This is a genomic window from Prauserella sediminis (assembly GCF_014195435.1).
Classification (GTDB): Bacteria; Actinomycetota; Actinomycetes; order Mycobacteriales; family Pseudonocardiaceae; genus Prauserella; species Prauserella salsuginis.
The window spans coordinates 1,007,501-1,065,171 of record NZ_JACIBS010000001.1 but is presented as its reverse complement, the minus strand read 5'-3'; the positions used below and the strand labels follow the sequence as shown (position 1 = coordinate 1,065,171).

Annotated in this window: 49 protein-coding genes and 1 pseudogene (2 of these 50 running past the window's edge); 34 read left to right on the top strand and 16 right to left on the bottom strand. The window is 70.3% G+C overall.

Annotated features, from left to right (window positions below):
* The 4 genes from FB384_RS04690 to FB384_RS04675 form a co-directional block, all read left to right on the top strand.
* On the top strand, window positions 1-525 hold the 3' end of the coding sequence (locus FB384_RS04690) for a Y-family DNA polymerase (protein ID WP_183779460.1). 1,170 nt of this gene lie to the left of the window's left edge; 525 of the gene's 1,695 nt are visible here — the last part of the coding sequence; the start codon falls outside the window, past its left edge; its stop codon occupies window positions 523-525.
* The gene (locus FB384_RS04685) at window positions 525-662 is read left to right on the top strand and encodes a hypothetical protein (RefSeq protein WP_183779458.1); all 138 of its coding nucleotides are present in this window, start codon (window positions 525-527) and stop codon (window positions 660-662) included. The genes FB384_RS04690 and FB384_RS04685 overlap by 1 nt, the downstream gene beginning before the upstream one ends.
* 21 nt (window positions 663-683) lie before the next feature.
* Window positions 684-4,271, top strand: a complete 3,588-nt coding sequence (locus tag FB384_RS04680; RefSeq protein ID WP_183779456.1) for an error-prone DNA polymerase — start codon at window positions 684-686, stop codon at window positions 4,269-4,271.
* Window positions 4,272-4,370: 99 nt separating this feature from the next.
* Window positions 4,371-4,958 carry a pentapeptide repeat-containing protein gene (locus tag FB384_RS04675; RefSeq protein WP_183784979.1) on the top strand — a complete coding sequence of 196 codons (588 nt, stop codon included), beginning with the start codon at window positions 4,371-4,373 and terminating at the stop codon, window positions 4,956-4,958.
* A 466-nt stretch (window positions 4,959-5,424) separates the two neighbouring features.
* Here the strand turns inward: FB384_RS04675 and FB384_RS26465 are convergent, their stop codons facing one another.
* The gene (locus FB384_RS26465) at window positions 5,425-8,754 is read right to left on the bottom strand and encodes a glycohydrolase toxin TNT-related protein (RefSeq protein ID WP_323985119.1); all 3,330 of its coding nucleotides are present in this window, start codon (window positions 8,752-8,754) and stop codon (window positions 5,425-5,427) included.
* A 173-nt stretch (window positions 8,755-8,927) separates the two neighbouring features.
* Here FB384_RS26465 and FB384_RS04660 point away from each other — a divergent pair, with 173 nt between their 5' ends.
* The 3 genes from FB384_RS04660 to FB384_RS04650 are packed head-to-tail and all read left to right on the top strand — an operon-like array spanning window position 8,928 to window position 11,142.
* A complete protein-coding gene (locus FB384_RS04660) occupies window positions 8,928-9,950 on the top strand; it encodes a DMT family transporter (RefSeq protein ID WP_183779454.1) in 1,023 nt (340 codons plus the stop codon).
* A 22-nt stretch (window positions 9,951-9,972) separates the two neighbouring features.
* Complete coding sequence (locus FB384_RS04655; RefSeq protein ID WP_183779452.1) at window positions 9,973-10,824, top strand: bifunctional methylenetetrahydrofolate dehydrogenase/methenyltetrahydrofolate cyclohydrolase; 852 nt, start codon at window positions 9,973-9,975, stop codon at window positions 10,822-10,824.
* A 60-nt stretch (window positions 10,825-10,884) separates the two neighbouring features.
* Window positions 10,885-11,142, top strand: coding sequence for a DUF3017 domain-containing protein (locus FB384_RS04650; RefSeq protein ID WP_258938061.1), 258 nt, complete (start codon window positions 10,885-10,887; stop codon window positions 11,140-11,142).
* A 46-nt stretch (window positions 11,143-11,188) separates the two neighbouring features.
* Here FB384_RS04650 and FB384_RS04645 read toward each other — a convergent pair whose 3' ends face one another.
* From FB384_RS04645 to FB384_RS04635, 3 genes are all read right to left on the bottom strand, one after another.
* Window positions 11,189-12,379 carry an MFS transporter gene (locus FB384_RS04645; RefSeq protein ID WP_183779448.1) on the bottom strand — a complete coding sequence of 397 codons (1,191 nt, stop codon included), beginning with the start codon at window positions 12,377-12,379 and terminating at the stop codon, window positions 11,189-11,191.
* A 474-nt stretch (window positions 12,380-12,853) separates the two neighbouring features.
* A complete protein-coding gene (locus FB384_RS04640) occupies window positions 12,854-13,054 on the bottom strand; it encodes a DUF1918 domain-containing protein (protein ID WP_183779446.1) in 201 nt (66 codons plus the stop codon).
* Between the two features lie 73 nt (window positions 13,055-13,127).
* Window positions 13,128-13,991, bottom strand: coding sequence for a TIGR03560 family F420-dependent LLM class oxidoreductase (locus FB384_RS04635; RefSeq protein ID WP_183779444.1), 864 nt, complete (start codon window positions 13,989-13,991; stop codon window positions 13,128-13,130).
* Between the two features lie 318 nt (window positions 13,992-14,309).
* Here FB384_RS04635 and FB384_RS04630 point away from each other — a divergent pair, with 318 nt between their 5' ends.
* The 11 genes and pseudogenes from FB384_RS04630 (at window position 14,310) to FB384_RS04585 (ending at window position 25,928) form a co-directional block, all read left to right on the top strand.
* Complete coding sequence (locus FB384_RS04630) at window positions 14,310-15,533, top strand: NADP-dependent isocitrate dehydrogenase (protein WP_183779442.1); 1,224 nt, start codon at window positions 14,310-14,312, stop codon at window positions 15,531-15,533.
* Between the two features lie 176 nt (window positions 15,534-15,709).
* The gene (locus FB384_RS04625; protein WP_258938040.1) at window positions 15,710-16,030 is read left to right on the top strand and encodes an SH3 domain-containing protein; all 321 of its coding nucleotides are present in this window, start codon (window positions 15,710-15,712) and stop codon (window positions 16,028-16,030) included.
* A gap of 225 nt (window positions 16,031-16,255) precedes the next feature.
* Entirely contained in the window at window positions 16,256-17,065 is an 810-nt protein-coding gene (locus tag FB384_RS04620) for an exodeoxyribonuclease III (protein ID WP_183779440.1), read from the top strand.
* 268 nt (window positions 17,066-17,333) lie between these two features.
* Window positions 17,334-17,642, top strand: a complete 309-nt coding sequence (locus tag FB384_RS04615; RefSeq protein ID WP_183779438.1) for a nucleotidyltransferase family protein — start codon at window positions 17,334-17,336, stop codon at window positions 17,640-17,642.
* Window positions 17,632-17,973 (top strand): HepT-like ribonuclease domain-containing protein, encoded by a 342-nt coding sequence (locus FB384_RS04610; protein ID WP_183779436.1) that lies wholly within the window; start codon window positions 17,632-17,634, stop codon window positions 17,971-17,973. Before FB384_RS04615 ends, FB384_RS04610 begins: the two co-directional genes overlap by 11 nt.
* A gap of 23 nt (window positions 17,974-17,996) precedes the next feature.
* Window positions 17,997-18,161: pseudogene (locus FB384_RS26720) on the top strand (exodeoxyribonuclease III); the annotation flags it as partial.
* A 554-nt stretch (window positions 18,162-18,715) separates the two neighbouring features.
* Window positions 18,716-19,660 carry a peptidoglycan-binding protein gene (locus FB384_RS04605; protein ID WP_183779434.1) on the top strand — a complete coding sequence of 315 codons (945 nt, stop codon included), beginning with the start codon at window positions 18,716-18,718 and terminating at the stop codon, window positions 19,658-19,660.
* A 364-nt stretch (window positions 19,661-20,024) separates the two neighbouring features.
* Window positions 20,025-20,471 (top strand): hypothetical protein, encoded by a 447-nt coding sequence (locus FB384_RS04600; RefSeq protein WP_183785749.1) that lies wholly within the window; start codon window positions 20,025-20,027, stop codon window positions 20,469-20,471.
* Window positions 20,472-20,566: 95 nt separating this feature from the next.
* Complete coding sequence (locus tag FB384_RS04595; RefSeq protein WP_183779432.1) at window positions 20,567-23,098, top strand: bifunctional FO biosynthesis protein CofGH; 2,532 nt, start codon at window positions 20,567-20,569, stop codon at window positions 23,096-23,098.
* 278 nt (window positions 23,099-23,376) lie between these two features.
* Window positions 23,377-24,348: an inner membrane protein YhjD gene (gene yhjD, locus FB384_RS04590; RefSeq protein WP_183784973.1), complete on the top strand. Its 972-nt coding sequence runs from the start codon at window positions 23,377-23,379 to the stop codon at window positions 24,346-24,348.
* Between the two features lie 335 nt (window positions 24,349-24,683).
* Window positions 24,684-25,928 (top strand): MFS transporter, encoded by a 1,245-nt coding sequence (locus tag FB384_RS04585; protein ID WP_183784971.1) that lies wholly within the window; start codon window positions 24,684-24,686, stop codon window positions 25,926-25,928.
* Between the two features lie 157 nt (window positions 25,929-26,085).
* Here the strand turns inward: FB384_RS04585 and FB384_RS04580 are convergent, their stop codons facing one another.
* Window positions 26,086-27,339 carry a D-alanyl-D-alanine carboxypeptidase family protein gene (locus tag FB384_RS04580; RefSeq protein ID WP_258938042.1) on the bottom strand — a complete coding sequence of 418 codons (1,254 nt, stop codon included), beginning with the start codon at window positions 27,337-27,339 and terminating at the stop codon, window positions 26,086-26,088.
* A gap of 88 nt (window positions 27,340-27,427) precedes the next feature.
* On the opposite strand from FB384_RS04580, the gene FB384_RS04575 reads away from it, so the two are divergent.
* Together FB384_RS04575 and FB384_RS04570 are read left to right on the top strand one after the other, a co-directional pair.
* A complete protein-coding gene (locus FB384_RS04575; RefSeq protein WP_183779430.1) occupies window positions 27,428-27,682 on the top strand; it encodes an SCO4848 family membrane protein in 255 nt (84 codons plus the stop codon).
* Between the two features lie 289 nt (window positions 27,683-27,971).
* A complete protein-coding gene (locus FB384_RS04570) occupies window positions 27,972-28,682 on the top strand; it encodes a hypothetical protein (protein ID WP_183779429.1) in 711 nt (236 codons plus the stop codon).
* Between the two features lie 151 nt (window positions 28,683-28,833).
* Here FB384_RS04570 and FB384_RS04565 read toward each other — a convergent pair whose 3' ends face one another.
* From FB384_RS04565 to sdhC, 4 genes are read right to left on the bottom strand one after another with little or no spacing between them, the layout of a single operon-like run.
* Window positions 28,834-29,610 (bottom strand): succinate dehydrogenase iron-sulfur subunit, encoded by a 777-nt coding sequence (locus tag FB384_RS04565; RefSeq protein WP_183779427.1) that lies wholly within the window; start codon window positions 29,608-29,610, stop codon window positions 28,834-28,836.
* A 34-nt stretch (window positions 29,611-29,644) separates the two neighbouring features.
* Window positions 29,645-31,435, bottom strand: a complete 1,791-nt coding sequence (sdhA, locus tag FB384_RS04560; protein WP_183779425.1) for a succinate dehydrogenase flavoprotein subunit — start codon at window positions 31,433-31,435, stop codon at window positions 29,645-29,647.
* Between the two features lie 23 nt (window positions 31,436-31,458).
* On the bottom strand, window positions 31,459-31,872 hold the full coding sequence (locus FB384_RS04555; RefSeq protein ID WP_183779423.1) for a succinate dehydrogenase hydrophobic membrane anchor subunit: 414 nt from the start codon (window positions 31,870-31,872) through the stop codon (window positions 31,459-31,461).
* A complete protein-coding gene (gene sdhC / locus FB384_RS04550; protein ID WP_183779421.1) occupies window positions 31,872-32,318 on the bottom strand; it encodes a succinate dehydrogenase, cytochrome b556 subunit in 447 nt (148 codons plus the stop codon). The genes FB384_RS04555 and sdhC overlap by 1 nt, the downstream gene beginning before the upstream one ends.
* A 620-nt stretch (window positions 32,319-32,938) precedes the next feature.
* On the opposite strand from sdhC, the gene FB384_RS04545 reads away from it, so the two are divergent.
* From FB384_RS04545 to FB384_RS04515, 7 genes are all read left to right on the top strand, one after another.
* Entirely contained in the window at window positions 32,939-34,057 is a 1,119-nt protein-coding gene (locus FB384_RS04545; protein ID WP_183784967.1) for a BMP family lipoprotein, read from the top strand.
* 223 nt (window positions 34,058-34,280) lie between these two features.
* Window positions 34,281-35,816: an ABC transporter ATP-binding protein gene (locus tag FB384_RS04540; protein WP_183779419.1), complete on the top strand. Its 1,536-nt coding sequence runs from the start codon at window positions 34,281-34,283 to the stop codon at window positions 35,814-35,816.
* A 121-nt stretch (window positions 35,817-35,937) separates the two neighbouring features.
* On the top strand, window positions 35,938-37,032 hold the full coding sequence (locus FB384_RS04535) for an ABC transporter permease (protein ID WP_183779417.1): 1,095 nt from the start codon (window positions 35,938-35,940) through the stop codon (window positions 37,030-37,032).
* Window positions 37,029-38,288: an ABC transporter permease gene (locus tag FB384_RS04530; protein WP_372497709.1), complete on the top strand. Its 1,260-nt coding sequence runs from the start codon at window positions 37,029-37,031 to the stop codon at window positions 38,286-38,288. The genes FB384_RS04535 and FB384_RS04530 overlap by 4 nt, the downstream gene beginning before the upstream one ends.
* Complete coding sequence (locus tag FB384_RS04525; protein ID WP_183779415.1) at window positions 38,285-38,677, top strand: cytidine deaminase; 393 nt, start codon at window positions 38,285-38,287, stop codon at window positions 38,675-38,677. Before FB384_RS04530 ends, FB384_RS04525 begins: the two co-directional genes overlap by 4 nt.
* Window positions 38,678-38,719: 42 nt before the next feature.
* Window positions 38,720-39,418 carry a VOC family protein gene (locus FB384_RS04520; protein ID WP_183779413.1) on the top strand — a complete coding sequence of 233 codons (699 nt, stop codon included), beginning with the start codon at window positions 38,720-38,722 and terminating at the stop codon, window positions 39,416-39,418.
* Window positions 39,419-39,457: 39 nt separating this feature from the next.
* On the top strand, window positions 39,458-40,753 hold the full coding sequence (locus FB384_RS04515) for a thymidine phosphorylase (protein WP_183779411.1): 1,296 nt from the start codon (window positions 39,458-39,460) through the stop codon (window positions 40,751-40,753).
* Between the two features lie 405 nt (window positions 40,754-41,158).
* Here FB384_RS04515 and FB384_RS04510 read toward each other — a convergent pair whose 3' ends face one another.
* A complete protein-coding gene (locus FB384_RS04510; protein WP_183779409.1) occupies window positions 41,159-42,214 on the bottom strand; it encodes a PA containing protein in 1,056 nt (351 codons plus the stop codon).
* Between the two features lie 457 nt (window positions 42,215-42,671).
* Here FB384_RS04510 and FB384_RS04505 point away from each other — a divergent pair, with 457 nt between their 5' ends.
* From FB384_RS04505 to FB384_RS04495, 3 genes are all read left to right on the top strand, one after another.
* Window positions 42,672-43,766, top strand: a complete 1,095-nt coding sequence (locus FB384_RS04505) for an adenosine deaminase (RefSeq protein WP_183779407.1) — start codon at window positions 42,672-42,674, stop codon at window positions 43,764-43,766.
* A gap of 189 nt (window positions 43,767-43,955) precedes the next feature.
* On the top strand, window positions 43,956-44,585 hold the full coding sequence (locus FB384_RS04500) for an HAD family hydrolase (protein ID WP_183779405.1): 630 nt from the start codon (window positions 43,956-43,958) through the stop codon (window positions 44,583-44,585).
* 54 nt (window positions 44,586-44,639) lie between these two features.
* Window positions 44,640-45,920 carry an MFS transporter gene (locus FB384_RS04495; RefSeq protein ID WP_183779403.1) on the top strand — a complete coding sequence of 427 codons (1,281 nt, stop codon included), beginning with the start codon at window positions 44,640-44,642 and terminating at the stop codon, window positions 45,918-45,920.
* A gap of 130 nt (window positions 45,921-46,050) precedes the next feature.
* Here the strand turns inward: FB384_RS04495 and FB384_RS04490 are convergent, their stop codons facing one another.
* Window positions 46,051-47,313 carry a primosomal protein gene (locus tag FB384_RS04490; protein WP_183779401.1) on the bottom strand — a complete coding sequence of 421 codons (1,263 nt, stop codon included), beginning with the start codon at window positions 47,311-47,313 and terminating at the stop codon, window positions 46,051-46,053.
* A gap of 144 nt (window positions 47,314-47,457) precedes the next feature.
* Between FB384_RS04490 and FB384_RS04485 the strand changes: the two genes are divergently transcribed.
* Entirely contained in the window at window positions 47,458-49,977 is a 2,520-nt protein-coding gene (locus tag FB384_RS04485) for a DEAD/DEAH box helicase (RefSeq protein WP_183779399.1), read from the top strand.
* Between the two features lie 345 nt (window positions 49,978-50,322).
* Here the strand turns inward: FB384_RS04485 and FB384_RS04480 are convergent, their stop codons facing one another.
* Complete coding sequence (locus FB384_RS04480; protein WP_183779397.1) at window positions 50,323-51,195, bottom strand: LysR substrate-binding domain-containing protein; 873 nt, start codon at window positions 51,193-51,195, stop codon at window positions 50,323-50,325.
* A gap of 82 nt (window positions 51,196-51,277) precedes the next feature.
* Between FB384_RS04480 and FB384_RS04475 the strand changes: the two genes are divergently transcribed.
* A complete protein-coding gene (locus tag FB384_RS04475) occupies window positions 51,278-52,276 on the top strand; it encodes an EamA family transporter (protein WP_221212641.1) in 999 nt (332 codons plus the stop codon).
* Window positions 52,273-52,908: an NAD(P)-dependent oxidoreductase gene (locus FB384_RS04470; RefSeq protein WP_183779395.1), complete on the top strand. Its 636-nt coding sequence runs from the start codon at window positions 52,273-52,275 to the stop codon at window positions 52,906-52,908. The genes FB384_RS04475 and FB384_RS04470 overlap by 4 nt, the downstream gene beginning before the upstream one ends.
* A 19-nt stretch (window positions 52,909-52,927) precedes the next feature.
* Here FB384_RS04470 and FB384_RS04465 read toward each other — a convergent pair whose 3' ends face one another.
* From FB384_RS04465 to FB384_RS04450, 4 genes are all read right to left on the bottom strand, one after another.
* Window positions 52,928-53,794 (bottom strand): aldehyde dehydrogenase family protein, encoded by an 867-nt coding sequence (locus FB384_RS04465; protein WP_183779393.1) that lies wholly within the window; start codon window positions 53,792-53,794, stop codon window positions 52,928-52,930.
* Window positions 53,787-55,220, bottom strand: a complete 1,434-nt coding sequence (locus tag FB384_RS04460; RefSeq protein WP_183779391.1) for an aldehyde dehydrogenase family protein — start codon at window positions 55,218-55,220, stop codon at window positions 53,787-53,789. Before FB384_RS04460 ends, FB384_RS04465 begins: the two co-directional genes overlap by 8 nt.
* Before the next feature lie 4 nt (window positions 55,221-55,224).
* Window positions 55,225-56,178 (bottom strand): deoxyribose-phosphate aldolase, encoded by a 954-nt coding sequence (deoC, locus tag FB384_RS04455; RefSeq protein WP_183779389.1) that lies wholly within the window; start codon window positions 56,176-56,178, stop codon window positions 55,225-55,227.
* 208 nt (window positions 56,179-56,386) lie between these two features.
* Entirely contained in the window at window positions 56,387-57,079 is a 693-nt protein-coding gene (locus FB384_RS04450) for a DUF1707 SHOCT-like domain-containing protein (RefSeq protein WP_183779387.1), read from the bottom strand.
* 82 nt (window positions 57,080-57,161) lie between these two features.
* Between FB384_RS04450 and upp the strand changes: the two genes are divergently transcribed.
* Window positions 57,162-57,671, top strand: partial view of a uracil phosphoribosyltransferase gene (gene upp, locus FB384_RS04445; protein WP_183779385.1) — the 5' portion only. Its footprint extends 114 nt past the window's final position; 510 of the gene's 624 nt are visible here — the first part of the coding sequence; it begins with the start codon at window positions 57,162-57,164; its stop codon lies beyond the right edge, outside the window.

Sequence of the window (57,671 nt, the reverse complement as noted above, 5' to 3'; positions counted from 1 at the left end):
GGCGCCGAGCACACGCCGGAAGCGGACAAGGCGGCCCGGGCGCTGGTGCACGTCCAGGGACTGATCGGTCCCGAGGGAGTCTGCACCGCCGTGTTCGACGGCGGCCGCGGCCCCGCCGAGCAGGTACGGCTCGTGCCGTGGGGAGACCGCCGCACCCCGGCGGACGGTCACGACGCGCCGTGGCCGCAGCGGCTGCCGAGCCCCTCGCCGGCGACCGTGTTCGAGGCGCCGTGTCCCGCCGTGGTCGCGGGGGAGGACGGGCGGCAGCTCGACGTCACCGACCGGCACCGGCTCACTGCATGGCCGTGGACCGTCGCGTTCGGCGACGGCAGGTCGCGCCGAGTGCAGAACTGGGCGGGTCCGTGGCCGGTCACGGCGCGCTGGTGGGTGCCCGGTGACCGGGGCCGCTGTGTCCGGCTGCAGGTCGTCCTCGAATCCGGCAGTGGTTCGCAGCCGGTCGCCGTGCTGTTGCGGTGGCAGGAGCAAGGGAATCCGAAATGGACTGTGGAAGGGGTGTACGACTGATGTACGACGAGTCGCTGCGGGGTGCCGCCGATCCCTGGCCCGGCGAGGAATATCGGGACCCGGCGGCCCTGCTGGATTCGGCGACCCTGCTGCGGCAGCTGATTCCCGAACCGAGACGGTCCCCGGAAGGCGAATGAGCCATGGGGTGGAACTGAATCATGGGGTGGAACAACCCGCCCGTCCCGTGGCGGAACCTGGAACGCACCCTTTCGGGACGCGGTCCACTGCCCGGCGGCACCGACGGCCGGCAGGACCAGCCCGGCGACGGGAACGACAGCCCGGCGTGGGGGCGCAGACGGGACAAGTACGCCAAGCCCGCGAACCTGCCCCCGCCAGGCCACGACGACACCGGAGCCGCGGGCCGTGTGCCGTACGCCGAACTGCACTGCCACTCGAACTTCAGCTTCCTCGACGGCACCAGTGATCCGGAGAACCTGGTCGAGGAGGCCGCGCGGCTGGAACTCGACGCCATCGCGCTCACCGACCACGACGGCCTGTACGGCGCCGCGCGCTTCGCCGAAGCGGCCAAGGAAGTCGGCATGCGCACCGTGTTCGGGGCGGAGCTGAGCCTCGGCCTTTCCGAACCCCCGGCCGGGGCCGCCGACCCGGGCGGGGAACACCTGCTGCTGCTCGCGAAGGGCGCAGGCGGATACACGAGCCTGTGCCGTGCCATCACGTCCGGCCAGCTGCGGGGCCACGACCACGAGCCGCCTCCGGGGCAGCGGGCGGAGAAGGGGAGGCCGGTCTACGACCTGGACGAGATCACCGAGGAGGTCGTGGGCCGGTGCCTCGTGCTCACCGGGTGCCGCAAGGGCTCCGTCCGGCGCGGTCTCACCGAAGGCGGGCCGGATGCCGCGGCCGAGGCCCTGCGCGGGCTGATCGACCGGTTCGGCCGCGACGACGTGTACGTCGAACTGGTCGACCACGGCGGGCCGCTCGACAGCGCCCACAACGACCGCCTCGCTGAGATCGCTGCCGACCTGGGGGTGCAGACCGTCGCGACGGGTGCCGTCCACTACGCACGGCCGCAACAGGCCCACGTCGCGCAGGCGGTGTCGGCGATCAGGGCGCGGCGCAGCCTCGACGAGATGGAGGGCTGGCTCGCCGCATCCGGGGCGGCGCACCTGCGGTCCGGTGCCGAGATGCAGGCCCGGTTCGCCCGGTATCCCGGAGCGGTTCAGCGCGCCGCGCTGCTCGCCGAACGGTACGCCTTCCCGCTGGAGATCCTCGCGCCGAAGCTGCCGCCGTTCGACGTTCCGGACGGCCACGACGAAGCGAGCCACCTGCGCGCGGTGACCCTCGCGGGAGCGGAGCAGCGCTACGGCCCGCGGGAGCGGAACCCGAAGGCGTACGCCCAACTCGACCACGAACTCGACGTCATCGAACGCCTCGGTTTCCCCGGGTACTTCCTGATCGTCTGGAACATCGTGGAGTTCTGCCGCAGCAGCGACATCCTCTGCCAGGGCAGAGGATCGGCGGCGAACTCCGCGGTCTGCTACGCGCTCGGCATCACGAGGGTTGACCCGGTGAAGTGGAAACTGCTCTTCGAACGGTTCCTCGCTCCGGATCGCGACGGTTATCCGGACATCGATCTGGACATCGAGTCCGACCGGCGGGAAGAGGTGATCCAGTACGTCTACCGTAAGTACGGCAGGTTGTGCACCGCGCTGGTCGCGAACGTGATCACCTACCGTCCCCGGTCGGCGGTCCGCGACGCGGCGAAAGCACTGGGGTATTCGCCGGGACAGCAGGACGCGTGGAGCAAGCAGATCGACCACTGGGGTCCGCTCCGCAGGCTCCGGCAGCAGTCCGATCACGACATCCCGGAGGGAGTGCTCGACGTGGCGGGCGCGTTGGAGCACGCGCCGCGGCATCTCGGCATCCATCCCGGCGGCATGGTCATCTGCGATCGCCCGGTGAGTGAGGTGTGCCCGGTCGAATGGGCCCGCATGGAGGACCGGAGCGTCCTGCAGTGGGAGAAGGACGACTGTGCGTGGGGCGGGCTGGTCAAGTTCGACCTGCTCGGCCTGGGGATGCTGTCGGCCCTGCACTACATGCGCGACATGGTGCACGAGGACAAGGGAATCGACGTCGACCTCAGCGACCTGCCGCTCGACGACGCGAACGTCTACGCGATGCTGCAGCGTGCGGACGCCATCGGCGTGTTCCAGGTGGAGAGCAGGGCGCAACTGGCGACCCTGCCCCGGCTCAAGCCGAAGAAGTTCTACGACCTGGCCATCGAGGTCGCGCTGATCCGCCCCGGCCCGATCCAGGGCGGTTCGGTGCACCCGTACATCCGGCGCGCCAACGAGGACGAGGAATGGGAGCACGACCATCCACTGCTGGCGAACGCGCTCGGCAAGACCTACGGGGTGCCGCTGTTCCAGGAACAGATGATGCAGCTCGCCGTCGACGTCGCCGGATTCACCGCGGCCGAGGCGGACACGCTACGCCACGCCATGGGGTCGAAGCGGTCCGAGCGGAAGATGGAACGCCTCCGGCAGCGGTTCTACGACGGTGCGGCAGCACGTGGGGTCGATCGCGACATGGCCGCCCACATCTTCGAGCGGATGCGCGCGTTCTCCCATTTCGGATTCCCGGAGAGTCATGCGCTGAGCTTCGCGTACGTGGTGTTCGCCAGTGCGTACTTCAAGTACTACCACCCGGACGCCTTCTGCGCGGGGCTGTTGCGGGCGCAGCCGATGGGGTTCTACTCGCCGCAGTCGTTGACGGCGGATGCTCGCAGGCACGGGGTCGAGGTCCGCGGCCCGGACATCAACGCCAGTGACTCCCTCGCCCGCCTGGAACCACTGGTGCGGCAGGGAAATGGCCAATCCGGAACGTCGCCGGGGGATGACGGCCCAGCGATCGGATCCGCGGCCCGGTCCACAGTGACAGCGACAGCGACAGCGACAGCCGCAGCGACAGCCACGGCCACAGCGACAGCCACGGCCGGATCTTCCGCTCCGGCCGATTCCACGGCCGCCGCCGCGGCCGATTCCGAAACCGGCTCCGGTGGTACGGCCGCGGCCACCCATGCCGTCCGAATAGGACTCGGTGCGGTGCGCACGATTCCCACAGCCGTGGCGGAGAAACTCGTGGCCGAACGGGAGGCTCACGGTCCGTACCGCGACATGGCCGACGTCGCCAGGCGGGTCCGGCTCACCACTCCGCAGTGGGAGGCACTCGCCACGGCCGGTGCCTTCGGCTGTTTCGACGAGGTGCGGGGAGACCGGCGCAAGGCGCTCTGGTCCGCGGGTGCCGCGGCGCAGGAGCGGCCGGAGAATCTGCCCGGCACCACGCCGGCGACCGAGGCCCCGGCGCTGCCCGGTATGGACGAGGTCGACCTGGCGGCCGCGGACGTCTGGGCGACGGGACTGTCCCCGGACAGTTTCCCGACCCAGTTCATCCGCCCCCGGCTCGACGCACTCGGGGTGGTCCCTGCGCAGGGGCTGCAGCGGGTTGCCGACGGCACGCGCGTGCTCGTCGGAGGAGCCGTCACCCATCGCCAGCGTCCCGCAACGGCGGGCGGCATCACGTTCATCAACCTCGAGGACGAGACGGGCATGGTCAACGTGGTCTGCACACAGGGGCTGTGGGAGCGCTATCACCGGGTGGCGCGGTCGAGTTCGGCGATGCTGGTGCGCGGTGTCGTCGAACGTGCCGACGGAGTGGTCAGTCTGCGCGCCGACCGGTTGCAGCATCTGCCGATGCGGATCACCGCGAAGTCGAGGGATTTCCGGTGACCGGGCCGCGGCGAGAAGGTGTGCGATTCTGGCGGGGTGCGCCCCTCCGACTCCGCCGATTCCGATTCGACCCGTCCCGATCCCGCCGGTCCCGGCACCGTGGTGGAGTCCGGCGAGGACTACCGCGATGCCGTGCTCTCCGGGCAGCGGTGGCAGGGCAGACGGTTCGTCCGCTGCGATTTCACCGATGCCGACCTGCGCGAACTGACGACGTCCGGGTGCACATTCGACCACTGCGACCTCACCCGTGCCGATTTCGGCGAGTCGGTGCACCACAGCTCGGCGTTCCGCACGTGCACGTTCGACCGCACCATGCTCGGCGATTCCGCATGGACCGGGTGTTCACTGCTCGGCAGCGTGTTCGTCGACTGCGGCCTCCGCACGATCACGCTGACCGACTGCGACCTGACGCTCGTGTCCCTGTCCGGTGCCGTGCTGCGCGGTATGGACCTGTCGGGGCTGCGTCTGCGCGAGGCCAACCTGACCGGTGCCGATCTCCGCAGGGCGAACCTGCGGCAGGCCGACCTGACCGGCGCCAGGCTGACCGAAACGAAACTGACCGACGCGGACCTGCGGGGTGCGCGGCTGGATGCGCCCGCCCTGGCAGCGGCCGACATGTCGGGCACGCGGGTCGACGTCGACACGGCGGTCCTGTTCGCCGCGGCCCACGGCCTGGTCGTGAGCTGAACACCCGGCGCGAGCCGGACCACCAGCCCGGCGCTGTGCCGGGCCCGCGGATTTCCGCACCGGAACGCGGCCCTGCACAGGGAACGTCCATCAGCAGGGTCACGGCCCCGCGCAGGGACGCGCTCTGCACGTCGGCACGGCGGACAGGGGCGGATGCAAGGGAAGGTTCTATACCCGTGCCCCTGCACGGGCATGGCCCCGCGCAGGGGCACGGGTGCGCAGTCACGGGAACACGGCCCTGCACAGGAACACGGCTGAACGGCTACGCGGGAAAGCGGCCCGGACAGGAACGCGCCCGCGTGGCACGTCCACGCGGGCGCGTTCCCCGTCGATGCCGCGGCTTCGAGCGGGGCCCCGGTCTTGGTGCTGCGGCCTTGGTGCCGACCGGCGGGGCCCGGCCGACCGGCGGGGCCCGGCCGACCGACGGGGCCCGGTCGGCCGGCGGGGCTCAGTCGACCGGCGGGGCTCAGTCGACCGGCGGTTCGCCGGGCTCGAGCTCGATGATGTCGCCGTCGGCCAACAACTCCTCGATGGAGGCCGGCAGCATGTACGCCGCACCACCGCCGGGCTGGTTGAACCACGGGATGGCGACGCCCGCGAGCGTTTCGAGCGGCCGTTGGACGCGGTACACGTGGTACGGGCGGTTGACCCACTCCGGCACCAGCGACCGTTCCTCGAACGGTGTGCCGGCTGCGTAGGTCAGGTTGCCGTTCGCCCCGCCGAACCGGTCGAGCTCGCTGCCCACGGGCAGGGTGCGCATCTCTTTGCCGCGGAACAGTGTCAGCGGTGGCTCGCCGGGCAACGGCTGGATGGGCCACTGCTGGCCACCCGACGGCTGTCCCGCCTGTCCGCCCTGTCCGGCCTGCGGGCGCGCTGCCTGCTGCGGCTCAGCCGCGGCGGGCCGGTGCTGGGTCGCCGCGGCCTGCTGGGCCACCGGTTCCCGCGGTGGTGCGGGTGCCGCCTGCGGCACCGGGCCGCCGCGGCCTGCGGGATCGTCGGCGGGCGAGACCGTCCGCGTCTGGGCGACCGGTTCCTCCGGGACCTGACGAGTTCCGGTGGCGATCTCGGGCGTGAGGGTCGCCAGCAGCGGGCGGGACGCCCCCGCGTCCGACGGCTCCGGCGCGGCCTGCTCGAACTCCGGGTCGCCGTGGTCGGGCTGCCCGGGAACCTCGTCGACGCCGTCGGGGGAGAGCAGGACCTTGCCCAACATGAACGCCTTCGCGTCCGCGGCGTCGCCGAACACGGCCGTGCTCTTCAGCTCGCCGTCGTACCAGCCGACCCGCCAGCCGTCGCTGACCCGTTCGAGGCTCCATCCGTAGTCGGACGGCATGCCCAGCGCGTAGTACTCGTCCGGCACCTCGAGCTCGTCGAGCTTGTCCTGCAGGTCGTCGAGCTCCGGGTCCTGCGGCGGCATGTTGCCGATCTGCGTCGGCGGGCCGGGATCCGGCTCGACGGCGGAGCCGCGGCCACCCCGGTCGTCGACGTCGCGCTGATCGCCGTACTCCGTGCGGTCGCCGTAGCCGCGAGGATCGTCGAAGTCCCGCCGGTCCTCGTAGGGCGGTTCCGCGTAGTTCCGGTCGTCGTAACCCTGGGGGTCGTAGCCGCCGCGGTCCTCGTAGCCTCCGCGGTCCCTGGGGGCGGCGCGGTCGTCGTACTCGCCTGCGTCGTCACGGCCCGCGAAGCCGCTCGCGACGGCACCGGCCGCGCTGAGTGCCCCGGCCGTACCGACGGCGCCGGCCACCCCGGATGCCGTGGGGGGTGCCGGCTGGTCGAAGTCCTGCCGCGGTGTCGGGGCGGTCCGTTCCTCGTCCAGTTCGGTCGGCGGCTCCTGGTCCGGATGCCGGGCCTGGTGCGGGCCGGTTTGGCCGGGTCCGCCGGTGGGCCGGTCCATCGGCGGAGTCGCCATGTCCTGGTTCGCGTCCGCAGGCGGCGGACCGTCCCCCTGCACCGGCGAGGTGATCGTCGTCGGCGGCCCCGAGTCGAAGTCGGGGTCGGAACCGTTCGGTGCCGCCGCATCACTGTCGACGGCCGGGTCGTCGTCCGCCGCGTGGCCGGACCGCGGACCGTCGCCGAACGTGGGGATCGGGGTGAAGGCCGTGCCCTGCTCGTGCAGCGGTTCGCCGGGGGAGGCGTCGCCGAACGGCTCGTCGCCGAAGTCGCGATCGGGTGCGGACGCGCCGTACCCGTCGATGTCGTACCCGCCTCCCAATGCGGTCGTCGGCGCGTCGTCGGACCACGTCTCGTCGTGGTCCGACGGGCCGGAGTCGCCGCCGCGGCCGGGCAGCGTGTAGGCCGCGGTCTCGGCCTCCGGGTCGACGAAGTCGTCGGCACCGGGCTGCGACGGCGCGGTGTCGGACGGCGCGGTGTCTGAGGATGCGGTGTCGGCGGGCGCGGTGTCGGAGGGCGCGGTGTCGGAGGGCGCGGTGTCGAAGCCTGCAGGCTCGAAAGCCGTGTCGGTGTCGCCGCCCGGCATCCTGCCACTGGCCTGGGCAGCGAAGCCGCCGGCGGCGATGTCCTCACCGGAGCCGGGAGCGGCCGGCGTCTCGTCGCGGTCGGCCGGCGTGAACGGCGACACCGGACTCATCCTGCTGGCGTGGTCCGTGCCGTTGATGCCGTTGAACTGCTCGTCGAGTTCCTGGGCGGCCTTGCCGGGCCGGCGCACCGGCAGTTCGGGGGCGTCGGGGTCGGCCGGGTCCGGCTGGACGGGTTCGTCCCCGATCTCCGTGCCGTTCCGGGCAGCCATCGCACCCATCGCACCCGCACCCATCGCACCTGCAGCGCCCGCAGCTCCCGCAATGCCCGCGGCACCCGCTGCCGCCGCGCCGGAGCTGTCCGAGCCCGACACCGGTTCCGCCGGCACGTCGGCGGCGCGGCCGGGCTGCTCCTGCGGCTGGGGCTGTTCGGGGGCGACCGGCGGGGTCTGGGTCGTCGGCTGTGCCGCTTCGGCACCGGGCACCTGGGGCGGACCCTGTTGCGGGCCCTGACCGTGCGCCACGTGGGCGGCCGCGGCCTGGCGGGTCTCGTCGGGCACCTCGGGAACCGTGAACCCGGCAGCGCGGATGTGCTGCAGCAGATCCGCCTCCGGTGCGACCCCGTGGGTACGCAGGTAGTAGGGCACGGCGGCGGGCCAGATCCAGGATCCGTCGCTGTGGAACGCGATCGGCACCTCGGCGGACTGGTCGGGGTCGAGCCGGTCGACGTCGTAACCGCGGGCGGGCCCGACCGTCGGGGCGCCGTCGAGATAGGCGAGCACGCGGTCCCGTTCGTCCGGATCGAGCTCCGGCCGGGTGATGACGGGGCCGTTCGGGCCTGCGCCGTCGAAAATCCGGGCCATGCGGAACCGCGGCCCGGAACGCTCCGGGCCGAGGCCCGCCATGCGGCGCATCAGCCAGTCGGGCACGTTCTCCTCGGAGCGGGGGAACATGCGCAGTTCGTCGGCGTAGGCCTGCGACGGCGGTGCGAGGTCCCAGGAGGGTTCGTCACGGTCGTACTCGAGGTTGTAGCTCGACGGGTGGTCGAGCTGGTAGCGCGCGTTGAACCACGTGCCGCGGCCCTCGCGGTACATGCCGGCGCGGAGCTTGCCGAACAGCGTCGCGATGTCATGGGTCGCCACCCACTCCTGCGCTGTGCCGTCGGCGGTCACGACCTCGCCGGTCAGCTCGTGATACCTCCCCACAGCGCGGTACACCGCGGTCACCCTGCGCCAGTCCCGCGGGGCGGCCCGCAGCAGCGAGAGGCCGATCTGCTTGACCAGCGTGTCCTGCTCGGTCGCGTTCAGCTGGGTCGGAAGTGCCACGCCCACATCTTGGCTAATACGTTTCGCGAATGCACGGCCACCGGGTACATGAGCTGTGCGTCTCACCCTGTGGCGCGGCTGTCAGCGGCTGCGACGAGTCCGGAGTGGGGGCGGACACACTCCGGCGGTGACACCCGCAGCGGGGATCACCGGTGCGCGCACAATGGCGGGCGATGGCCACCGCCAGTGCGGGTCCGGCACCGGATCCCGCCACGTCGACCGCGCCCACGCCCACCTCCGGTAACCGGCAGCTGTGGGGCGTGGTGCTCGCCGTATCCGCAGGGCTCGGTATGTCCCTGCAGTCCCGCGTCAACGGTCAGCTCGGCCTCGAACTCGGGGACTCCGCGCTCGCTGCCGTCATCTCCTTCGGCGGTGGCCTGCTGCTGTTGCTGTGCTGGCTCGCCGTGTCACGGCCGATGCGCGACGGGACGCGTGCCGCCGTGGCCGCGCTGCGCAGTGGCAGGCTGCGCCCCTGGCATTTCCTGGGCGGCATCGCCGGCGGTACCTATGTGCTGGGGCAGTCGCTCACCGTCTCGCTCATCGGCGTCGCGCTGTTCACCGTGGGCGTCGTTGCGGGACAGACCGTCAGCGGCCTGTTCGTCGACCGGCTCGGACTGGGGCCGTCGGGCAAGGAGCCCACCACGCTGCTGCGGGTGGCCGGTGCGGTGATGACCATGGCCGCCGTCGCGGGTGCCGTGGCCGGGGACGTCGCGGGCGCGGCCGGTCCCGGGCGCATCGCCCTGCTGATCCTGCCGTTCGCCGCCGGTGCGGGCATGGCGGTGCAGCAGGCTTTCAACGGGCACGTGGGGGCGGCCTCGGGCAGCTCGCTCACCGCGGCGCTCGTCAACTTCACCACCGGTACCGCGATGCTGGTGCTCGCGTGGCTGGTGTCGCTCGCACTGCACGGCCTGCCGGACGGGCTGCCCGGCAACCCGGTGTTGTACCTCGGCGGGCTCGTCGGCATCGTGTTCATCGCGGTCGCCTCGTTCGTCGTGTCGTGGATCGGCGTGCTGCTGCTCGGGCTGAGCACGGTGGCAGGGCAGCTCGTCGGGTCGATGCTGCTCGACGCGTTCCTGCCCGCAGGCGGGAACGGGCTGACGACGTCGACGGTCGTCGCGTGCGGTGTGGCGTTGCTCGCCATCGGCGTCGCATCGCTCGGTGGGCGGAAACGGCCGGGCGGGCGGAAACACGGTTAGCGGGATTGGGAGACTGAACGACGTGACGGCGACGATTCTCGACGGCAAGGCCACCAAGGACGCCATCTTCGCGGAACTGACCCCTCGGGTCGCCGCGCTCGCCGAGCGGGGCATCACGCCCGGCCTCGGGACGGTGCTGGTGGGCGACGACCCGGGTTCGCACTCGTATGTGAAGGCCAAGCACGCCGATAGCGCGAAGGTCGGTGTCAACTCCATCCGCAGGGACCTGCCGGAGGACACGACGCAGGTCGAGCTCGAGAAGGTCATCGACGAGCTGAACGCCGATCCGGCGTGCACGGGCTACATCGTCCAGCTGCCGCTGCCGGCGCACCTCGACGAGAACGCGATCCTCGAACGCATCCCGCCGGAGAAGGACGCCGACGGGCTCGCGCCGACCAGCCTCGGCCGGCTCGTGCTGGGCAAGCAGGGCGCGCTGCCGTGCACGCCGCTCGGCATCATCGAGCTGCTGCGCCGATACGACGTGCCGCTCAAGGGCGCCAACGTCACCGTCGTGGGCCGCGGGATCACCGTGGGCCGCACCATCGGGTTGCTGCTGACGCGCCGCAGCGAGAACGCCACCGTCACGCTGTGCCACACGGGCACCCGTGACCTGGCGAGCGAGGTCGGGCGTGCGGACGTCGTCGTCGCGGCGGCCGGGTCGCCGGGCCTGATCACGCCGGACATGGTCAAGCCGGGTGCCGCGGTGCTCGACGTGGGTGTCTCGCGGGTCGACGGCAAGCTCGCGGGCGACGTCGCACCGGGTGTCGAGGAGGTCGCCGGATGCCTGTCGCCCAACCCCGGCGGGGTGGGCCCGATGACCCGCGCGATGCTCGTCTCCAACGTCGTCGAGGCCGCCGAGCGCGCGGCGGGCTGAGGCGTGACCGCCCCCGACCACTCCGAGCGCGGCGACGGCGCCGGCCGTCGGGCGTGGCTCGTGCACGCGCCGCTGGCCGCGGTGCTGTTGCTCGTGGCCATCGGCGGGGTCCGGATCGGCATGTATCACTGGCGCCAGGGCACCGCGCTGATCGGCGGGGCCCTGCTGGTCTCCGCCGTGCTGCGGGTGGTGCTCTCGGACGCGCAGGCCGGTCTGCTCGCGATCCGCAGCCGGGTGGTCGACGTGCTCTGTTACGGCACCCTCGGCGGGCTGATCGTCTTCGACGCGCTGACGATCACGGGCGGCCCGTTCGGCTGACCCGCGGGGTACGCGACCGGCGCGTCGCGTACCCCGCGAGCCGGGGTCACACCAGTGCCGGTTCCTCGGCGCGGGCGGCGACGGTGGCCGCCCGCTCCCGGCGTTCGGTGACCGCAGCCACGGCGGCCAGGCTCAGTCCCAGCGCGGCCAGCAGTGCTCCCACCCAGTTGGGGGAGACCAGGCCGAGTCCGCCGGCGATGACGAGGCCGCCCAGGTAGGCGCCGATCGAGTTGGCGATGTTGAACGCCGACTGGATCGCCGCCGACACCAGCGACGGGCTGCCGCCCGCCTTCTCCATCACGCGGGCCTGCAGGATCGGGCCGACCATGAACGACGTGACGCCCACCAGGAAGATCGTGACCGTCGCGCCGATCTTGCTGCCCGCGGTGACGGTGAACATCGCCAGCACGACGGCCAGGCTGCCCAGCGCGCCGCACAGCGCGGGCGTCGGGTTGCGGTCGGCGAGCCGTCCGCCGAGGAAGTTGCCCAGTGTCATGCCGACACCGGCCAGCGACAGCAGCAGCGTCACGGTCGCGGGGTCGAACCCGGCGACGTCGGTCATCATCGGCGTCACGTAGCTGAGGCAGGCGAAGCCGCCGCCCATGCCGAACGTGACGATCGCCAGCGCCAGCCACACCTGCGGCTTGCGGAAGGCGGCCACCTCGCCGCGCAGCGAGGCGCCCGCGGGCGCTCCCTGGTACGGCACCAGGCGCATCACGGCGACCAGTGCGACAACGCCGATCAGCGCGACGACGGCGAACGTCGCACGCCAGCCGAATTGCTGGCCGAGCAGCGTTCCCAGCGGCACGCCGACGACGTTGGCGAGCGTCAGACCCATGAACATCATCGACACGGCCTTGGCCTTGGCGCCGCGGTCGACGAGGCTCGCGGCGACGACGGCGCCCGCTCCGAAGAAGGCGCCGTGCGGCAGGCCTGCGACGAACCGGAACAGCACGCCCAGGTCGTGGTTGGGGGACAGGACGAACAGGGTGTTGCCGGCGATGAACAGGCCCATCATCGCCATGAGCATCGTCTTGCGGGGCAGTCGCACGGCGACGGCGGTGAGCAGCGGAGCACCCACGACGACGCCGAGTGCGTACGCGGAGATCAGGTGGCCTGCTGCGGGGATCGAGACCCCGAAATCGGCGGCGGCCTGCGGCAGCACGCCCATCATGACGAATTCGGTCGTTCCGATGCCGAAGGCACCGACGGCCAGCGCGAGCAGCGCGACGGGCACGGTTCTCCTCTCGGGGGAGCGGGTCGGGTCGGGGCAGCCCGGTGGTGGTCGTCGCTGATCGGGGCCGGGCTTGCGTCCGCGCGGTGACGTGCACGGGCACGCGGGCGGGGCGGGGTGACGGACTTGTTCGGTCGGCTCGACGGTTCAGGGGGTCGACTCGACTGGATCGTTCAAGTGACGTCGCAAAAAAAGAACAGTCGACCGCGGGCCGTCGCGGATAACTGCTCTCTACTCAAGTGTGAACGTATCGGTGTCCGGCTGTCATCCCGGCGCCGTGCCCACGGCCGGTGACGATCGCCACGACGCCGGGCGGTAACGCGCGGGCCCTGCCGGCGGCCTCGTCCGGGAGTTCCGTGCCGGTGCGCCGGGGCCTGCTGGTCAGGGCTCGCGTTCGGGCCCGGAGCAGGCCCGTGACCAGGGCCTCACGGGTGTGCGCCGGTGCGCGCCCCGCCTCGTCGCGCGAGGCGTGCAGGGTTACGACGACTGCTGCGTGTGGGTGTCCTCGACCTCGCAGTCCGGGCCGGGGAAGACGAGCCGTTCGTGACCGTCGGTGAAGCGCACCAGATAGGGCGGGCCGCCCGAATCGCCGCGAACCTCGACGATCTCGCCGAGCCGTTCGGGCTCGCCCACGACCCGGCCGTGCACGCGGATCCGGTCGCCGACTACTGCCTGCATGACGTTCACCTCCGCTGAGTGCGGTTGCCGGTGCAGCCCAGCGTAGGAGCGGTGGCATCGCCGGGCGAATCGATCACGCCGGGTCGCCGGACGGCCGGGTGGTCAGTGGTTCGGCGGCTTCGGCCAGCTGCTCGAGATACCCCGCAGGCACGCGGTGGGGCAGATTGAACACCACCAGGTCGAGGCCCGCGTCGCGGTAGGCGGCGGCCTCCTCGACGGCCGGTCCGATGCCGGTCTCGGCGTGGACGCGAACGTTCACCGACCGGGTGATCTCGGCCGGGTCCCGGCCGACGTCGGCGCAGTGAGCGCGCAGCACGTCGTCGAGTTCACGCCAGTGGTGCGGCGACCGGGCGCCCGCGTGCCACTGCTGCGCCCACCGCGCGGCCGCCCGCAGCGTGCGTTTCGGACCGGTGCCGCCGATGACGATCGGCGGGTGCGGCCGCTGCACGGGTTTCGGTTCGCAGCGCGCCCCGGTCAGGCGCACGTGCGTGCCCGCGAAGTCGGTGACCTCCTGCGACAGCAGGCCGATGATCGCCTGCACGCCCTCGTCGAACAGGTCGAAGCGCTCGCGCAGGGGCGGCAGTTCGATGCCGTAGGCGTCGCACTCCTGGCGCATCCACCCGGCGCCGAGGCCGATCTCGAGCCTGCCGCCGGAGATGACGTCGGTGGTGGCGGCCATGTTGGCCAGCACCGCGGGGTGGCGGTAGATCATGCCGCTGACCTGGCAGCCGATGCGGATCCGGCGAGTGGCTTGCGCCATGGCGGCGAGCATCGTCCACGCCTCGTAGTTCGGTGCGGTCAGGTCACCGGAGAGCGGGTAGAAGTGGTCCCAGTTCCACGCCGATTCGAACAGCTCGATGTCGTCGGCGGTCCGCCAGGTGTCGAGCAATTCCTGCCACGACGTGTGCTCGGGCTTGGTTTTGATTCCCAGTCGCATGGATGCCAGTCCTAGCCAGTCCTGTCGCGTCCGTCGCCGTGGGCGGCGGGGCGCTGTGGAGCGTGGTTGATCCCACGTGATCGATTCTGCCGCGATGTCTCCACTCGGGTGCTTCGGGCACGTAGATTGCGTGGTGAGCTGCGATTTGTCGGCGTCACTGTGGTCCGGAGGGCGTACTCGCCAGTAACCAGGGGGCGCCGGGCCGGTGTCCATTCAGCAGTACGCTTGTACCGCTACGCAACGGCTAATGCGCAGCGGTATCAGGCGAAGACGAACGCGAGATCCGCGACGCGAAAGCGAGAGGAGCGCCGCCAGCTCATGGCCAAGATCAAGGTCGAGGGCACTGTCGTCGAACTCGACGGCGACGAGATGACCCGCATTATCTGGCAGTTCATCAAGGACAAACTGATCCACCCGTACCTCGATGTGAACCTCGAGTACTACGACCTGGGGATCGAGGAGCGCGACCGGACCGACGACCAGATCACGGTCGACGCGGCGAATGCCATCAACAAGCACGGCGTCGGCGTCAAGTGCGCCACCATCACGCCGGACGAGGCCCGCGTCGAGGAATTCGGCCTGAAGAAGATGTGGCGGAGCCCGAACGGCACGATCCGCAACATCCTCGGCGGCGTCATCTTCCGCGAGCCGATCGTCATCCAGAACGTCCCGCGGTTGGTGCCGGGCTGGACGAAGCCGGTCATCGTCGGCCGTCACGCCCACGGCGACCAGTACAAGGCCACGGACTTCAAGGTCCCCGGCCCCGGCACGGTCACGATGACCTACACGCCCGCGGACGGCTCCGAGCCGATGGAGTTCGAGGTGGCGAACTTCCCCGAGGGCGGCGGCGTCGCGATGGGCATGTACAACTACCGCAAGTCCATCGAAGACTTCGCGCGTGCCTCGCTGCAGTACGGCCTCGACCGCGGTTACCCGGTCTACATGTCGACCAAGAACACCATCCTCAAGGCCTACGACGGCATGTTCAAGGACACCTTCGAGGAGATCTACGAGAAGGAGTTCAAGGCCGACTTCGAGGCGAAGGGCCTGACCTACGAGCACCGGCTGATCGACGACATGGTCGCCGCGTCGCTCAAGTGGGACGGCGGCTACGTCTGGGCCTGCAAGAACTACGACGGTGACGTGCAGTCCGACACGGTCGCGCAGGGCTACGGCTCGCTCGGCCTGATGACGTCGGTGCTGCGCAGCCCGGACGGCCGCACCGTCGAGGCCGAGGCCGCGCACGGCACGGTGACCCGGCACTACCGTCAGCACCAGCAGGGCAAGGCCACGTCGACGAACCCGATCGCGTCGATCTTCGCCTGGACCCGTGGCCTCGAGCACCGCGGCCAGCTGGACGGCAACTCCGAGCTGATCGGCTTCGCCAACAAGCTCGAGCAGGTCGTCATCGAGTCCGTCGAGAGTGGCAAGATGACCAAGGACCTCGCGTTGCTGGTCGGCGGTGACACGCCGTTCCAGACCACCGAGGAGTTCCTGGCGACCCTGGACGAGAACCTCCAGAAGAAGATGGCTCAGGGCTGAGAGCGGCCGTTTCGCTCCCACGGGCCCCGGCAGGACGACCTCCTGCCGGGGCCCGTCGCTGTGTGTGGTCGGTGTTCGCCGAGCCGAGTGGTTGCGACGTCCGGGTCTTACGGATGGGGAAACGCGGGCCGTACCCTGCGGGCTGAGTGCAGGTCGGGAACGGATAAGGAGCACTCGTGATACTCGGGATTCCGAAGCGGACACTGCTCATCCTCGTCGCGCTGATCGCCGTGATCGTGCTGTACGCGATGACCGGGGGTGAGCTGAGCTCGGAGGCCGAGGGCTCGGACGGCGACGGCGGCTGCAGTATGACGGTCGAGGCGGACGCGCTGAACGTGCGCTCCGGACCTTCCACCGGGGACGAGATCGTCGACAAGCTCGAACAGGACGCCGAAACCGACGCCACCACCGAGGTCCGCGACGGGTTCCGCAAACTCGCCGACGGCGAGTGGGCCGCGGACGACTTCCTCGAACCCGCCGACGGCGCCTCCTGCTGACCCACTCCGGGGCGCGCCCATGCCCCAAAGGGCACCTTGGTGGCACTGGGCGCCCCGAATCTCTCCCCCTGCGGCGCCGCCGTTCCGGGCATGTGTGTCGGCACCGCCGCGCGCAGCGTGTCCGTTCGGGTGGTGGTGGGAGGCGGGTGGGCGCCCCACCGGTTCCCCTCGCGGCGCCGCGTTCCGGCCGCGGGATCGTCGGGGCGGCCGGATAGCCTGGGGCGCGTGTTCACCGTCTCCACCGTCAACGTCAACGGCATCCGCGCGGCCGCGAAGAAGGGCTTCACCGAGTGGTTCGGGCAGACGCCCGCCGACGTCGTGGCCTGCCAGGAGGTGCGCGCCGACCTCGACGCCATCCCGAAGGCGCTCGTCGAGCCCGACGGCTGGCACGCCGCCCACGCCGTGTCCGAGGTGAAGGGCCGCAACGGCGCGACGCTGTACAGCCGGTCCGAACCGGAGGCCACGCGCATCGGGTTCGGCGAGGCCGAGTTCGAGGCGAGCGGGCGGTACGTCGAGATGGAGCTGCCGGGCGTCGTCGTGGCGAGCCTGTACCTGCCAAGCGGTGAGGTCGGCACGCCGCGGCAGGACGAGAAGGAGCGCTTCCTCGACGCCTTCCTGCCGTACCTGGTCGAACTGCGCGAGAAGGCGGCCGCCGACGGGCGCGAGGTCGTCGTGATGGGCGATTGGAACATCGCCCACGCCGAGATCGACCTGAAGAACTGGAAGGGCAACAAGAAGAACTCGGGTTTCCTGCCGGAGGAACGCGAGTGGATGAGCCGCGTGTTCGGCGAGGCGGGCTACGTCGACGTGCAGCGCAGCCTCGACCCGGAGGGCCCTGGCCCGTACACGTGGTGGTCGTACCGCGGGAAGGCCTTCGACAACGACTCCGGCTGGCGGATCGACTACATCGCCGCCACGCCGGGTCTGGCGGAGACGTGCAGCTCGGTGGTGGTCGAGCGGGCGCCGTCGTATGACCAGCGCTGGTCCGACCACGCCCCGGTGACGGCGACGTTCGACTGGGCGCCCGACTCCTGAGTCGCAGTCTTCTTCACCTGGTCTCGGCGGCCAACTTGAGACCGACACCGGTGAGAACCGCGGCGGTGATTCGGTTGAGCCACGCTCGCACTCGTTGCTGCAGGAACCACCGACGGGCCTTGCTGGCAGTCCAGATCAGCATCGGATGGCGGATCGACTACGTCGCGGCGACGCCCGGGCCTGCCGAGACGTGAACCTCGGTGGTGGTCGAGCGATTGCCGTGAGATCGCGTCGCGAATGGGCAGAATCGGTGCAGGAGGTGGCCCGCGTGCACGAGCTGGTGGAGAGGAAGCGGCCTGACATCGAGGAGCTGTGCCGTGCGCTCTCGGTGCGCCGCCTCGACGTGTTCGGGTCCGCGGTCGGTGATTCCTTCGACGCCGGGTCCAGTGATGTGGATGTGCTCGTCGAGTTCGAAGACGGGCCCGGATTCGACTACTTCGACGCGTATTTCAGCCTGAGAGAAGGGCTCGAACGGATCCTCGGCCGTCCGGTCGACGTTGTGAGCGCCACCAGCATCCGCAACCCGTATTTCAAACAGCAAGTCCTCGACACACGGGAGCTCGTCTATGCCGCGTGACGCGCGGGCTTACCCGTGGGATGCGCTTCAGGCCGCGGACCTGCTGAACGAGTTCGGCGCAGGTGAGGATTTCGCCAGTTATCAGCGGGACGCCAAGCTTCGATCTGCGGTCGAGCGGCAACTTGAGATCATCGGCGAAGCGCTGAACCAGCTCTCCAAGGTCGATTCTGAACTCGCTGCGCAAGTGCCTGATCTCGGTCGCATCGTCGCTTTCCGCAACATTCTGATCCACGGTTACGCGGCTGTTGACGATGCACTGGTATGGCAGGTACTGACCGATCGCCTGCCGGACCTGACTGCGGTTATCCGACGGTTGCTGGCGGAACAGTAGGCACTTGGCAGCGGCATGAAGCCCGCTTCGACAACGACGCGGGCTGGCGGATCGACTACATCGCCGCCACGCCGGGTCTGGCGGAGACGTGCAGCTCGGTGGTGGTCGAGCGGGCGCCGTCGTATGACCAGCGCTGGTCCGACCACGCCCCGGTGACGGCGACGTTCGACTGGGCGCCCGACTCCTGAGTGCAGTCGCTCCCACAAGCCGCGTCGCGGCGTCGTGATCGTTCCTGTTTCCGTCCCTGAGCGTGGCGGCTGGGGCCAGCGCGGTTGTCCGGCGGTTCTGGAGGTTCGATGGCGCGCAGCTGATCATGGACGTGGACACGGGAGCGGACGATTCCGTCCCGCTCATGTTCGCGGCACTCCATCCCGACCTCGAGCTCACCGGTGTGACCACCGTCAACACCGCCAGTGCACATCCGGTCTCTGTCGAAACGGTCGGTACCGCGACGGTCGGGCGAACCGTGATCGATGGTTGCCCGACGCACCGGACTCGGCGAATGCGCGTGTGGCACTCGACGCGAATGCCGAGCTGCTGACCGAGCTGTTGACGGAAACATGTGCCCGGGCGCCCTGATAGGGGCGATGTGTCTCTTCCCGACGAACGGAGGTCACTGACGCTACGGCGACTTCCGTCGGTACTGTCCGTGTTCTTCCGCTGGTTCACTCATGCTGCGAACGGGTGATACCGCTGCTCGGTGTCTCCGGCGCGTTCTGGCACGACGAACGAAGGAAGCACCGTGAAGAATCTCAGGACCGTCACCCGCCGTTCCATGCTCAGGGGAACCGCCGTGGCCGGGATGGCCGCTGCCGCAGGCCTCCTGATTCCGACCTCCGCGAACGCCGCGTCGACGGCCGACACCCAGAAGTCGCTCAAGGGGCTCTACTACTACCGCGGCGTGGTCGACGGCGACCTCGGCCCGATGACGATCAGCTCGGTCAAGGCGTTCCAGTCCGACCGCGGCCTCGTGGTCGACGGTGACCCGGGTCCGATCACCCAGGGCGAGCTCGCGAAGGTCGTCAAGGCCGTGCAGTCCGCCGTCGGTGTGGTCGCCGACGGTGACTACGGCTCCGTCACCATCTCGGCGGTGAAGAAGTTCCAGAGCTCGAAGGGGCTCGCCGTCGACGGCTACGCGGGCGCGAAGACGATGGCCGCGCTCGGCGTCCAGCGCAAGAAGGGCTCGGGCTCGGACCCCGACCCCGGTGGTTCGGGCGAGCTGGTCGTCATCAACCAGATGGACACCGGTCCGAAGAGCGACGAGAACTGCGGTCCGACCGCAGCGGTCATCACGCTGTACGCCCTGGACCGGCCGCCGTCGGGCACGCACAAGCAGGCGGTGATCAACATGCGTGAGGCCTGCCAGATCCCGGCAGGGACGTGGGGTTCCGACGTCAGCCACCTCATCCGTGGGCTGGGCGCGTACGACACGAACGCGCGGAAGGTGGACTACGCCAGCGCGCTCGCCGCCGCAGCGGACGGGAAGCCGGTGATCCTCAACGTGAACCACGGCGTCCTGCTGGGCGGTGCGCCGAGCTACGGGCACTACGTCGTCGCGCGGGGCACCAACTCGGCCGGTGACTTCTACGTGTCGGACCCCGGGCGCGCCAGCCTCGGCATCAAGAGCTACTCCCGCAGCCGCCTCGAAGCGGCCGCCAGGTACAACCGCGGCATCATCGTCGGTTGATCGTCGGGATCGCGCGGTTCGCCGGTTTCCGCCGACCCATGGTTCGGACGTCACACGTCCGAACCATGGGTCGGCGCTCTCCGGAGTGAGGTCGACCCGGGCGGAATCGGCGCCACGACCGTCCGGACGGCGTAGTCCGGTGCGCCGGGTGCCGGTGCTCACCGGGGCCGTCGGACGGCGTTCGACGGGACCGGGCCGGGTTTACACAACAGCTACTGCCCCCGCGCATACGTTGGCCCGAGCGGGTCGCTAGTCTCACCCGCGTCGTGGCGCCGATGGCGACTGGCGACACTGTCAGTAGTCTCTTCGTGGCCGACCTCACCTTGCGGGTGAAGGGCGGTGTGGTGATGCAGGAGGACGTGCGGTGGGCAGTTCTGACCGGGAGCCGGCTCATCCGACGCGCGCGGTACGCGTGTCGGCCGTGGTCGTGACCGCACTGACGACGTTCGGCGTGGTGACCCTCGTGAGCGCCCCTGCGGCGGCGGCTCCGGCGGCCCGCACGGTGGCCCAGCCGGCCCCGAACGCGATGGCCCTGGGCATGCTGGGCCCGGTCGGGCTGGCCGCGATCGTGCTCGGCGTCATCGGCATGGTCGCCGGTGTCATCCGCCAGCGTCGTAAGAAGGCCCGCGAGACCGCGACCGTGGCAGCCGGGGCCGAATCCGCCTCGGTGGATGCCGTGCAGGCAACGGCCGACGCTGCCGGCGCAGCGGTCCCGACCGTGGCCGGTGACACCGCCGGTCCCGCCCCGGTCCGGCCTCCCGGCCCGCGTGCCGCTGCGGACTCCGCCAGGACGAGCGTCACGGTCGACTGACCGCCGAGCCGGGTACGCTACCCCCGTTCGTGCTCCGGCCGGGTGTGAGTTCTCAGTCTTAGCGTCACGGTGATCCGGCGAATACTGTCGGGAGCATGGCTCGCCAGATCTCGCTTCCCCCTCCCGAACCCGCACCGTCGTCGTCGGCCATGCGCCGGGCCCTGAAACGGGCCGCCGACGGTTCCTCGCTCGACGTCACCGAGTCGGCCGTCCTGTTGCACGCCCGCGGTGACGATCTGAACGCGCTGCTGGACATCGCGAGCCGCGTCCGCGAAGCCCACCTGGCGGACCAGGGCAGAACCGGCGTCGTCACCTACAGTCGCAAGGTATTCATCCCGCTCACCCATCTGTGTCGGGATCGGTGTCACTACTGCACGTTCGTCACGGTGCCGGGCAAGGCCGAATCGCTGTACCTCGAACGCGACGAGGTGCTCGACATCGCCCGTGCCGGTGCCGCCGCGGGGTGCAAGGAGGCACTGTTCACGCTGGGCGACCGGCCGGAGGAACGCTGGCCGCAGGCTCGGCAGTGGCTCGACGAACGCGGGTATGAATCCACATTGGACTACGTGCGGTCGTGTGCCATTGCCGTACTCGAGGAGACGGGGCTGCTGCCGCACCTGAACCCCGGTGTCATGAGCTGGGAGGAGCTGCAGCGCCTGAAGCCCGTTGCGCCGAGCATGGGCATGATGCTCGAGACCACCGCGCAGCGTCTCTGGTCGGAGAAGGGCGGGCCGCACTACGGCAGTCCCGACAAGGAGCCTGCCGTTCGGCTGCGGGTGCTCGACGACGCGGGTCGCGTCGGAGTTCCGTTCACCACGGGCATCCTCGTGGGTATCGGCGAGACGATCACCGAACGCGCCGAGTCGCTCCACGAGATTCGCAAGCGTGCGCGGCAGTACCGGAACGTGCAGGAGATCATCGTCCAGAACTTCCGGTCCAAACCGGACACCGCGATGCGTTCCCACGAGGACGCGGACCTGGCCGAGCTCGCCGCCACCGTCGCCGTCGCGCGGCTGCTGATGCCGCCGGGGGTCAGTGTGCAGGCACCGCCGAACCTCGTCGGTGACGAGCATGCGCTGATCCTGCGTGCCGGCATCGACGACTGGGGCGGCGTCTCGCCGGTCACGCCGGACCACGTCAACCCCGAGGCGCCGTGGCCGCACGTCGACGAGCTCACCCGCTGGACCGCCGACGGCGGATTCGACCTGCGGGAGCGGCTGACCGCATATCCGAAGTACGTGCGCGACGCGGAGAAGTGGATCGACATCCGGCTGCACGGACACGTCCGTGCACTGTCCACTGAGGATGGGCTGGCCGACGAATCCGCAACCGTCATCGGCCGCGAGTGGCAGGAGCCCGACGGTGGACTCGACACGGTCGGCCGCTCGGATCTGAACGCCACGATCGACACCGCGGGCAGGACGTCCGACCGGCGGGGCGACTTCGACAGCGTCTACGGCGACTGGGACGTCCTCCGCGACAGCGTCCACAACGGACCGCAGCGACTGGACACCGAGGCGCGTGAGGGGCTCCGGCTCGCCGAGCAGAACCCGGCCGCGCTGCTCGACGAGTCCAACGCCGAGGCGGCCATGGCACTGCTCACCGCCGACGGTCCGGCACTGGAGACCATGACGCGGCTCGCCGACGAACTGCGCGCCGACGTCGTGGGCGACGACATCACCTACGTCGTCAACCGCAACATCAACTTCTCGAACGTCTGCTACGTCGGCTGCCGGTTCTGCGCGTTCGCCCAGCGGGAGCGGGACGCCGACGCCTTCCGGCTGTCCACCGATGAAGTGGCCGCACGGGCCGTCGAGGCGTCCGAGGCAGGCGCCACCGAGGTGTGCATGCAGGGCGGCATCGACCCGAAACTGCCGGTCAGCTACTACGCCGACATCGTGCGCGCCATCAAGAAGGCGGTGCCGGACATGCACGTCCACGCGTTCTCACCGATGGAGGTCGTCTCGGCGGCGTCGAAGGCGGGCGTGAGCATCCAGGAGTGGCTCACCGAACTGCGCGACGCCGGCCTCGACTCGATCCCCGGCACGGCCGCCGAGATCCTCGACGACGACGTCCGCTGGGTTCTCACCAAGGGCAAACTGCCCGCGAAGACGTGGATCGACGTCGTCACGACCGCGCACCGCGTGGGCATCCCGTCGTCGAGCACGATGATGTACGGCCACGTCGACCACCCCGGCCACTGGCTCGGCCACCTGCGGGTGCTCGGCGGGATCGCACGGGAGACCGGCGGGTTCACCGAGTTCGTCGCGCTGCCGTTCGTACACCACAACGCGCCGATCTACCTCGCCGGCGTGGCACGTCCGGGGCCGACGATGCGGGACAACCGGGCGGTGCACGCCTTCGCGCGGCTGGCCCTGCACGGGCTGATCGACAACGTGCAGTGTTCCTGGGTCAAGCTCGGCGACGAGGGCACGGCGCAGATTCTCCGGGGCGGTGCCAACGACATCGGCGGCACGCTGATGGAGGAGACCATCTCGCGGATGGCCGGTTCGGAGCACGGCTCGTCGCGTACCGCCGGCGAACTGGGCCAGCTCGCCGACCTGGCGGGCCGTCCGGCCAGGCAGCGCGGCACGACCTACGGCCGCACCCTGCAGCCCGCCGTGTAGGAATGCCCCCAAGGGCACCTTTGGGGCACTCAGCGCCCCAAAGGTGCCCTTGGGGCCCTTCGGCGTGCTCGCGCCGCTCCATCGGCGGGCGGCTGCGGTTGACGTAACAGGGGTGTCCCTGGGGAACGAGCCGGTCACGACCGGACGTCGCCGTGCACCGCCCGGGTGGGTGGTGCACGGCGACGGTGTGCGCGTCGGTTTGCACCCGTAAGTCCTGCGCCGTTAGCTTCCTGCGCGTGACAGAGCAGAAGGCGGAAAAAGAGGGGTTCCTGCCGCGGATGCGGCGTAAGTATCCGTGGCTGGACCACGTGATCAGAGCCAATGACGCCTTCACCGAGCGGCACGGTAACCACTACGCAGCCGCGATCACCTACTTCTCGGTGCTGTCACTGTTTCCGCTGCTCATGGTCGCGTTCTCGGTCGCAGGTTTCGTGCTGGCGGGCAATCAGGACCTGATGAACGAACTCCGGCAGGGCATCGTCACGTCGGCTCCCGAGGGGCTGCAGGGGTTCCTGGATCAGATCGTCGACTCGGTCACCAGGGCTCGCACGGGGCTCGGCGTGATCGGTCTGCTCGGTGCGCTCTACTCCGGGCTCGGCTGGATGGGCAACCTCCGCGACGCGCTCACCGCCCAGTGGGCGCAGGAGCCGGCGAAGAAACCGTTCCTGTCCACGAAGCTGAAGGACCTGCTGGCGCTGGTCGGCCTCGGCGCGGCGCTCGTGTTGTCGTTCGGCCTCACCGCGGTCGGCGGTGCCGCGGGAGCGTGGCTGCTCGGACTCGTCGGCCTCGACGAGTTCGTCTGGGCCCAGTACGCCCTGCGCGCCGCGACGGTCGTGCTGTCGCTGGCCGCGAACGTCCTCGTGTTCACCTGGGTGATCTCCCAACTCCCGCGGGACAAGGTCAACCCGCGCAGCGCGGTGAAGGGCGCCGTGCTGGCAGCGCTCGGGTTCGAACTGCTCAAGAACGTGGGATCGTTCTACCTCGCCAGCGTTACGAGTTCGCCCAGCGGTGCCCTGTTCGGTCCGATCATCGGTCTGCTCGTGTTCGCCAACCTGGTGTCACGGTTCCTGCTGTTCGTCACCGCCTGGACCGCGACCGCGCGGGAGAATCAGGTCCGCGTCGTCGATCCACCGCCCGCGACCATCGTCCGCCCGAACGTCACCGTCCGCCGCGGCCCCGGCGTGGGCACGGCCGCGGGAGCGTTCGGCATCGGCGCGCTGCTCGGCTGGCTCGGCCGCAAACGACACTGACTCCTGACGGCACGATTCCTGACGGCACGATTCCTGAGGCCGTGACGCCGTGACGCCGTGACGCCGTGACGCCGTGACGCCGTGATTCCGTGACGTCGTGACGGTGGCGCGGGCCGCGACCACGGCCGACCGCCGCCTGCCGTGACCGCGGCGGGTGCGGGCACCGTGGACCCCGGGCCGTTTCCCCGCGAAGGTCATTAGGCTCGCTCCGGAAGGAGTGTGCAGTGACCAATCCAGCTCCGGGAACCGGTTCCGGCGACGCATCCGACGCCACCTCTGATGACGTCTCCGCCGACCGCGGCTCCAGCGCAGCAACCGACGACGCCCCGGCTCCGGTGCGCCTGCCCCGCGAGGTGTACGTCCTGGTCGGCGCGAGCTTCCTCATCGCGATCGGCTACGGCATCATCGGGCCCGCCCTGCCGAACTTCGCCCACAGTTTCGACGTCGGCCTGACCGCGGCGTCGTTCGTGGTCAGCGCGTTCGCACTGGTGCGGCTGCTGTTCGCGCCCGTGAGCGGACGTCTGGTGACGCGGTTCGGCGAGCGCCCGACGTACCTGTGGGGCGTGTCGATCGTGGCCGCCTCGACGATCCTGTGCGCCTTCGCCGCCGAGTACTGGCAGCTGCTGTTGTTCCGCGCCATCGGCGGCGTCGGGTCGACGATGTTCACGGTCTCGGCGATCGGCCTGCTCATCCGAATCTCGCCACCGGAACTGCGTGGCCGTGCCTCGGGACTGTGGGGCACGAGCTTCCTTCTCGGCGGCGTCGCGGGCCCCGTGCTGGGCAGCGGGCTGGTCGCGGTGTCGCTGCGCGCGCCGTTCCTCGTCTACGGCGTGGCTCTCGTGGCCGCGACCGTGCTCGTGTACTGGCAGCTGCGCCGTTCCGACCTGGCCTCACGGGCCGACGAGGACGATGCGCCGACGATGACGTTCCGCGAGGCGCTGCGCCACCCCACCTACCGCGCCGCGCTCACGTCCAACCTCACCAACGGCTGGGTCGTGCTCGGCGTGCGGATGTCGCTGATCCCGCTGTTCGTCGCTGCGGTCCTGGGCAAGGACGAGACGTTCACCGGGCTCGCGCTCGCCCTGTTCGCCGGGGCCAACGCGCTCGTGCTCCTCGGCTCGGGCCGGTTCGCCGACACCCGTGGCCGCAAGCCGCCGGCGCTCGCCGGGTTGGCGCTGCTCGCCGTCGGCACCGTGTCGTTGGGACTGTCCGAGAACACGTGGCTGTTCCTGGCCGCCACCGTGGTGACGGGTATCGGCGCGGGATTCCTCAACCCGTCGCACAACGCGGCCCTGGCCGACGTCCTCGGGTCGAAGGCGCGCGGAGGTTCGGTGCTCGCCGGGTTCCAGATGGCCGCCGACGTCGGTGCGGTGGTCGGCCCGCTGGCGGCCGGTGCGATCGCCGAGCAGTGGTCGTTCCCCGCCGCGTTCGCCGTCACCGGGGTCATCGCCGCGGGCGCGTTCGTGCTGTGGTTGTTGGCCAAGGAGACGCTGCCGTCGAAGGTCGGCCCCGCCGAGGACGCTCCCGCCGAGCGTGCCGCCGTGACCCGGTCCGCCGACAGCGCGGCGAGCGACGACTGAGGCGCGGCGACGGCTGCGGCGCGGCGAGGGCTGCGGCGCAGGGAGAGCTGCGGCGCAGGGAGAGCTGCGGCCCGGGGGCGACGCCGTCGCGCGTGCGGTCCCGCGCGGGGCAGGACACCCCCGGTGCGGGCCCGCCCGGCATCGGGCGGGCCCGACGTCAGAGCTGTTCGTCCCGCGTGAGCGCGATACCGACGCCCGTCGCGACCGCCACGAGGATCACGATCCCGATGATCCAGCCGACGCCCGCCGACGACCCCTTCTCGCCGGCGGCGGCGCTGTGGCTGCCGCCCGCGGCGCCGGTCTCGTTCCCGGTACCCGTGTCGGCGGGGGCGTCCGTGCGTCGGGGTTGTGGCGGGGGAGGAGGCGGGGCGGTCGTGACCCGGCCGACGCCGGGCGTGCCGGCTGCGGCGAGTTGGAAGCCGTAGTCGAGCATGTTCATCGCCTGCTCGCTGAGCTTGATCGGCCGCTGTTCACCGCGCAACAGCACGACCGCGATGCGGCGGCCGCCCCGCGCCGCGCCGCCGACGTAGGTGTGCCGCGCATCGCTGGTGAAGCCCGTCTTGCCGCCGAGGAAGCCCGGGTACTCGGTGTGCAGCCGATCGTCGTTGGTGACGGGGTACGACGGCTCGCCCCGCGCACCGGGGAACTGGATCCGCCGCGTGCTCACGGCCTCGACGTAGCGCGGCTTCGTCATCGCGTACCGGTACAGCAGGGCCTGGTCGTAGGCGGACGTCACCATGCCCGGCCCGTCGAGCCCCGACGGCGTCGCCGCGCGGGTATCGGTCGCACCGAGGCGGTGAGCAAGGCGGTTCATCTTCCGCAACGCCGTGGGGAGCCCGCCGAGCGCCGTGGCCAGCGCGTGCGCCGCGTCGTTGCCGGACTTCATCATCACGCCCATCAGCAGGTCGTGCACCGTGTACGGCGAGCCTGCCTCGATGCCGACACAGGAGCATTCCTGGTCGGCGTCCTCCTTCGTCGGCCTGATGACGCGCTCCGGGGCGAGCTCGTCGATCACCACCAGCGCGAGCAACGTCTTGATCAGGGACGCGGGCCGCTGCCTGCCGTGGGGGTGCCGGGCGGCCAGCACCTGCCCACTGTCGAGGTCCTGGATGAGCCAGTTCTTCGCCGTCAGCGGCTGCGGTGGCTGCGGCGCGCCCTCCGGCAGGACGAACCCGCACTCACCGAGCCTGCCGCCGCCCGGAGTTTCGGCGGGCACGGGCAACGGCGCGGGAGCGCGCTGCCCGGGCTCGGGTTCCTCCGACTCGTCGACCGGTGGCGGCGGCAACGTCGCGTTCGGGCAGTTCGACTGGGCACGTGCCGCGGGCGTCGCTGCCGGCACCAGCGGCGCGCTCGTCACGACGAGAGCCGCGAGCGCGGCCACCACCAGACCTCGGATCCGAGCTGTATGCACTTGGGAAGGTTAGCCACGGATCGGTGGCGCCAAGCAGATGAATCCCCCGATGTGGGGTGACGGGCGTCATGTGAGGAGACTGGTTCCCATGCGCATGTCTCGCGGTGTTTCGGCGTTCCTGCTGGCGTTCGGCGTGTGGTCGTGGGTCATCTGGATCACGTTCGCCCGCAACCTGTGGAGCAGCGACAACGCGTGGGCGGCCGACGGGTCGCCGACGCCGTTCTTCTGGGTGCACCTGGTGCTGGCGATCGTCTCGTTCGTACTGGGCACGATCATCGGTGTCCTCGGCTGGCGAGGGTTGCGCGCCCTGCGCACGCGGCGGGATTCGCCGGACAACGGATGAGATCCCGCACCGCTCCCGGCGCCCGCTGTGTTCGCTTCTGCCGCGTGAGCGCGGCGCCGGGGAGCACAAGCGGGTGGTGCAGGGCCCGCTGAGTTGCAGGGCCCGTTGAGTACGGAGCCCGTTGAGTACAGGGCTCGCTGAGTACAGCGGCCGGGCGTGCAGCGCCCGTTGAGTGCAGTGGCCGGGTGTGCAGGGCCCGTCGAGTGCAGTCGACGTCCGCCGTTGATGACGGTTGGGTGACGACTCCGGTCCGAGGCAACGCGCGGGCGACCGAGGCGGTCGGAGTGACATGACCGAATCGTCCTGGAACCCGCGGCAGCCGGGTCCGCCGCCGCAGTCGTCCCAGCAGTCGCCGCAGCAGCCGGAGCCGCCGCGGGGCACTGATGCGTCCCAACCGCCCGAGACGTCACAAGGCCATGGGGCGTTGCAGAGCCCTGGACCGTCGTCGCAGCCGAACGGTCAGGATGCCGCAGGGCAGGATGCGGCGACGCCGCCGCACGGGCAACCAGCGGTGCCGCAGGCCGGCGGGCAGTCGCATCCGGCGCAGTCGTATCCGGCGCAGCCTTACCGGGCCGAGCCTCATCGACAGGCGTATGAGCCACAGGTTCTCCGGCAGCCGCAGCAGAACGGGTGCGTGCGCCGGGTTCCGCTGGTGGTGGCGGTCGTGGCCGGACTCGTACTCGGCGGCGGTGGTGTGGGCCTGACGTGGTGGCTGACGTCGGGGCCGGGCGAGGGAGCCGAGGCCGACGCGGCCGCGGCCTGTGCGGTCGCCGAGCGGGTCGAGCCGGGCGTGCCGTCGGAGAAGAACATGGGCGAGTATCGCCGGTGGGCCGCGGCCGTCGAGCTCGCGAACGCGGCCGCGGAGGAGGACCCGGCGCTGGAGCAGTTCGCCGAGGCGTTCGCGAAGCCGTATCTGCTCGTCCGGCAGACCATGGCCGACGACACTCCCGAGTTCCGACAAGCGGTCACCGGCATGCGGGCGGCCTGCGACGACCTGTGACCGCGCCGGGCCGGTGGCGAAGTGTTGGCCGGCGAAGGTGGTGCGTGCAACACGGGCCCCGGAACCCGCAACACGGGCCCGCGGACGAGAAAAAGGGCGTTCCGGCTCGTCGCGAGCCGGAACGCCCTTTTTCTCGTCGTGATCGAGGTGTTCACGTGCGCTTGAACAGCAGCGCGCGCTTGACCTCCTGGATCGCCTTCGTCACCTGGATGCCACGCGGGCAGGCGTCGGTGCAGTTGAACGTCGTGCGGCAGCGCCACACGCCCTCGGTGTCGTTGAGGATGTCCAGCCGCTCCTCGGCCGCCTCGTCCCGCGAGTCGAAGATGAACCGGTGCGCGTTGACGATCGCGGCCGGGCCGAAGTACGAGCCGTCCGCCCAGTACACCGGGCACGACGAGGTGCAGCAGGCGCACAGGATGCACTTGGTCGTGTCGTCGAACCGCTCGCGGTCGGCGACCGACTGGTAGCGCTCGTTGGTCGGCTCGTTGCCGTAGGCGATCAGGTACGGCTTGACCGCACGGAACGCCTCGAAGAACGGCTCCATGTCGACATAGAGGTCCTTCATCGTCGGCAAGCCCTTGATCGGGGCCACCGTGACCGTGGTCTGCTTGCCGTCCTTCGCCAGCAGGTCCTTGACCAGGACCTTGCAGGCCAGCCGGTTGATGCCGTTGATCTGCATCGCGTCCGACCCGCAGATGCCGTGAGCACAGCTACGACGGAACGACAACGTGCCGTCCGCGTAGTTCTTGATGTTCATCAGCAGGTTCAGCACACGGTCGGTCGGCAGCGCCGGGACGTCGTAGGACTCCCAGTGCGGCTCGTTGTCGATCTCCGGGTTGAACCGCAGGATCTTCACCGTGATGGTGACGGAGCCTTCCGGAGCCGGGATCTGCGACGTGTCGTTGGTGGGTTCAGCTACCGCTGTCATTTCACATCCTCCGCGTGCGGTGCGGCAGTACGCATCAGTACTTCCGCTCCATGGGCTCGTACCGGGTGAAGACGACCGGCTTGTAGTCCAGCCGCAGGTCGGCCGTGAACCCGGTGAGGCCCAGCGGCGCGTCCGGGTCCTCCTGCTCCGGCAGGATCTTGTACGTCATCGAGTGCCGCATGAAGTTGGTGTCGTCGCGGTCCGGGTAGTCCTCGCGGGCGTGACCGCCGCGGGACTCCTTGCGCGCGAGCGCCGCGTTCACCAGCATCTCCGCCAGATCCAGCAGGAAGCCCAGCTCGACGGCTTCGAGCAGGTCGGTGTTGTACCGCTTGCCCTTGTCGTGGACGGCGATGCGGCCGTAGCGCTCCTTGAGCGCCTGCACGTCGGACAGCGCCTGCTTCAGCGTGTCCTCGGTGCGGTACACGGCCGCGTTGGTGTCCATCGTCTGCTGCAGTTCGTTGCGGATGTCGGCCACACGCTCGCCGCCCGAGGCGGTCCGCAGGTGGTCGACCATGCCCTGCACCATCTTGGCCGGGTCCTCGGGCAGCTCGACGTGGTCGATCCCGTTGGCGTACTCCGCCGCGGCGATGCCCGCGCGACGGCCGAACACGTTGATGTCCAGCAGCGAGTTGGTGCCCAGCCGGTTCGATCCGTGGACGGACACGCACGCCGCCTCGCCGGCCGCGTACAGGCCGCCGATGACGGTGTCGTTGTCCTTGAGCGCCTCGCCCTTGACGTTCGTCGGAATGCCGCCCATGGCGTAGTGCGCCGTCGGGTACACCGGCACCGGCTCGTGCACCGGGTCGACACCCAGGTAGGTGCGGGCGAACTCGGTGATGTCCGGCAGCTTGGTCTCGAGGACCTCTTCGCCGAGGTGCGTGCAGTCGAGGTAGACGTAGTCCTTGTGCGGGCCAGCACCCCGGCCTTCGAGCACCTCGAGCACCATCGAACGGGCGACGATGTCGCGCGGCGCGAGGTCCTTGATCGTCGGGGCGTAGCGCTCCATGAACCGCTCGCCCGACTCGTTCCGCAGGATCGCGCCCTCACCCCGGGCGCCCTCGGTGAGCAGGATGCCCAGGCCGGCCAGGCCGGTCGGGTGGAACTGGTAGAACTCCATGTCCTCCAGCGGCAGGCCCTTGCGCGCGTAGATGCCCATGCCGTCGCCGGTCAGGGTGTGCGCGTTCGACGTCGTCTTGAAGACCTTGCCGAAACCGCCCGTGGCGAACACGATCGACTTGGCCTGGAAGACGTGGATCTCACCGGTCGCGAGCTCGTAGGCGATCGCACCGGAGGCGACCTGCTCGCCGGCCTCGTTGGTCGACATCGTCACGTCGAGGACGTAGAACTCGTTGTAGAACTCGATGCCGTGCTTGACGCAGTTCTGGTACAGCGTCTGCAGGATCATGTGCCCGGTGCGGTCGGCCGCGTAGCAGGCCCTGCGCACGGCGGCCTTGCCGTGATCACGCGTGTGACCGCCGAAGCGCCGCTGGTCGATCTTGCCTTCCTCGGTGCGGTTGAACGGAAGGCCCATCTTCTCCAGGTCCAGCACCGCGTCGATGGCCTCCTTGGCCATGATCTCCGCGGCGTCCTGGTCGGTCAGGTAGTCGCCACCCTTGACGGTGTCGAAGGTGTGCCACTCCCAGTTGTCCTCTTCGACGTTCGCCAGCGCGGCACACATGCCGCCCTGCGCCGCGCCGGTGTGGGACCGCGTCGGATACAGCTTGGTGAGCACGGCCGTGCGGGAGCGCTGACCGGCTTCGATCGCCGCGCGCATGCCGGCGCCACCAGCCCCGACGATCACCACGTCGTACTTGTGGAACTGCATGAGAAGTCTCCGTGTGGTGGGGTTCAGGCCGTGATGTTCGGGTCGAACGTGAAGATCACCAGCGTGCCGAGCACGAGGATGACGGCCATGGCGACGTACAGCAGCATCTTGAGCCAGAAGCGCGTGGTGTCCTTACGCGCGTAGTCGTCGATGATCGTGCGCAGGCCGTTGCCGCCGTGCAGCTGAGCCAGCCAGAGCATCGCCAGGTCCCAGAACTGCCAGAACGGCGAGGCCCAGCGGCCCGCGACAAAGGCGAAGTTGATGCGGTGCACGCCGTCGTCGAGGATGTTCATGATGAACAGGTGGCCCAGCACCAGGATCACCAGCGCGAGGCCGGAGATCCGCATGAACGCCCAGCTGTAGAGCTCGAAGTTGTTCCGGCGGGCCGCGGGGCGCCGCGGGGAACGCGGCTTGTCGAGAGTCAGCGATTCGCTCATCAGTGGCCGCCTCCGAACATTTCGCTCACGGTGCGCGCGAGCATGAAGTACGTGCCCGGGATCATCACGAGTACCCAGATGCCGAGGGTCGTCCACAACATCGGGCGCTGGTACTTGGGTCCCTTCTCCCAGAAGTCGACCAGGATGACCCGGATGCCGTTCAGCGCGTGGTAGAGCACGGCGCCGACGAGACCCACCTCGAGGAGGTTGACGAAGGGCGTCTTGTAGGTCTCGATGACCTCGTCATAGGCGTTCGGGGAAACCCGGACGAGCGCCGTGTCGAGCACGTGCACGAACAGGAAGAAAAAGGTGAGCACCCCGGTAACGCGATGCGCTACCCAGGACCACATGCCGGGGTCGCCGCGGTAGAACGTTCCGCTCCGGCGTGAGGCGCCCGCCCGATCACTCGCACCGGCCTCAGCGGCAGTGCTCGCAGTGGTGGACATCGGTGTACGGCCTCCAACGTCACTGATGGACTTCTCCGCCCGGCAGGACCGCGTCTTTTTCCGAGGTCATGGTGACCCGAGCGTCATATACGCGCCGAATGCTAGACCTGCCGGACATAGCGGGCTCAACCTCGGGTTCCCAGCTGTGATCGACCAGACAGCGCGCCCGCGCGCCCTACCGCAGGCCGAGCCGATTGTGAGGTCGTGCTGGTCACACCTTCGCGTGCATCTCGCGTGCCCGGGTTGTCGGAGCTTCGCCGCCGTTGCGACGTGCCCCGAAGGGCACCTTCGGCCTCGAACACAGCCACGCGTCAGCGTGTCCGAGAGGGGAGGTGGTCGGGCTGGCGGGCGCCCCAACGGTGCCCTTCGGGGCAGCATCGACCCTCGGGGTTTCGCGACGTTCGGGGGTAACACTGCGTGAGCCCTACACGGCAGGATTGGCCGGAACTTAAACATTTGGATTACACGGAGTTCCGTGTGGCTGCCGTGTAGGTCACGGAGCGGTACGGTTCGCCAGTCCGCCCGATGAACCGGGCACATCTTCAGTTCGTCCGCCCGCAAGGCGGGAAGGGAGTGACACCGTGCGTCGAAAGCGTGGTGGAGCGCTGGCGGCAATCGCCATGGCCGGCGTGCTGGCAATGGCGGGCTGCGCCAAGGATTCCGGGGGCGATGGGAACCAGGCAGCGGGTGAGGGCGGCGGTGGCGAACCGGGCAGCTGCGTCACCAACGAGGCTCCCGCCGCGCCCGAGGGCAATGGGGAAGAGCAGACCACCGAGCACGGCGACATCGATGCGAGCGACCACAAGATCGGCCTGGCCTTCGACGTCGGCGGCCGGGGCGACGCCTCCTTCAACGACGCCGCGGCCGCGGGCGTCGACAGGGCGGTCGAGGACTTCGGCGCCGAGAAGGGCAGCGAGAGCCCTGCCGCGGGCAGCGAGTCGGAAGCCGCCAAGGAGCAGCGGCTGCGGCAGATGGCCGAGCAGGGCAACAACCCGATCATCGCGGTCGGGTTCGCCTACGCCGAGGCCGTCGGCAAGGTCGCGCCGCAGTACCCGGACACCGAGTTCGCGCTCGTCGACGACAACTCCGTCGACGAGAAGAACGTGACTCCGCTGGTGTTCGCCGAGGAGGAGGGCTCCTTCCTCGCCGGCGTGGCCGCGGCGTACAAGACGTCGGAGTGCCAGGTCGGCTTCGTCGGCGGCGTGCAGACGCCGCTGATCCAGAAGTTCCAGGCCGGCTTCGAACAGGGCGTCAAGGCCGCAGGCGGCGACAACATCGAGGTCAAGAGCGAGTACCTCACGCCGGCGGGTGACATCAGCGGCTTCAACGACCCGGCCAAGGCCAACGTGAAATCGAAGTCGATGATCAGCCAGGGCTCCGACGTGCTGTTCCACGCGGCCGGTGCGTCCGGGCAGGGCGTGTTCGAGGCGGCCGCCGAAGGCGACGCACTGGGCATCGGTGTCGACTCCGACCAGTACAAGCAGAAGACGCTGGCCGACGTGAAGGACGTCATCGTCACGTCGATGCTCAAGAAGGTCGACGTCGCGGTGTACGACTACATCGCCGCCGTCGCCGACGGCAATCCGGACGATCTGCCGGAGCGGTTCGACCTGTCGGTGGACGGCGTGGGCTACTCGAAGTCCAACCCGGACATCGAGGACATCACCGAGGAGCTCGAGGGCTACAAGAAGGCCATCGTGGACGGTGACGTCGAGGTTTCCGAAACCCCTGAAGGCTGACGTCGGGCCGGATCAGGTCTGACCATGCGTGGGGCTCGCGGGCGGTATGACGCCGTCGGCGAGCCCCACGCGCTGCTTTCCGGCGCTTTTCCCGCACCGGAGCGCGTGTATCTGCTTTGATCGCTCCGCGTGGCAATGGAGCCCACCGGCTCGCCGCCATGCGGGGTCCGCCGCCTGCGGCGACTCTGCCAATCCAGCCCGCTCGAACGAGGCGAAAGAACAGATGACCGAACCGGAACCGGTGGTCGAACTCACCGGTATCACCAAACGCTTCCCCGGCGTGGTGGCCAACTCCGACGTGCACCTGACCGTGCGCGCCGGCGAGGTCCACGCCGTGTGCGGCGAGAACGGCGCGGGCAAGTCCACGCTGATGAAGATCCTCTACGGGATGCAGCAGCCGGACGAGGGCACCATTTCCGTCGGCGGCCAGGTCGTGGAGCTGCGCAACCCGCAGGACGCGATCAGGGCAGGCATCGGCATGGTGCACCAGCACTTCATGCTCGCCGACAACCTGACGGTGCGGGAGAACGTGCTGCTCGGCGCGGAGGGCCGCCACGGCATGGGCCGCAAGGCGCGCGCCGAACTGACGAAGCTCGCCGAGCGGACCGGCCTGCACGCCGACCCGGACACGCTGGTGGAGAACCTCGGCGTCGCCGACCGGCAGCGCGTCGAGATCGTGAAGGTGCTCTACCGCGGCGCGCGCATCGTCATCCTCGACGAGCCGACGGCCGTGCTGGTGCCCCAGGAGGTCGACGCGCTGTTCGAGACGGTCCGCGAGATGCGGTCCGACGGCTACACGTTCATCTTCATCTCCCACAAGCTCGACGAAGTGCGGTCGATCGCCGACGAGGTGACGGTCATCCGGCGCGGCACGACCGTCGGCACCGTCGACCCGGCCACGGTCACCTCGCGTGAGCTGGCCGAGATGATGGTCGGATCGGAGCTGCCGAGCCCGGAGACCCGCGAGTCGACGGTGACCGACCGCCCGGTGCTGCGGATCAGCGGGCTGCGGCTCGACGCCGACGACAGCGAGCGGGCGGTGCTCGACGACGTGTCGCTGACCGTGCGCGCGGGCGAGATCCTCGGGATCGCGGGTGTCGAGGGCAACGGCCAGACCGAGCTGGTCGAGACCGTCATGGGCATGCGCAAGGCGTCGGCGGGCACGGTCGAACTGGCCTCCGGCGACGGCGAGCTGCGCGACATCACGCGCCTGGGCACGCTCGCCAGGCGGGAGGCGGGGATCGGCTACATCGCCGAGGACCGCCACCGGCACGGGTTGCTGTTGCGGCAGCCGTTGTGGAGCAATCGGATCCTCGGCTATCAGACCCGTAAGCCGGTCTCGAACGGCCGGCTGATCGATCCCGGCGCGGCGCGGCGGGACACCGAGCGTGTCGTCGAGGAGTACGACGTCCGCACGCCGGGCGTGGAGGTGCTGGCCGGCGCGTTGTCGGGCGGGAACCAGCAGAAGCTCATCGTGGGCAGGGAGCTCTCGGGTGAGCCGGTGCTCCTCATCGCGGCGCATCCGACCCGCGGCGTGGACGTCGGGGCGCAGGCGCTGATCTGGGAGCAGATGCGCGCGGCCCGCCACGACGGGCTGGCGGTGCTGCTCGTCTCGGCGGATCTGGACGAGCTGATCGGACTGTCCGACACCATCCGCGTGATGCTCCGCGGGCGTCTCGTGAGTGAGGCCGACCCGGCGACCGTGACGCCGACCGAGCTCGGTTCCGCCATGACGGGTGCGGGGGAGGAGGCCGCGTGAACGAGAATTGCGGAGCTTGCGGAGCGGCGTTCGCGACGGCCGACCGGGTTGGGCCCCCGCTGCGGCTTGCTTTTTCGCCGCAGCAGGGGAGGGCGCCCCGCAGGACAGGGGAGGATGCCGCATGATCAACTGGCGTACCGCGTTGCTGCCGCCTGCGCTCGCGATCATCTTCGCGATGCTGCTGTCGTCGGTGGCGCTGCTGATCTCCGGTGCGAACCCGCTCGAGGCGTTCGCGACGATGGGCGCGCAGCTGTTCCACGGCAACACGGCCGTCTCGACGGTCAACCTCGCGATCGTCTACTACCTGGCGGGTCTGGCCGCGGCGATCGGTTTCCAGATGAACGTGTTCAACATCGGCGTCGAGGGCCAGTACCGGTTCGCCGCGGTGGTCGCGGCGATCGTCGGTGCGTGGATGGAGCTGCCGCCGGTGCTGCACGTCATCGCGATCCTGGTGGTCGCGATGTTCTCCGGCGCGCTGTATGCCCTGCTGCCTGCGTTGTTGAAGGTCTACCGCGGCGTCAGCGAGGTCATCACGACGATCATGCTGAACTCGATCGTGTTCGGCATCGTCGCCTTCCTGATCAACCCGGAACAGTTCGGCGTGCTGCACGGCAACAACCTCTCCACCGCGGAGATCGCGCCGTCGGGCCGGATTCCGGGCATTCCGCTCGGGGAGGCGGGCACGTTGTTCGGCTTCATCGTGATCGCGGGCGCGCTTGGCTACGGCTACTGGTTCATGCTCACCCGCACGCGGTTCGGCTTCGAACTCAAGGCCAGCGGCGAGTCGAAGACGGCCGCAGCCGCGGGCGGGGTGAGCGCGAGGAAGATGACGCTGGCCGCGATGCTGCTCTCGGGAGCGGTCGCGGGTCTGGTCGCGATGCCGGAGCTGCTCGGCCGCGACTACGTGTACGCCATGACGGCCACGCAGGGCTACGGCTTCACGGGCCTGGCGGTCGCGCTGCTCGGCAGGAACCACCCGGCGGGCATCGCGTTCGGTGCGCTGCTGTGGGCGTTCCTCGACCGGTCGGCGGTCTCGCTCGAGTCGATCGGCATTCCCAGTGAGATCGCCACGATCATGCAGGGCACGATCGTCCTGTCCGTCGTGGTGGCGTACGAGATCGTCCGCCGCGCCGACCTCGCCGCCGAGCAGCGCCGGGTCGGCCGCGCCGGGCGGAACGGTCAGCCGGCGGGCGTCGCGGAAGGCGGTGCGGTGTGAGCACGGTGATGGAGAGGCCGGACCCGACGGCGACGACGGCCAGGCGCAGGCTTCCCGGCTGGGCACGCGGCGCGCTGTGGGCGGTCGTGGCGATCGGCGTGCTGTCGACGGCGTCGTATCTGACGGACATGCCGATCCTGACCTCCAGCGACACCTCGCAGACGGCGTTGCGGCTGGGGCTGCCGATCCTGCTCGCCGCGCTCGGCGGGCTGTGGGCCGAGCGCGCGGGCGTGATGAACATCGGCCTCGAGGGCATGATGATCCTCGGCACGTGGGGTTCGGCCTGGGGCGCCTACTACGGCGGCGTCTGGGTCGGACTCGCCGCGGGAATCCTGTTCGGACTGCTGGGCGGGTTGCTGCACGCGGTGGCGGTCGTGACGTTCAACGTCAACCACATCGTGTCCGGTGTGGCGATCAACCTGCTCGGACTCGGGGTCGCGAAGTACCTGGCGACCCTCGTGTTCGAACCGATCTCCGGCAACCCGCGTGAATCGCCGTCGGTGGAGAAGTTCGACACCTACTCGGCGACGTTCCTCTCGGACTGGCTCGGCGCCCTCGAGGACGAACAACGCGTGGTGCTGTCCGATGTGGCCGGTCTGCTGCGGGGTCTCGTGACGCACGTGTCGCCGCTGGCGATGATCGCACTGCTGCTCGTTCCGGCGAGCTACTTCATCCTGTGGCGCACGCGGTTCGGGCTGCGGCTGCGGTCGTGCGGCGAGAGTCCGGTGGCCGCCGAGTCGCTCGGCGTGAACGTCTACCTGCACAAGTACATCGCCGTCGCCGCGTCCGGCGGGTTCGCCGGCATGGGCGGTGCGTCGCTGGTGCTGTTGCAGGGCGGCGCGGACTACCTGGAGAACCAGGTCAACGGCCGCGGCTACATCGGCCTCGCCGCGATGATCTTCGGTAACTACCGGCCGAGCGGCCTGCTCGGCGGTGCCGCGCTGTTCGGTTACGCCGACGGCCTGCAGCTGTCCGGTGGCGGTGCGGCGGTGCTGGCGCTCTGCTACGGCGCGGTGCTGCTGCTGGCGATCATCGTGGTGCTGCAGCTGATCCGGCGCCACTGGTGGGCCGCTGCGGGCGGCGTCGCCGGTGCGGTGGTGCTGTACTGGATCTACTGGACCAGCGACGAGCTGCCGAGCGACCTGATCCCGTACACGCCGCACTTCGTGACGATCATCGTGCTGGCCGTCGCGGCACAGCGGTTGCGGGTGCCCAAGGCGATCGGCAAACAGTACCGGCGAGGGGAAGACTCGTGACGGCTCCGGACTGGGAGTCGCTGCGCGCCGAGGCGGAGGCAGCGGCCGCGCTGGCGTACGCACCGTACTCGGGCCTGCACGTGGGGGTGGCCGGACTGGTGACCGACGGGCGCGTGGTGACCGGCTGCAACGTCGAGAACGCCTCCTACGGCGTCGGACTGTGCGCCGAATGCACCATGGCGGGCCAGTTGCGCCTGTCCGGCGGCGGGCGGCTGACGGCCGTGGCCTGCCGCGGCGGCTCGGGCGAGCTGCTCATGCCGTGCGGCCGGTGCAGGCAGATCCTGTACGAACTCGGCGGCCCGGAGTGCCTCCTCGACACCCCGAGCGGCATCCTGCCGATGTCGGCCGTGCTGCCGGACGCGTTCGGACCGACCGACCTGCCCGCGTGAGACCCGCCGCAGGGCGGGCCCAGTGACCCGGAGGCCGCGCACATGCGCCTGGAAAACATCGTCTGGGACGCCCTCGACCCGCGGCGGCTCGGCGCCTTCTGGGCCGCGGCCCTCGACGCCGAGCCCCTGACGGATCGGCCGGACCTGTTCGAGGCGCGCGTTCAGCTGACCGACGAGGTCTTTCTGGACCTGTGTTTCCCGCAGGTGCCGGAGAAGTCGTCGTCGCCCCCGCGGCTCCACCCGGATCTGCGGGGCGTCCGGCAGGAGGAGGTCGTGGACCGTCTGCTCAAGCTGGGCGCGGCCCATGTCGACATCGGCCAGGGTGACGAGTCATGGGTCGTGCTGGCTGATCCGGAGGACAACGCGTTCTGCGTGATGGACGAGCGCGAGGTCTTCCGTGATTCCGGGCCGATCGCGGCGCTGCCGTTGGACAGCGCGGACCCCGACCGCGATGCCGAGTTCTGGGCGTCGATCACCGGTTGGGTGCCGTGTCAGGGGAGCGGACACATGCCGTCGCTGCGCCACCCCGCCGGTGTGGGGCCGCTGCTCGAACTGTGTCCCGAACCCGAACCGAAACGCGGCAAGAACGGGCTCCATCTCGACGTCCGCCGCGACGCAGGGGAGGCCGACGTGACCGACCGTCTCCTCGGCATGGGCGCGAGCCTGCTCGGTGGCGACGGTCTTCCCTGGCTGGTGTTCGCCGACCCCTCCGGCAACGAGTTCTGCGTCCTCGACGCGTGAGCGCGCCGAGCGGACCTGATCGGACATAGGGTTGTCGTCATGTACGAACCGTTCGCCGCAGTCGACGTCATCCGCGCCAAACGCGACGGCCGGAACCTGACGCCGGAACAGATCGACTGGGTGATCGACGCCTACACGCGCGGCGTCGTCTCCGAGGAGCAGATGGCCGCGCTGGCGATGGCCGTCTACCTGCGCGGCATGGACACCGCCGAGACGGCGCGGTGGACCGGAGCGATGATCGACTCGGGGGAGCGGCTCGCCCTGCACGTCTCGCGCCCGACGGTCGACAAGCACTCCACCGGCGGCGTGGGCGACAAGATCACGCTGCCGCTGGCACCGCTCGTCGCCACGTGCGGTGCCGCGGTGCCGCAGTTGTCCGGCCGCGGGCTGGGACACACCGGCGGCACGCTCGACAAGCTCGAATCGATCCCCGGCTGGCGGGCGCAGCTGTCGGCGCACGCGATCGGAAAGCAGCTGGAGGACATCGGCGCCGTCGTCTGCGCCGCGACCGACACGCTCGCCCCCGCGGACCGGAAGCTGTACGCGCTGCGGGACGTCACGGCGACCGTCGAATCGGTGCCCCTCATCGCCAGCTCGATCATGAGCAAGAAGATCGCCGAAGGCGCGGGCGGCCTGGTGCTCGACGTGAAGGTCGGCTCGGGGGCGTTCATGGCGTCACTCGATGAGGCGCGGGTGCTGGCGAAGACACTCGTCGACATCGGCACTGCACACGGATTGCCCACGCGGGCGTTGCTGACCGACATGTCGACCCCGCTCGGCGCGGCCGTCGGCAACGCCGTCGAAGTGGCCGAGGCCGTCGACGTGCTCCGCGGCGACGGTCCCGACGATGTCGTGGCCCTGACGCTGGCGCTGGCACGCGAGATGCTGGCGCTCGCCGGACACGGCGACGTCGACCCCGGCCCGGTCCTCGCGTCGGGCGAGGCCTACGAGACGTGGTGCCGCATGATCAGCGCCCAGGGCGGCGACCCGGAGGCGCCGCTGCCGCAACCCGAGCACGTCCACGTCGTCGAAGCACCCGAGTCCGGCGTGCTGACGACGCTCGATGCCCGTGCCGTCGGCCTGGCGGCCTGGCGGCTCGGCGCGGGCCGGGCGCGTAAGGAGGACCCGGTGCAGGCAGCGGCAGGCGTGCGCTGCCTCGCCAAACCGGGGGAGCGGGTCGAGGCAGGCAGGCCGTTGCTCGAACTGCACACCGATACGCCCGACGCGGTGCCCGCAGCCCTCGCGGTGCTGGAAGGCGGCATCGAGGTGTCGGACGCGGCTCCTGAGAGTCCGCCGTGGCCGTCCACGACGGTCCTCGACACCGTCCGCTCGTAACGGAGGTTCGTGCCCGAGCGGGTCGCGCGTGTCTCCAGTGCAGTGCCCCCAAGGGCACCTTGGGGGCGTTGAACGCCCCGAATGTTCCCCTCATCGCCGGGCACCTCGGAACCGCCAAGCCCCCCCCCGGAACCGCCAAGCCCCCCCGGAACCGCCAAGCCTCTCGCGACCGCACCACCCTCGCGACCGCACCCTCGCGACCGCACCCTCGCGACCGGACCCCTTCACGACCGCACCCCTTCACGACCGCACCCCTTCACGACCGCACCCCTTCACGGCCGCGCCGCTCACGACCGTTCCTCACCGCCTGGTCACTCGTGGTGGCCGGTGTGACCGTGCGGAACGCGAGAAGCCCCGGGCACCTGACCAGGTGCCCGGGGCTTTTTCACGCTGTGGCGCTGCGGCTCATTCCTCCGCGTCGGCGTCGGACGAGCCGTTGTTCTTGGTCTTGGCGTCCGCCTTCTGCCGGCTTCCGCCGTTGCGGCGACGCGGCTGCCGCGGCGCGGGCGGCTGCACCGCCACCGTCTGCTGCGCCGGACCGCCACCGAGCATCAGCTCCGCGAACGTGGCCATCGCCTCGTCCAGCTGGCCGCCGATGCGCCGCACCGACTCCTCGCTGTTCTTCTGCACGACGGCCTCGACGTCGTCGGCCTCGGGCTGCTTCGACAGCGTGCCTTCGACGCCCGCGAAGCCGGAGCGCACCGACCCGTCCAGGTCGCCCAGCCGCCCGGTGAGGTCGTCCTCGACCTTGTCGACCCGCGTGCCGAGGTCGTCGAGCTTGCTCGTGACCTGTTCGAGCTTGTCGGTGACCTTGTCGAGCCGCGCCGTCGGATCGATCGTCTCCGCCGCCTCGGTTACCGACGTCTTCACCGCGTCGGTGGAGTTGCTCAGCCGCTCCTTGTTGTCGGCGTCGAGCCGTTCGACGCGCTCCTTGAGGCCGGTCTCCAGGGTGTCGATGCGCTCGCGCACCGGGTTGCCGACCGTCGTCGGCATGGCCTCGAGCTTGTCGTCCTGCTTGTCGAGGTGCCCGCCGAGCTCGTCGATACGGCGGTGGATGTTCTCGAGCTTGTCCTCGAGCCCGTCCATCCGGCCCGCGACCGCCTCGAACTTCGCGGCCATGCTGTCGAGCCGCCCGTCCAGCTGCGCGAACGGCTTGGCGAGCTTGTCGACGACCGCCTCGATGTTCTTGCCCAGCTCGGCGATCGCGTTGTCCTGCGCCTCCATGCGGGTCATCGCCTCGTCGAGGCGCTCCGCGAGGACGCCGACCTCGGTACGGTCGGGCAGCTCACCCAGCCGCTTGCGCACCGCGCCGAGGGAGTCGATCGGGGCGAGCCGGGCGTAGATGTCGTCCAGCGCGTCGAAGATCTGCTGCTGTTCGCTCTCTCGGACTTCGGCCGCGCGCACGAGCATGTTGCGCATCCGGTCGAAGGACGGAGCTGCGAGTTGGTTGTCAGTCGTCACTGCGAGTCCTTCATCGGCGGGGAAAGGATGGGACGTGATCGGCAGCCTATCCATCCCCGAAATGGTGCGGCCAGCGCCCCCGGGAAATTGCGCGGACCGGGTGTGGCATATGCCGGTATACGGCGGCGCAACCGCGGGAATAACGAACGGGTCAACATATTGCCCGAAAGTTGACACGGCCCGTTGGCGCCACTGTGTCCGGGATGTCCGGTGCCTGCCGTGCCTGCCGTGCCTGCCGTGTCGCTCGGCATCGCTCGGCATCGCGGTGTGTGGGCCAGATGTCCGCGGGTCGGTGCTGGTGGGAGCGTGGTCGCCGGTGGGAGTGCGCGCGCCGGATGGGCGGGGCGTGCCTGGGGCACACTCCGCCTCCTCATGGTGTGGAATCGCCGGGATCCCGTGCCGGGTCTCGTCGGCGTGGAGCAGGGCGTGGCCGGATGCCGGCGAGTAGTGTCAGTACATGGACACCACAAGTGCCCCGAATTGGGAAGAACTACGGCAAGCCCCCAAGGTCCTCCTGCACGATCACCTCGACGGCGGATTGCGCCCGCGCACCGTCGTCGAACTCGCCGACAGCACCGGTTACGACGGGCTTCCGACCACCGACGTCGACGAGCTCGGCCGCTGGTTCGCCGATGCCGCGGACTCCGGTTCGCTGGAGAAGTACCTGGAGACGTTCGCCCACACCTGCGGCGTCATGCAGACCGAGGACGCGCTGGCCAGGGTCGCCGCCGAAGCGGTGGAGGACCTGGCGGACGACGGTGTGGTCTACGCGGAGCTGCGCTACGCCCCCGAGCTGTTCGTCGAACGCGGTCTGTCACTCGATGCGGTGGTCAAGGCCGTCACGGACGGTGTCACGGAGGGTGAGCGGAAGGCGAAGGCCAAGGGCCACGGCATCCGGGCTCGGCAGCTGCTGTGTGCGATGCGCCAGCACGCCCGCGCCTCCGAGATCGCCGAGCTCACCATCCGGCACCGCGACACCGGCGTGGCCGGTTTCGACATCGCCGGACCGGAAGCCGGATATCCTCCGACGCGAAACCTCGACGCATTCGAGTACATGCGTTCCAACAACGGCCATTTCACCATTCACGCGGGTGAGGCTTTCGGGCTTGCCTCCATTTGGGAGGCGATTCAACATTGCGGGGCGGAAAGGCTCGGTCACGGCGTTCGGATCGCCGACGATCTGAAGATTTCCGCCGACGGTGAGGTGCAATTGGGCAGACTCGCCTCGTTCGTGCGCGACACCCGTATTCCGCTGGAGCTGTGCCCGTCGTCCAACGTTCAGACCGGTGCTGCGCCGTCGATCGCCGAGCATCCGTTCGGCCTGCTCGCGAAGCTGCGTTTCCGGGTCACGGTCAACACCGACAACCGGTTGATGAGTGGCTGCTCCATGTCGTCGGAGTTCGCCGCACTCGTCGATGCGTTCGGCTACGACTGGGCCGATCTCCAGTGGTTCACGATCAACGCGATGAAATCCGCGTTCATGGATTTCGACCAGCGGCTGGACGTGATCAACAACGTCATCAAGCCCGGATACGCCGAGCTGATGGCCTGATCCGCGCGACCGGGGCCCGGATGCCCGTATCGCGGCCGCCCCGTCCCACGGGCGGGGTCGCGTGGGTGGCCGGTGGGCACCCGACCCCGGCGCGCCCGTCCCGCGCAGTTTCTCGGCCGGATCCCGGATCCTCCCGTCGACGGAAACTCGTTCGGGTCGCCGCGGCGACTGCGGCTACAGTGCGTCGCGATGACGCGACTGCACTTGTTCGACATGGACGGGACCCTGATCCACGACTCGGCGGCTGCGATCGAGCTGTCGAAGCAGATCGGTGTCGAGCGCGAGATCGTCGAGCTGGAACGGGCCTTCGCCGACGGGCTGCTGAGCACCGGCGAGTTCGCGCGCCGCGCGCAGGCGCTGTGGGGTGAGCTGACCGAGGAGCACGTCTCCGCGGCGTTCGAGGGTGCGCCCTGGCTGGACGGCATCCGCGAGACGTGGGCCGGCATCCGCGCGCGGGGCGAGCACTGCGCCGTCATCTCGATCTCACCGAGCTTCTTCGTCCAGCGGCTGCTGCCGTGGGGTGCGCACGCGGCGCACGGCTCGCCGTGGCCCGCGGTGCCGTTCCGCGAACCCGTCGATCCCGAGCGCATCCACACGCCCGACTCCAAGGTGCGGATCGCCGACGAGCTGTGTGCGGCGTTCGGCGTCACCCGTGGCGACTGCGTGGCCTACGGCGATTCGTCCTCGGACGTGGCGCTGTTCGGTGTGGTGCCGGTCTCGGTGGCCGTCAACGCCGACCACCACGTCGGCGGCCTCGCCACCCACACCTACACGGGTCGTGATCTCCGCGAGGCCCATTCGCTCGCTTGTGACGGTTAGCCACGCGAACTAAAGTCCATCATTCAGGATGCTCGTCTTGAATGGTGGGAGTCGATGACGCGGGTGGGACCTCCGTCCGATGGCGGCGACAGCCGCGGTGCCGGCGACGGCAACCACGGCGATCAGGCCGGTGCCGTGGGAACCGATGCCACGACCGCCACGGGCCGCGGGGCCGGCTGGTTCCGCTGGCGGATCCTCGCGCTGGGACTGAGCGCCCAGACCGCGAGCTGCGCTTTCCTGTTCGGCATCCCGTTCCTGGTCCCGGCGATGCAGCAGGCCGAGAACCTCACGCTCAGCCAGGCCGGCACGGTGGTCGTCGCCCCGAGCATCGGGCTGCTGCTCACGCTGATCCTCTGGGGAGCCGCCGCCGACCGCTACGGCGAACGGCTCGTCATGGCGCTCGGCCTCGGCGCCTCCGGCGTGCTGTTGCTCGCGGTGGGCTTCACGGCCCCGTCCCTACCGGTGCTGTTCGCGCTACTGGTCGCTGCGGGCGCCTGCACCGCCTCCGTCAACGCCGCCAGCGGCCGGGTCGTCATGGGCTGGTTCTCCGCCGACGAGCGCGGCGTCGCGATGGGCATCCGCCAGACCGCGCAGCCGATCGGCGTCGGCATCGCCGCGCTGTCGCTGCCGGCGCTGGCCGAGCAGGGCGGGTACCGCGGTGCCATGCTGCTGCCTGCGGTGCTCGCCCTGGTCGTCGCGATGCTCGTCGCATGGCTCGTGGTCGATCCGCCGCGGCCAGAATCCGACCCCACGCGTCCCGACCGCCCGCGATCGCCGTACCGAGGCCCGACGCTGTGGCGGGTGCACGGCGCCAGTGCGCTGCTGGTCGTACCGCAGTTCGCCGTGTCGGCGTTCGCGCCGGTCTACCTCGTGACGATGCACGACTGGAGCGCGCTCGCCGCCGGAGCGTTCCTCGCCGTCGGCCAGGGCCTCGGTGCGCTGGGCAGACTCGTCGCCGGGTACTGGTCGGACCGGGTGCACAGCCGCCTCCGTCCGATGCGGACACTGGCGCTGGCCAGCGCGATGGTGATGCTGCTACTGGCGGGTGGGGACGCCACGTGGTCGTGGCTCGCGGTCGGCGCGCTCACGCTGGCAGCCGTCGTCACCGTGAGCGACAACGGCCTCGGCTTCACCGCGTCGGCCGAACTCGCAGGACTCAGCTGGGCGGGCCGCGCGATGGGCGTCCAGAACACGACGCAGAACCTCGCCGCCGTGCTGACGCCCCCGCTGCTCGGCCTCGTGATCGGCGACGGCAGCTACGCGCTGGGCTTCTGCGTCGCGGCGATCTTCCCCGTGCTGGCGATCTGGCTCACCCCGGTGCGCAGCGAACGGTGACGTCATCCCGGAGGTGACCGCGGGAGGTCGTTGGTGCGACCACCGCCCTTGAAGGGCACTCTTGCGTGTGGCTGCATTCGGTGCCCCAAGGTGCCCTTCGGGGCATCGCTGCTACTACGGCGCCGCGGGGTCAGTTCACGTGGAGGCGGTCCTCGAAGTCGTCGACCAGACCGCGCCAGGTCTTCTGCTCGTCGTCGAACGGGCCGCTCGGCGCGAGCCGCGTGGGGTCGGGCTTGAGGATGTACGACACGAGCCAGCCGAGTCGCTCCGACGTCGCGAGCGCTTCGCCGACGCTGTCGTCACCGGACCAGTCGGCGGCGTCGGTGAGCAGTTCGACGGCCAGTTCGAGCTGGTTGGGGTCGACCGCGTCGGGGCCTTCGCCGAGGTCGGAGTCCAGCGAGGCCAGCACATAGGTGTTGGCCGCCTCGACCTCGACCTCCAGCTCGCCGCCCGTGGCCGCGGTCAGCACGTCGTCCCACGTGGACACGTCGGCCAGTTCGCTGTCGGCGAGCTCGCCCGGCTCGGCGAGTTTGCGGGCCAGCGCCTTCGACGAGGTGAAGACCTCGATGGTGCCGTTCGAACCGAGGAAGACCGGATCGTCGTCGAGGTAGCACCGCAGCGTGTAGTACTCACGGCTCGAGGTGACGATCTTGATCGGGTCGATGCCGACCTCGCCCCAGAAGCCGAGCTCCTCCTCGTCGTCGCCGTCCTCGTCGTCGGTGTCGGAACCGCTCACCGGGTCGATCTCCTCGGCCTCGGAGTCCACTCCCGCCTCGGACTCGGCGGACTCCTCGTGGAACGCGGCGAGTTCCTCGGCCGTGGTCTCGAGCGTCGCGGCGTCGACCTCCGGCACGGTCACGAGATCGTCGACCGCGTCGAGGATCGTGTCCCACTTCTCGGACACCGTCTCCGACAGGTCGGTCCACAGCTTGCCGCCCTCACGGCCGCTGAACGGCAGCGTGCCCTGGTCGAGCAGCGAGAAGCCCTCGCAGCTGTCGAGGACCTCGTGCACCTCGTCGAGCTCGCACACGTCGGCGAGCGAGCGCACGATGCCCACGATCTCCGCGAGTTCGGACAGTGTCCACGAATCGGGCGTCTCGGCCACCATCTCCGGCACGCCGACCAGGTCGTACGAGTGGTCGTCGTCCGGGATCAGCTCGGGCGCGTTCAGCGCGGGCACGGTGCGCCATGCCGGGTGGTCGATCAGGTCGTGCTGCTCGGCCGTGCGCACGTAGGCGGCGAGGTGCGCGGCGTCGGGGAAGGCGTACAGGTCCTCCTCATCGCCGAGGAAGGCTTCCCACTCCTCGCCGTCCTCCCGCCAGCGCGGGGCCCACAGGGTGACCAGGTCGCCCTGCGGCAGCCCGAGTTCGATCGGGATGATGTCCTGTGCCATTACTTCCTCCGCCACACACCTGATGCGCCCAGCTCGGCGGGGGATTCACTCCGCCGGGGCGCGCCTCGAAGCGTACGGGTTCCGCCCGGTTCCCGCGATCACCCCTCACCGGCCGAAAGTCGCGATGACACCATCTAGGTCACGATGACTGACTCCCTTGCCGACCGCCTACCCGGCGACTCCGACCCGGACACGCTGTTCGAGGCCTTCACCGACTGGACACTCGAGCGCGGTATCGAGCTGTATCCGGCGCAGGAGGAAGCGCTCATCGAGGCGGTTTCGGGCTCGAACGTCATCCTCTCGACGCCGACGGGGTCGGGCAAGAGCCTGGTCGCGGTGGGGTCGCACTTCGCGGCGCTGGCAGATGGCCGCCGGAGCTACTACACGGCGCCGATCAAGGCGCTGGTGTCGGAGAAGTTCTTCTCGCTCGTCGAGACCTTCGGTGCGGACAACGTCGGCATGGTGACCGGTGACTCCTCGGTGAACCCGGACGCGCCGATCATCTGCTGCACCGCGGAGATCCTCGCCAACATCGCACTGCGCGACGGATCCGACGCCGATGTGGGCCAGGTCGTCGCCGACGAGTTCCACTTCTACGCCGAACCGGACCGCGGCTGGGCCTGGCAGGTGCCGCTGATCGAACTGCCGCAGGCACAGTTCGTGCTCATGTCGGCCACGCTGGGCGACGTCTCGTTCTTCGAGAAGGACCTGACGCGGCGCACCGGCCGGTCGACCGCCGTGGTCACGTCGGCGCAGCGGCCCGTGCCGCTGACGTTCCGTTACGCGATGACGCCGATGCACGAGACGGTCACCGAGCTGCTGTCCGGCGGGCAGGCGCCGATCTACATCGTGCACTTCTCGCAGGCTGCGGCCGTGGAGAGCGCGCAGGCGCTGGTGAGCATCAACGTCACGACCCGCGGGGAGAAGGACGCCATCGCCGAGGCGATCGGCGATTTCCGGTTCTCGGCCGGGTTCGGCAAGACGCTGTCCCGGCTCGTGCGTGCGGGCATCGGCGTGCACCACGCGGGGATGCTGCCCAAGTACCGGCGCCTGGTCGAACAGCTCGCGCAGGCCGGCCTGCTGAAGCTGATCTGCGGCACGGACACCCTCGGCGTCGGCATCAACGTGCCCATCCGCACCGTCGTGCTGTCGGCGCTGACCAAGTTCGACGGCACCCGCCAGCGGCACCTGAAGGCACGCGAGTTCCACCAGATCGCGGGCAGAGCGGGCCGCGCCGGCTACGACACCGACGGCTACGTCGTCGCACAGGCCCCCGATCACGTCATCGAGAACGCCAAGGCCCTGGAGAAGGCGGGCGACGACGCCAAGAAGAAGCGCAAGATCACGCGCAAGAAGGCGCCGGAGGGCTTCGTCAACTGGACGGAGACGACGTTCGAGAAACTCATCGCCGCCGAGCCGGAGCCGCTGACGTCGAGCTTCACGGTGACGCACTCGATGCTGCTCAACGTCATCTCGAGGCCCGGCGACGCACTGGCCCACATGCGGCACCTGCTCGAGGACAATCACGAGGACAGGGCCGCGCAGCGCAGGCACATCCTGCGGGCGATCGCGATCTTCCGCGCACTGCTGGCCGCGGGGGTCGTCGAACGGCTCGACACCCCCGACGCCGACGGCCGCCGCGTGCGGCTGACCGTGGACCTGCAGTTCGACTTCGCGCTCAACCAGCCGCTGTCGCCGCTGGCGCTCGCCGCGATCGAACTGCTCGACGAGGAGTCGCCCAGCTACGCGCTCGACGTCGTGTCCATCATCGAGTCCACGGTGGACGATCCGAAGCAGATCCTGTCGCAGCAGCGGTTCAAGGCGCGCGGTGAGGCCGTCGCCGAGATGAAGGCCCAGGGGATCGAGTACGACGAGCGGATGGACCTGCTCGAAGAGGTCGACTATCCGAAGCCGCTGACCGAACTGCTCGAGGCGGCGTACGCCACGTACCGGCAGGGCCATCCGTGGGTCGCCGACTACGCGTTGTCGCCGAAGTCGGTCGTGCGCGACATGTACGAGCGCGCGATGAACTTCGTCGAGTACATCGGGCACTACAACCTCGCCCGCTCCGAAGGCGTCCTGCTGCGCTACCTCGCCGACGCCTACGACACGCTGCGCCGCACGGTTCCCGACGACGCGAAGACCGAACCGCTGAGCGACCTCATCGAATGGCTCGGCGAACTCGTGCGCCAGGTCGACTCGAGCCTGCTGGACGAGTGGGAGGCGCTGCGGCACCCGGACGAGGAGGTCGCCGCGAGCCATCCGGAACGGTCGTTGCCCGAGGGACCGCCGCCGGTCACCCGCAACGAACGGGCCTTCCGCGTGCTCGTGCGCAACGAGATGTTCCGCCGGGTCGAACTCGCCGCGCGCGAGGCCTACGACGCACTCGGCGAACTGGACGACGGCTGGGACGCCGACGACTGGGCCGACGCGCTCGACGAGTACTTCGAGGAGTACGACGAGCTCCGCACCGGCCCCGACGCGCGCGGACCCGCGATGCTGATCATCGACCAGCAACCGGGGATCTGGAAGGTGCGGCAGATCTTCGACGACCCCGAGGGTGACCGGGACTGGGGCATCAGCGCCGAGATCGATCTCGACGCTTCCGACGAGACGGGCGCCCCGGTGCTCCGCATCACCGACGTGGGCCCGCTCTCCGGCTGACCCCCAGGCCGTGTTGCGCCCTCCGGGGCCCGTGTTGCGTTTTCCAGGGGCCGTGTTGTGGCCTCCAGGGATCGTGTTGCGGATTCCGGGACCGCGCCGGTTCCCGGCCGACGTCCGGCTTCCCCGTGCCGCCCGTGATCACCCGCACCGTGCGCGGTCCTGCTCGGCCCGTGGTGCGGGCTCCGGGATGTGCCGCATCGCCGGCCCGGATCCACGGCCGGAGGACGCGCATCGCCGGTCCGCCCGTCGAGGCACCGCCGGTCCGCCCTTCGGGGGGGGCAGGTCCCCGAGCGGTGCCCGTTCGTCGCCACCGCGACCCGGCGTCGCTGTCCACGGCGGCGGGCGTCAGGTCTGCACCGCCAGCTCGGCCAGGAACGCCGTCGCGGCGGGTGTGGGGTTGAAGTCGCTCCACATCAGATACTCGGTGCGGCTCGGACCGTCGACGACCGGCAGGCTCGACAGTTCGGTGCGCTCCGGAACGACCCCGGTGGGCAGGAGCGCGACGGCGAGGCCGTTGCCGACGAGGTCGACGATGAGGGCGGCGTCGGTCGCCTCGAACGCCACTCGGCGGGTGAGGTCGGCGGCGGTGAACGCGTTGTCGCTCTGCGCGCGGCCCGCGCTCCCGGTGGGGAAGTCGGCGAACGCCTCGTCGGCAAGGTCCCTGAGGTGAACGCGACGGCGGCCCGCGATCGGGTGGTCGCGCGGAACGACGGCGACGAGCCGCTCCCTGGCGAGGCGCCGATAACGACCGCCCCGGGGTTCGGCGGTGTCGGGCAGGCCGAGGAACGCGACGTCGACCTCGCCGGTGCGGACGGCCGCGGCGAGGTCGTCGCTGTTGCCGGTGCGTGAGGTCACGACCACGTGCGGGTGCCGGCGGCAGAACCGCCGCAACGCGCCGGGCAGATCGACGGCGGTCAGCGTCGGAATGGTGCCGAGTGTCAGGTGTCCGCGGATCTCACCCGCCGCGGCTGCGGCGTCCTGGGCCGCACGCTCGGCCGAGTTCACGGCGGCGCGGGCTCCGGGCAGGAACGCGGCACCGGCGTCGGTGAGTTCGACGCGGCGGCTGGTTCTGGCGAACAGGCGAACGCCCAGTTCGTTCTCCAGCGCTTTGACCTGGTGGCTCAGTGACGACTGGACGACGAAACACCGTTGCGCGGCGCGGGTGAAGCTCATGGTGTCGGCCACGGCGAGGACGTACCGCAGCTGCTGCAGTTCCATCGATCCATGGTCACATCCGATCGCTGCGATGAAAACGATGTGTTGGACTCATCGACGCGGTGGCCTCGATGCTGGACGGGTGATGACCGGAATCCCCGTTCCCGCGGCACACGGCCGCGTGGCGCTCACTGCCCTGACAGCGCTCGCCCCCGCCGTGTGGGGCACGACCTACGTCGTGACGACACAGCTCCTGCCACCGGGACACCCGCTGTTCGCTGCGCTCGTGCGGGCGCTGCCCGCCGGGCTGGCGGCGATGCTCCTCACGCGCAAGTTCCCTCGCGGGGAGTGGCTGTGGAAGGCCGCGGTGCTCGGCACCCTGAACATCGGTGCGTTCTTCCCGTTGCTGTTCCTCGCCGCCGAACGGTTGCCCGGTGGTGTCGCCGCCACCCTGGGCGCGACCCAGCCGATCATCGTGGCGCTGGCCGTAGTCGGTGTGCTGGGGCAGCGGCTCTCGCTCCCGCGCCTGGGCTGGGGCGTGGTGGGCGTGTCCGGGGTGGCGCTCGTCGTGCTCGGCCCGGAGGCCGCGCTGGACCCACTCGGCATCGCGGCAGGACTCGGCGGCGCCGTGTCGATGGCCCTCGGTGTCACGCTCACCAAACGATGGGGACGTCCCGAGGGAGTGAGCGCGCTGTCCTTCGCCGGGTGGCAGTTGGCTGCCGGCGGGTTCGTGCTGCTCGTTCCGGCACTGGTGATCGAAGGCGTTCCCGGCCGGATCGACGTGGCAGGTGTCGCCGGCTACGCGTGGCTCGGCATCGTCGGCGGGCTGCTGGCCTACACCGTCTGGTTCAACGGCCTGCGCAGACTGCCCGTGACCGCCACCGCACTGCTCGGCCTGCTGTCACCGCTGGTGGCGGCCACGCTCGGAGTGCTCGTGCTGGGCGAGGTGCTCAGCGTCGTGCAACTCGGTGGCTTCGCGCTGGCGCTCACCGCGATGGTCGCGGGCCAGACCACCCGGTCCGAGCCGCGAAGCACCGCATCACCGGCCGCGGATCCCGCCGGCACCCTGTCCGCCACCACCACCGGCGCCATCACGACAGCCGACACCGGCCGCGACGACGTCCGACTGCGAGGTGTCTCATGAACCTGACGATCATCGGTGCGACCGGCATGGTCGGCACCCGCCTCACCGCCGAAGCGCTGAACCGCGGACATCGCGTCACGGCGGCCTCCCGCAGGCCGCAGCCGTCGGAGCGGGCAGGCGTTTCGACGTCGACCGTCGACGTCGACACCGGGCGGAATCTCCGGGCGACGGTCGCCGGGGCCGACGCCGTCGTCCTGACCGTCCGCGCGGCCGCGGGCGAGGAGGACCTGCTCGCCCCTGCCACGACGCGAGTGCTCGACGCCGCCGCGGACGCCGGCACGCCGCTGCTCGTCATCGGCGGTGCGGGGCCGCTGCGGTCGCCTGCCGACCCGGGCCGGATCGTCGCCGCCGACCCGGCACACGTACCGGACGCGTGGCGCAGCCTCGCCGAGGCGAGCACCGCGCAGCTGCACGCCTGCCAGGCTCACCCGACGCCGACGTGGACGTACCTCAGCCCGCCCGCGGTCCTCGAACCCGGCGAACGCACCGGCAGCTACCGCCGCGGCACCACCACGCTCCTCATCGGACGTGACGGCACGTCCCGCATCAGCGCCGAGGACCTTGCCGTCGCCGCGCTGGACGAGCTCGAGAACCCGGGCACCGACCGGCACTTCACCGTCGCCGCGCCCTAGCCGGGAGTCGGGAGCCGGCTCACGTGCCCTTCGGATGCCAGACGGTCTTGGCCTCGAGGTAGTGCCGGAGGCGGGACATGTCGGGACGCCGGGTCCAGTCGGGTTCGTCCCCGGGCACCGTCAGCACCCGCTTCACGGTGGCCGACGCCTGCTGCGCGACGTCGATCCGTGCCTCGGGGCTCGCGCCGGTCGGGTCGATCGCGTTGACGTCGGCGTGCGAGGCGAGCCAGGGGCCGAGCTCGTCGGCGCGCCCGGTCAGCACGTTGACGACACCGCCGGGGACGTCGGACGTCGCGAGCACCTCGGACAGCGTGATCGCGGGCAGCGGCCGGTCGGCGCTGCTGACCACGACCGCGGTGCAGCCCGTCGCCACCACGGGCGCGAGCACGCTGACCAGCCCGAGCAGCGACGACGACTGCGGCGCCAGCACCCCGACGACGCCGGTCGGCTCCGGGACCGTGAACGAGAAGTACGGCCCGGCCACGGGGTTGGCCGCGCCCAGCACGGTCGCGATCTTGTCGGTCCACCCGGCGTACCACACCCACCGGTCGACGGCTGCGTCCACGACGGACGAGGCCGCCGCGGCGGACACGCCCTCGCAGGCCGACACCTCGGCGGCGAACTGCTCCCGCCTGCCTTCGAGCATCTCGGCGACGCGGTAGAGCACCTGGCCGCGGTTGTAGGCGGTCGCGCCCGACCACCCGCCGAACGCCTTCCGCGCGGCCGACACCGCGTCACGCACGTCCTTGCGCGAGGCGTGCGAGGCGTTGGCCAGGAACCCGCCCGCGGAGTCGGTCACCGGGTATGTCCGCCCGGATTCGGAGCGCGGGAACTTCCCGTCGATGTAGAGCTTGTACGTCTTCGCGACGCTCACCCGGTCAGACATGCAGGTACGCCTCCAGTCCGGTGCGACCGCCCTCGCGGCCGAAACCCGACTCCTGGTAGCCGCCGAACGGAGCGGCGGGGTCGAAGCGGTTGAACGTGTTGGCCCAGACCACGCCGGCGCGCATCCGGTCGGCCAGCCACAGGATGCGCGATCCCTTCTCGGTCCACAGGCCCGCCGACAGGCCGTACGGCGTGTTGTTGGCCTTCGTCACGGCCTCGTCCGGGGTGCGGAACGTCAGCACCGACAGCACGGGCCCGAAGATCTCCTCGCGCGCGACCCGCATCGACTGCTCGACGCCGGACAGCACCGTCGGGGCGAAGAAGAAGCCGCGCTCGGGCAGCTCGCACGGGCTGGTCCAGCGCTGCGCACCCTCGTCCTCGCCGGACGCGGTCAGCTCGCGGATCTTCGCCAGCTGCTCGGCGGAGTTGATCGCGCCGATGTCGGTGTTCTTGTCGAGCGGATCGCCGAGCCGCAACGTCGACATCCGCGCGCGCAGCTTGCCCAGCAGCTCGTCGGCCACCGACTCCTGCACCAACAGGCGCGAACCCGCGCAGCAGACGTGTCCCTGGTTGAAGAAGATCCCGCCCACGATGCCTTCGACGGCCTGGTCGAGCGGGGCGTCGTCGAACACGACGTTGGCCGCCTTGCCGCCGAGTTCCAGGGTCAGCCGCTTGGGCGTGCCCGCCACCGCGTGCTGGATCTCCTTGCCCACGGCGGTCGAGCCGGTGAACGCGATCTTGTCGATGCCGGGGTGGCGCACCAGCAGCGAACCGACGTCGCCCGCACCCGGCACGATGTTGACCACGCCCGCCGGCAGACCCGCCTGCCGGCAGATCTCGGCGAACACCAGTGCGCTCAGCGGCGTGGTCTCTGCGGGTTTGAGCACCACCGTGTTGCCGGTGGCGAGCGCCGGTGCGATCTTCCACGCCAGCATGAGCAGCGGGAAGTTCCACGGGATGATCTGCCCCGCGACGCCCAGCGGCTTCGGATCGGGCCCGTAGCCCGCGTAGTCCAGCTTGTCCGCCCAGCCCGCGTGGTAGAAGAAGTGCGCCGCGGCCGTCGGGAGGTCGGAGTCGCGTGACTCCTTGATCGGCTTGCCGTTGTCCAGCGTCTCCAGTACGGCCAGTTCGCGTGCGCGTTCCTGGAGCAGCCGGGCGATGCGGAACAGGTACTTGGCACGTTCGGCGCCCGGCATCGGTCCCCATACCTGCTCGAACGCCCGCCGCGCCGCTCGCACCGCGGCGTCCACATCGGACTCGGATGCGGTACCGACCTCCGCCAGGATCTCCTCGGTCGCCGGGTTGACCGACTTCAGCGGATCGCCGCCGCCGTCGACGAACTCGCCGTCGATGAACGGCCGGTAGTTCGGTTGCAGATTCGCCAGGTCGCGCGATTCGGGCGCGGGCGCGTATTCCCACACGCTCATCGGATCAATCCACCGCCACGTAGTCGGGGCCACTGTAGTGACCGTCGTGCTGGGTGCGCCGCTGCAGCAACAGGTCGTTCAGCAGGCTGGAAGCGCCGAACCGGAACAGCCCCGGCGTCAGCCATTCCTCGCCGGCCACCTCGTGCACGGCGACGAGATACCTGAGGGCATCCTTTGTGGACCGGATACCGCCCGCGGGCTTGACGCCGCGCAGCTGCCCCGTCGCGTCGTACCAGTCGCGGACGGCCTGCAGCATCACGTGCGTCACCGGCAGGGTCGCCGCGGGGGAGACCTTGCCCGTCGACGTCTTGATGAAGTCGCCGCCCGCCAGCAGGCCGAGCCAGGATGCCCGCCGCACGTTGTCGTAGGTCGCCAGCTCGCCGGTCTCGAGGATCACTTTCAGGTGCGCGTCTCCGCAGGCCTGCTTGACCGCGCGGATCTCGTCGAACACGTAGCCGTACCGGCCTTCGAGGAACGCCCCGCGATCGATCACCATGTCGACCTCGGTCGCGCCCGCCTCGACGGCCAGCCGCACGTCGGCCAGCTTCACCTCGCGGCTCGACCGGCCGGAGGGAAACGCCGTCGCCACGCTCGCCACGCCGATGCCCGTACCCGCCAGGGCCTCGACCGCCGTCGCCGCCATGTCCGGATACACGCACACGGCCGCCACGGCGGGAGTGCCCGGCCGGTCGGGATCGGGCCTGCGTGCCTTCGCCGCCAGCGAACGCACCTTGCCACGGGTGTCGGCGCCCTCGAGGGTGGTCAGGTCGACCATCGAGATCGCGGTGTCGATCGCCCAGAGCTTCGCGGTCTTCTTGATGCTGCGGGTGCCGAGGCTCGCGGCCCTGGCCTCCACGCCGACCTGATCGACTCCGGGCAAACCCTGCAGAAACCGGCGGAGGCTCGTCTCGTCGCGGGTGGCGTCGGCGAGCTCTGCCGGCGAACTAGCTGTTGCCATGCCCGTGAGCGTAGCTGTCGACCGGCGCCGCCGGGTCCCAGTCGGCCATGCCGGCGGCACGCTCCGTCAGGGGCCGGCTCCGGCCGTCGATCCGCCTCCGCCACGCGGTCCGGCCACGCCGTGGCTCCGGCTCGACTCGCTCGGGCGGGTGGTTCGGCCGTGACTCGTGCCCGGTCGGGTCGCGCCCGGGTCCTGCCGCCGGGTACGGCTATTCGAGCCGCCTGTCGCCGCCGCCCTCCACCTTCTTCCGCCGCGGCATTCGGCGCACCTCGACGCCCGCCCAGAAGGCCAGTCCGTTCACGGTCACCACCGGCGCGCCCTCCGGCACCTCGTCCTCGGGCCGCGGGTCCTTCTTCTCGACCTGTTCGAACGCGCCCATCACGCCGATGCCGGTCACCCGCACATGGACGTCGTCCGGCACGATCACGTCGATCCCGGCCATGATCGCCACCGCGGTGATCGTCACCTCGCGTTCGGCGAACCGAGCCTCGCGCAGATCGATCTCGACCCCACCCCAGAACGCGAAGCTGTTGTGCTGCCGGGGCACCACCCAGCTGCCCTTGCGGTCGGTGCCGGACATGATCGCGATCGACGTCGCGGACCCGGGCGTGCCGCCGATCCGGCTCTCCGGAGCGCGGGGAGACACCGGCGCGGGCGGTTGCGGCGACGAGGTGACCGGCGAGACGGCTCCGGGGAGGTCGGCCAGCACCGGCTCGAGCTCGCCGAGCGTCTTCGCCGCGTACACGATGCCGAGCCGCTGCTCGAGCTCGGCCATCGTGATCCGGCCGTCGCCCATGGCCGTGTGCAACTGCTGCGCGACCCGTTCCCGGTCGGCGTCCGAGGCGCGCAGTTGCGCCGGCTCGATGCGATGGGGCTCGGCTGGCCCGGGGTCCTCGGTCATGTTCGGTCACCTTAGTGGCACGACCCGCCGTTTTCCCCACTTTCGCCGGGCCCGCGCGACCCTCGTCGTTACGCTGACGCTCATGGACGTCCAGGTCGTCGAACACCCACTGGCCCGCGCGCGCCTGTCCACCATGCGCGACGCCCGTACCGACAGCGCGGCCTTCCGCGCCGCGCTCCACGAGCTGACGGTGATGCTCGTCTACGAAGCGATGCGCGAGGCACCGCTCGTCATCGACCGCATCCACACGCCCGTCGCGCGCACCGACGGATACCGGTTGGAGTCGCCGCCGTTGCTCGTGCCGGTGCTGCGGGCCGGGCTGGGGATGGCGGACCAGGCGCACAAGCTGATCCCGGACGCGCAGATGGGGTTCGTCGGCCTGGCGCGCGACGAGGAGACGCTCCTGCCGACGCCCTATATGGAGTCGCTGCCGGAATCGCTCGCGGGCAGGCCCGTGTTCGTCCTCGACCCGATGCTCGCCACGGGCGGCTCGATGGAGCACACGATCCGCATGCTCACCGATCGCGGGGCCACGGACGTGACGGCGGTGTGCGCGCTCGCGGCGCCCGAAGGTCTGGAGCACGTCCGGAAG

Excerpts from the sequence above, each read along its gene's own strand:
- FB384_RS04685 (WP_183779458.1), top strand. The coding sequence starts at position 525 with ATGTACGACGAGTCGCTGCGGGGTGCCGCCGATCCCTGGCCCGGCGAG.
- FB384_RS04680 (WP_183779456.1), top strand. The coding sequence starts at position 684 with ATGGGGTGGAACAACCCGCCCGTCCCGTGGCGGAACCTGGAACGCACC.
- FB384_RS04660 (WP_183779454.1), top strand. The coding sequence starts at position 8,928 with ATGGCCACCGCCAGTGCGGGTCCGGCACCGGATCCCGCCACGTCGACC.
- FB384_RS04640 (WP_183779446.1), bottom strand. The coding sequence starts at position 13,054 with ATGCAGGCAGTAGTCGGCGACCGGATCCGCGTGCACGGCCGGGTCGTG.
- FB384_RS04635 (WP_183779444.1), bottom strand. The coding sequence starts at position 13,991 with ATGCGACTGGGAATCAAAACCAAGCCCGAGCACACGTCGTGGCAGGAA.
- FB384_RS04630 (WP_183779442.1), top strand. The coding sequence starts at position 14,310 with ATGGCCAAGATCAAGGTCGAGGGCACTGTCGTCGAACTCGACGGCGAC.
- FB384_RS04610 (WP_183779436.1), top strand. The coding sequence starts at position 17,632 with ATGCCGCGTGACGCGCGGGCTTACCCGTGGGATGCGCTTCAGGCCGCG.
- FB384_RS04595 (WP_183779432.1), top strand. The coding sequence starts at position 20,567 with ATGGCTCGCCAGATCTCGCTTCCCCCTCCCGAACCCGCACCGTCGTCG.
- yhjD (WP_183784973.1), top strand. The coding sequence starts at position 23,377 with ATGCGGCGTAAGTATCCGTGGCTGGACCACGTGATCAGAGCCAATGAC.
- FB384_RS04575 (WP_183779430.1), top strand. The coding sequence starts at position 27,428 with ATGCGCATGTCTCGCGGTGTTTCGGCGTTCCTGCTGGCGTTCGGCGTG.
- FB384_RS04570 (WP_183779429.1), top strand. The coding sequence starts at position 27,972 with ATGACCGAATCGTCCTGGAACCCGCGGCAGCCGGGTCCGCCGCCGCAG.
- FB384_RS04565 (WP_183779427.1), bottom strand. The coding sequence starts at position 29,610 with ATGACAGCGGTAGCTGAACCCACCAACGACACGTCGCAGATCCCGGCT.
- sdhA (WP_183779425.1), bottom strand. The coding sequence starts at position 31,435 with ATGCAGTTCCACAAGTACGACGTGGTGATCGTCGGGGCTGGTGGCGCC.
- FB384_RS04555 (WP_183779423.1), bottom strand. The coding sequence starts at position 31,872 with ATGAGCGAATCGCTGACTCTCGACAAGCCGCGTTCCCCGCGGCGCCCC.
- sdhC (WP_183779421.1), bottom strand. The coding sequence starts at position 32,318 with ATGTCCACCACTGCGAGCACTGCCGCTGAGGCCGGTGCGAGTGATCGG.
- FB384_RS04545 (WP_183784967.1), top strand. The coding sequence starts at position 32,939 with ATGGCCGGCGTGCTGGCAATGGCGGGCTGCGCCAAGGATTCCGGGGGC.
- FB384_RS04540 (WP_183779419.1), top strand. The coding sequence starts at position 34,281 with ATGACCGAACCGGAACCGGTGGTCGAACTCACCGGTATCACCAAACGC.
- FB384_RS04535 (WP_183779417.1), top strand. The coding sequence starts at position 35,938 with ATGATCAACTGGCGTACCGCGTTGCTGCCGCCTGCGCTCGCGATCATC.
- FB384_RS04520 (WP_183779413.1), top strand. The coding sequence starts at position 38,720 with ATGCGCCTGGAAAACATCGTCTGGGACGCCCTCGACCCGCGGCGGCTC.
- FB384_RS04515 (WP_183779411.1), top strand. The coding sequence starts at position 39,458 with ATGTACGAACCGTTCGCCGCAGTCGACGTCATCCGCGCCAAACGCGAC.
- FB384_RS04505 (WP_183779407.1), top strand. The coding sequence starts at position 42,672 with ATGGACACCACAAGTGCCCCGAATTGGGAAGAACTACGGCAAGCCCCC.
- FB384_RS04500 (WP_183779405.1), top strand. The coding sequence starts at position 43,956 with ATGACGCGACTGCACTTGTTCGACATGGACGGGACCCTGATCCACGAC.
- FB384_RS04495 (WP_183779403.1), top strand. The coding sequence starts at position 44,640 with ATGACGCGGGTGGGACCTCCGTCCGATGGCGGCGACAGCCGCGGTGCC.
- FB384_RS04490 (WP_183779401.1), bottom strand. The coding sequence starts at position 47,313 with ATGGCACAGGACATCATCCCGATCGAACTCGGGCTGCCGCAGGGCGAC.
- FB384_RS04485 (WP_183779399.1), top strand. The coding sequence starts at position 47,458 with ATGACTGACTCCCTTGCCGACCGCCTACCCGGCGACTCCGACCCGGAC.
- FB384_RS04480 (WP_183779397.1), bottom strand. The coding sequence starts at position 51,195 with ATGGAACTGCAGCAGCTGCGGTACGTCCTCGCCGTGGCCGACACCATG.
- FB384_RS04475 (WP_221212641.1), top strand. The coding sequence starts at position 51,278 with ATGACCGGAATCCCCGTTCCCGCGGCACACGGCCGCGTGGCGCTCACT.
- FB384_RS04470 (WP_183779395.1), top strand. The coding sequence starts at position 52,273 with ATGAACCTGACGATCATCGGTGCGACCGGCATGGTCGGCACCCGCCTC.
- FB384_RS04465 (WP_183779393.1), bottom strand. The coding sequence starts at position 53,794 with ATGTCTGACCGGGTGAGCGTCGCGAAGACGTACAAGCTCTACATCGAC.
- FB384_RS04460 (WP_183779391.1), bottom strand. The coding sequence starts at position 55,220 with ATGAGCGTGTGGGAATACGCGCCCGCGCCCGAATCGCGCGACCTGGCG.
- deoC (WP_183779389.1), bottom strand. The coding sequence starts at position 56,178 with ATGGCAACAGCTAGTTCGCCGGCAGAGCTCGCCGACGCCACCCGCGAC.
- FB384_RS04450 (WP_183779387.1), bottom strand. The coding sequence starts at position 57,079 with ATGACCGAGGACCCCGGGCCAGCCGAGCCCCATCGCATCGAGCCGGCG.